Raw genomic sequence first — 54,514 nt, 5'->3', positions numbered from 1 at the left:
GGGGCGGTGGGAGGCGCCCCGGAGATGACGATGACCCCGCTGTTCGAGTGGCGGATGCGGAGCGCGTTGTTGCCGGTGTCGAAGGTCCACCCGTCCGCGGCCAGGTCCGTGCGCTGCGACAGGGCGGTGCCGCCCGCCGTCACCGCCGAGGGGACGAAGGCGAGCCGCAGCACCTCCGTCGCGCTGGCGTCGTAGGTGGTGTAGCGGACCTCGTTGCCGGGCCCGTAGGTGACGCTCTTCACCACGGAGGTGGAACGCAGCAGGTGGTTCTGTCCGGCGGGCGCCCAGTCCGGCTGCGCGCCCATGCCGATGACGAAGTGGCGGATGAAGTCACCCCAGCCGTCCGTGAACCAGACGTTGTTGGGATACGGCCCGTCGATGGTGAGCCCGCTGTTGCGCACCATGTACGTGGACCAGTTGAACGCGCGGAAGGCCTTGTCCTTCGCCGTCGCGTCCCCGGTGAGCTCCGCGTAGCGCGCGTTCACGGCGGCGTAGCGCGCGGTGTGGCTGCCCATCTTGTAGTGGAAGGCGAACTGCTCCTTGATGGGGCGCGCGCCGAACTCCAGCGTGTCTCCGAAGTTCGTCTCGATGAAGGCGATGATGTTCTGCACGTGCGCCTGCCAGCTCGGGTCCAGGCCGGGGTTGTCCATCAGGAACTTGGCCGTCTCACCGGGGACGAGCTGGTTCAGGTTGTTGGTGGCGTCCGAGCCCACGTCCTCGAAGTACTGGGTCCAGTTCTGCGTCGCGATGGGGCCGTTGCTGCCCAGCAGCCACGCGAGGACGGTGGCCTGGGTGCTCTGCCATTGGGCCAGCTGCGTGCTGCTGTAGCCGGGCGCGCCGTTCAGCGTCCCCGCCTGTCCCAGCTTGATGAGCTCCTGGAACAGCTTGAGGGGCTCCACGACATTGGACGCGTAGTTGTCGACGATGTTCGCGCCGGTGCGCACGGCGTTGTCGGAGGCGCGCACGCGGTACGGCCACGGCGACACGGTGGCGGTCGGGGTGCGCAGGTGGCTGGTGAGCTGGTTGGCCGCGTTGATGGCCATGTCGCGGTAGGCGGTGTTGCCATTGAACTTGAAGGCCTGGACGGCGGCCCACGCGAGCGCGCCCACCTTCTCCGGCTGGAGGTAGCCCACGCCGTCGCCCACGCCCACCGACGCGCCCGCCTGCGTGCCGGCGTACGTCAGCGTGCCGCTGGCGCCGCTCGCGTAGGGCACGTTCGACCAGTGGTCCCCCACGGCCGTCATGCCGTGCGCCAGGTGCCAGTCAAGCAGCGCCAGCGCGGCGTTCCGCAGGCGCGGGTCGTTCTTGTAGGGCGAGTACGCGAGGCTGGACTCGATGAGCATCGCGTTCAGGCCGGCGGGGTTGTGCGGCCAGCCCACCGGCTCACCGGCGGGAGAGCACCCGGGCGCCGTGCCGCTGCACAGGTACGAGTGCGCGTAATAGGCGGGCCTGGCCACCGACGGGTTCGTGAGGTTGGACAGGTTGGGGAGCGCCAGCAGGTAGTTCTGGTTCAGGTCCAGCACGTAGTCATACGCGGCGGAGCTGCCCGGGTTCGTGGGAGGCGCCCAGGACAGCAGCTTCCCCGTGCCGTCACACTGCGCGGCGTGCTGGTCGATGCTGCCGCCGCCGCTGCACGCGAGCGCCTGGCGCACGGAGGTGGGCTCGGGGGCGTCGGTGGGCACGGCACAGTGGGTCAGCAGGAGGAGCGTGAGTGCTCCGGTGAGGGAGCGGACGATCCGCTCCGGGAGATGGGCTTGCATGGGGTGGGGGTCCTTGGAGGGGCGCACAAACGGCACCGGCCCTGGAGATGGCTCTCTCCAGGGCCGGTGCATTATCGCCCGTGCCCGGTCGCCGGTTGCGTCAAGCCCGGGCTGGCAGCCCAGGTTGTTGCCGGTGCTCACGCAGAGCGGCTGGCGGAAACACCCTCATCATGTGCCCTCGGTGTGCACCACGGGCGTCTCTGGCCCAAAGCGGCGCGCTGTTGGGGCCTGCTCCCGCTTGTCTGGCCCGACCCGAATGGGCAGCCGCCGCGCCCCGTGCTCGTGTCCCCCTGGATCAGGGTATCTTGAGCAAGCCTTTCTTCACGGCATCCGGGCTGATATTGGGAATCGTGTACTTGAATTCGGACCGATCTCTTTCCCATTCATCCCGGGACTGGAGCGTGGAATATTCAAACACACACTGCTTCCCGAACACCTGGAACCCAACCTCCCCGAGATAGACGACTTCTCCCTCTTTGAGGTTGAAGCGGGCCTGGGGAGGAAACAGGGCATAGGCCATCTCTGCGGGGCCCGTCGTTTGCACCCACAGGTTGGTGAGGACGTACTGGCCTGCCGGCACCTCCTGGACCGCGAAGCGGATGGGCTGTTCGGCGGGCAAGGTCACCTCGTACCCGTCCGCCGTGGCCATCTCCGTCCGCTCGGGCCGGGGGGCCTGCACCTCAAGGGTGACCGAATGCTCCGCCGGGTCTTTGAAACGGAGCAGTCCCCTCATGATGCCGTAAGGACAGACGTCGTAGCCCTCCATGCGTGAGGAGAGCACCACCAGCCCCTTGCCTGGGTGATCCGCGAAATTGTAGTTGCCCTGAATGAGGGTCGATCCACATCCCGCGAGCGCAAGAGAGGAAACCAGTCCCAAGGCCAGAAGACGAAGCTCCGTGTTGACCCAGCCTGATGTGTTCATTCGCGCGATCCCGCCCCATGTCGCAAGACCCCAACGACGGCCCCGGTAGGTGGCCGTTGGGGAAACACCCAAACAACCTACCTCTTCACGAGCGTCCTTGGAAAACCGGACACAGGCGACCGTCACCGAGTAAGCACGGGGCTCCCTCGACGGGCCGCGCTCCTTCACCCTGGTGAATGCCTGGGTGCGCGCCTTCTTCGACAAGCGCGACGCGCTACGAGAAGCGCGCCGCCAACTCCCTGGCGATCTAGACTGAAGCGATGTGGCGCCGGTATTCCCAGTGGCTCGATGAGGGCGAAACCGAGGGAGATCCCCTCGGGGCGCCGATGCTGTGGCCCGACGGGCGCCACATCGCCGCGAACGGGCGCGGGCGCATCTTCCTCTGGAGTCTGGCGACCGGTGAGTGCACGCGGGTCCTGAAGACGGGCGCCATCTGTCGGAATGGAGAGCCCTGGTTCCGGCTGGCGGGTGAAGCCGCGCTGGGCCGCGTGCTCGAGGCGTACAAGATCCGCGGCCTGGCCATCTGGGACTCCACGGACTGGCGACGCCTGCAGACCTTCGAGGGCCACGGAGAGGAGGTCCAGGCCGCCGCGGTCGTCAGCGAGGACCGCGTCGTCTCCATCAGCGCCGACAGCAGCGCTCGGCTGTGGGACGCATGGACGGGCGAGAACCTGCGCACGCTGGAGACTGGACCGCTCTTCGCGCTCGCGCATGCACCCGCCCGGGGCCTCGTCGCCGTGGGCGGGAGCAACGGCGCCGTGCACCTGCTCGACAGCCTCACGCTCGACGTCCGCGCCCTCTTCCACCTGCGCATGGCCACCGCGCGCCCTGAGCCGCTCGGCATCGCGAGGAACCGCCCGTCGAACACCCTCCGGGCGCTGGCCTGGCACCCCGACGGAGAGCACCTCCTCTGCGGGTCCTGGGACTTCGTGGCCCACATGGTCCACAGCCGCACCGGCCGCGTCGTGCGGCAATGGCAGGGCCATGCGGACGGGGTGGACTTCGTCGCGGTGGAGCCGTCGCGCGGACTGCTGTGCACCGGAAGCTCCGGTGGCACCGTGCGCGTCTGGTCGCTCGACTCCACCAAGTGCCTCGCCGTGCACGACCTCGGCCACGCCGACCTGGGCGGCCTGCTGGTGCACGACCGGACGCTCTACGTGACGTGTCAGCGGGAGCTGTTGTCGGTGCCTCTGGACTAGCACAGCGCCTTCCCCCCGGGGCCCCCGCTCGGATGCGGGAGCCCCGAGGCACGGCGGCCTACTTGCGCAGCTTGAACAGCAGCACGTCGGAGCGCCGGGACTGCGGCGTGTACCAGGTGCCGTCCATCTCGAGCGCCTCCCTCAGGGTGCCCGCCGCCACGACGCCGTCCGGGGAGGACGCGAGGTGAAGCTCGTGCACGGACGTGAGCCCCAGCACGCGGACCCATCGGGACTCCAGCCCGGGACCGAAGGCCGCCAGCGTGGGCCGGGGCAGCTCATCCTGCCGCCAACCGACGTCGCCCAGCCCGACGAGGTCCCCCGCGCCGTCCTGGGTCGTCACGATGTTCCCGGCCCCGTCCACCACCATGTCCTTGAACCCGGAGTGCGCGAACTGCCGAAGGGCCACGTCCCCACCCGCCGCGGTGAGCACGCCCACGAGCGCATCCGGGGCACCTTCGTATTCCTCCGGCTCGCGGCTGACGTAGCTCTGGCCGGCGAACGACAGGTATCCGTTGAAGTTCCCGGTGAAGGCGATGCGCTGGTCGGGCAGTACGCCCACGGAGGTCACCTCGCTGAGCCGCGCGTTCATCACCCGCGCCCAGCCGAAGTCGCCCCCCACCCCATACCGGGCAACGAAGGCTCCGCGCTGCGCGACGGTGCCGCCACCGAAGTCGGTGTCGCTGCCCGCCTGGCCGCCCACGATGACGCCCTCGCTGGCGTCCACGGCGACGCTGCTCGCCCGCGTGCCCACCAGGGACGTCCCGGCCAGCACGCGCGACCAGAGGGGCGTGCCGTCCCACTGGAGCTTCAGCACGTAGGAGTTCGGGTACGTGTCGTCGTACGGGAATGGCTTGCCCGAGTACACCGGCCCGTTGCCGAAGTCCGTGTAGCCCCAGAACGTGCCGACGAGCACCGCGCTGCCGTGCGCGTCCGTGGCCAGGTCGAGCAAGTCCATCGGGTTGTCGTAGTAGTGCTCCGGGTCGCTCGGGTCGCCGAACCAGGCCCGGAAGCCGCGCGTCCAGTCCACCATGCCGTCAGGCGTGAGCTTCATCACCACCAAGCCGGAGCCCTGGGGCAGCGGCCCCTTGCCCAGGTCCGGTGCGCCGTCGTAGCTGCCGGCGACCAGCACGTTGCCCACCGTGGTCACCACCACCTTCTCCAACCGCACCCCCGCCTGCGGGAAGGAGCGCGTCCACGCGACGGCGCCATCCGCCCGGTGCAGCGCGACGGTATGGCCTGACGGGACGGGCGGGGTTCCCGTGCCGTAGAGCCGGGTGACGACCGCGAACCCGCCATCCGGCGCGGGCGCCACGTGACGGGGGGTCTCCGCCTGCGCGCCTCCGGCCTGACGCACCCAGGCCGTGGTCCCCGACGGCTTCGTGCCCCGGTACGAGCAGAACGGGTCGCTCTCATACGTGATGACCAGCCGGGGCGCGCCCCCGATGATGTCCCGCGCTTCCGCGTCCGTGGAGACGAAGCCCACGCTGTTGGTGCTGTCCGGCAGCAGCGCGAACGCGTACGTCCCGGAGGCCGTCACGGTGTTCGTCACGTCCAGTTCCACCCACGCATCCCGCGCGACGGCCCCCAGGTCCACCAGCGGCTCGCCCAATGGCGCCGGGCGGTGGTTCCAGTCCGTCGTCGCCCCGTCGAACGTCGACGCCCGGTAGAGCCGGGGCCCGTTGCCCGTGCCGTCAATGGCATACAGGCGCAGCGCCACCCGCTGGATGCGCTCAGGCCGCAGCTGGACGTCAAAGCGGAGGAAGGCCTCCGCGCGGGGCTCCGCGTCCACCCGCAGCGAGGCGTGGTGCTGGAACTTCTGCTCCGGCGCATCCGCCGCGGCGTAGGTGTCGTGCACCGCGCTGATGGGGACCTCGACATATTCCGTGCGGGTCAGGCACGCGTCCGTCGGGGCTGTCTTCGCCGCGCCCGTCCAGACGAGCAGCCGGGGACGCAGCGACGCATCCGCGCTCTCCCGCGAGTAGAACGTCACGCCGTCGCTGGAGGTCGGGTACAGCCCGAACGTCACGTCCCCGTTGCCACGCACCAGGTCCGTCACGTCGTAGTCCACCCAGCTCCCCGTCGCGAGCCCCTGCGCGTCCTCCACCGGGCTGCCCGTACGGGCCGGCCGCGAGTTCCACGTGACGCTGGCCTCGCTCCACGGCAGCCCCGTCAGCGCGTACACGGCCGGGCCGTCATCCGACCCCGAGCTCACATACAGGCGCAGCACCGCGCGCTGCACGGCCTCCGTCAGCCCCTGCACCGGGAAGCGCAGGTAGGCCTCCTGCATGGGGGCGCTGTCCACCTTGAACGTCGTGGCGCCGCCCTGGGCCGTGCCCGGGCTCTCCGCGTCGACGAACGTGTCGCCGCTCGCGGTGAAGGAGACCGGCGCGCCGGAGAGCGTGAGCGGCGCGGGCGGTGGCGGCGGGTTGTCCGCGGCGGACTCCACGGTGAGGACGAGCTGCGGCTTGTACTCGAAGGACTCGCTGGACCCGAACGTGAGGCTGTCCGTGCCCTTCGCCGAGAGGAGGAAGTCGACGCTGTAGTAGCGGCTGGGGATGTACATGCCCGACACGTCGAGCTCCACCCAGGTCCCGCTCCTCACGGGCCCCTCGCTCGAGGTGAGCCAGGAGTCGCTCCAGTCCGGCCGGGTGTTCCACGTCACGCTTTCGTCCCAGATGTGCACGCCCGGCGAGTCGTGCACGGCGACGCCCTGGGCCGCGTTGTTCATCGCGAACAGGCGCAGCTTCGCGGACGTCACCGTCCCGGGAACGGGGAGTTCGGCCCCGGAGAAGCGCAGGTACGTCAGCGCCTCGGGGGTTCGCGAGACCTTCAAGGTGGAGGAAGCGCCGAAGCTCGTGTCCGGGGACGCGGCCTCCACATGCGCGTCCTCCGTGGGCGTCAGGACGACCGTCCGCGTCGTGAGCGCCGCGCGCTCCGTGCTGACAGTCTCCGCCCCGGGTTCACGTGAATCTTCATCCACTGTCAGTGGCGCGCCACACCCACTCAGGGTCGCCAACGCCACACCCATTCCCCACAACATCCCTGCGACTGTCATTCGTCTCACGCTGACGCTCCCTCTGGGACCACGAAAGGGAGACATGAGCAACAGGTGAGCCAGACATCGGGCCGTGGCCGCTCCCGCCGGGAGGGCAAGCAACAGAGCAGCCTTCTCTTCCCCGGGTGGAGATGTTCAATGCCATCCATTCGTCCAGGTCCGCAGGGAGGCATCCTCCGCGGAAGCTGCTGTCGTGGTCCGCCCTCGCATCCCCGGGAGCCTCCATGACGCAGTCCAGGACAGCCGTACTCGCGCTGATCATCACCCTCGCGCTCGCCCCTTCAGTGGCCACGGCGGGCCAGAGCGCCTCCACCCGCTGGGCGGCGAGCCGGGGTGACTTCCTCAGCTGGCAGCTCAGCGGCGTGGGCCGCGCGGCGGATGGCTCGCTCCAGCTGCTTCCGGGCCAGTCCTGGTCCGGCACCGACCCCTACGGGCCGGGCGGCTACTACGGCGGCACCTATTACAACGGTGGCTCCTTCTTCCAGGGCGAGGCCACGAGCCCCATCGTCTCCAGCGCGTTCGGCTTCCGTGAAGCCATCGCCTCCTGGGAGGCCACCACGCCCACGGGCACCTGGGTGGAGACGCTCGTGCGCGTGCAGGTGGGCGGCGCCTGGACGAAGTGGTTCAGCCTGGGTGTCTGGGCTTCGGACGCCTCCACGGTGCAACGCCACTCGGCGGACTCGCAGGCGGACACCGTGGCGAGGGTCTCCATCGACACGCTCATCGTCACCGCGAAGAAGAGCGCCGCGACCGCGTGGCAGGTGAAGACGCGGCTGTTCAGCGCGAATGGCGTGGCCACGCCCGTGCTGCACGCCAGCGCGCTCACCACCTCCACCTCGCCGGAGACGCGGCCCACCGTGCCCGCGGGCAACCCGGCCCGCTGGAACCAGGTGCTCGCGGTGCCGCGGTGCTCGCAGATGGTCTACCCGGACGGCGGCGAGGTCTGGTGCAGCCCCACGTCCACGGCGATGGTGCTCCAGTACTGGACGGCGGACACGCGGGGCTGCGAGGCGAACGTGCGCGCGGCCGTCGCGGGGGTGCATGACTGGTATTACGGCGGTCACGGCAACTGGCCCTTCAACACCGCGTACGCGGCGGGCCAGGGCCTCCAGGCGCACGTGGCGCGCTTCACGAGCTTCGCGCAGCTGGAGCCGTGGCTCTCCGCGGGAGTGCCCGTCATCCTCAGCGTCGCGTGGGGCAAGGGTGAGCTGACCGGCGCGCCCATCCCCTCCACCGCCGGCCACCTCATCGTGCTCGCGGGCTTCGACGCGGTGGGCAACCCCGTGGTGAACGACCCGGCGGCCGCCAGCGACACCGCCGTGCGGCGCACCTACTACCGTTCGGAGCTGGAGCCGCTGTGGCTCTCGCGCTCCGGAGGCACCGCCTACCTCGTCTACCCCCGGGATTGGCCGGTGCCCGCGCTGTAGAAGTCATCCATGGCCGCGCCTTCGTGCGCCTCGTCCGCCAGCGGCTCCCGGCGCTAGACAGGCTCCTTCCGAGAATCCAGGCTTCATCCAGCCTGGACCCACGAAGGAGCCTTGATGCGTGCGACCTTGTTGAAATCCTGTCTCACGGTGTTGCTGTTCTGTGTCACCGCCTGTGGTGGAAGCCCAGGGCCCGAGACACCCGCGGCCGTGGAGACGGGCGAGCACGTCCAGTCCGTGCTGTCCCCGCCGGCAGCGCCGACCAGCGGAAACATCGTGGACAGCACCGCGTACCTGGGCCCGGTGTCCCTGCCCGGCGCGGTGCAAGCCCAGTTCACAACCAGTCCCCAGGCGTTCTCGTTCAGCTTCCAGGCTCCCGCCGGCAAGACGTTGCGGCTGGAGGTCACGCACCTGGGCAGCTCCATGTACCTGGACACGGGCCTCTTCGTGTACGGCCCCAGGGACGCGAGCGGCAGCTACGGCACCACCCCCGTCGCCCAGGACGATGACTCCGGCTATGGGCAGCTCAGCAAGATCGCCACGCTCACGCTCGCCCAGGGTGGCGAGTACCTCGCGGTGGTGAGCACGGGCACCGGCGCGGGCAAGCGGTTCCGCCTGGAGCTGGGGGACCCCGCGGCGGCGCCGGCCAGCTACACGCTCCAGCTGGGCGAGGAAGCGCTTCCGCCCAACATCTACACGCTGGAGCGCGAGGCCTACTGGGGCTGCGACGGCGGCTGTGACGGCGAGCTGCACGTCTACGCCTTCCCCTGGAACTACGCGGGCGAGCCCACGCTCGCCATGGCCACGCGCACCGCCCAGGTGCAGCAGATCCTCGCGGACTACTGGCTCTCCCCCACCGGCGTCATTCCTTACGCGGACCTGGAGCCGCGCATGGAGATCGCCTACCAGCGGCTGCACCCGGCGCTGCTCTCCACCTACGGGAACGGGACGGAGGACGTGCAGGTCGCCACGTACGAGAGCGGCTACGGCGGCGGCATCTTCCGCCTCTTCGTCATCCTCTTTCCCCAGTCCCACAAGGTCGTGACGCTCTGGCAGGACCACTGGCTCTAGGCCATCCGGGGAAAATCTTTGCCTACCCTACGAGGTCGGGCAGGTGGCATGAGACGTCGGAATCCTCCTGGACGGCCCAGCAGTTCCAGGAGGCGGACGACCGCAGCATAGAAGTCCTCCCACCTCTTCGTCAGCATGCGGCTGAAATACGCCTCTTTGAGGTGGCCCCAGAGGCCCTCAATCCGGTTGAGCTTCTCCGAGGTGTACTTCGGCAGCCAGAAGGGACGCACCTACGCTTGCACTTCCAGCAATACCTGAGTGGAGAGTTTGGAAGTGAAGGCTCCGTCGTTGTCGAACACGAGCACGATTCACTTGCCGGTGGCCTGAGCGCGGGCCTTTGGGCATGATCCGCTTCAGTGGACACCAACGAAGAGGCGGATACGGTGTCCGACATGGTGGAAGTGAAGAAGGAGCGCCGTCCCCGGCGCAGCTACACGGAAGAGTTCAAGGCCGGGGCTGTCCGGCTGGTACTGGAGGAGGGAAAGACAGTCTCCCAGGTGGCCAGGGACCTCGACTTAACGCTGTCGGCGTTGAGGACCTGGGTCGAGCAGGCTCGGTCGGATAGCGGTAAGGGGAAGCCCGGGGCGCTGACGAGCGCGGAGCGGCAAGAGCTCACGAAGCTGCGCAAGCAGGTGCGCGAACTGGAGATGGAGCGAACGCTGCTAAAAAAATGGGTGGCCTACACCGCGAAGGAGAACGGGTGAAGTTCGAGTTCATCCGTGCGGAGCAGGCGCACTTCTCCATCAGCGTGCTGTGCCGATTGCTGCAGGTGTCGCGTTCAGGCTTCTATGCATGGAGGCGTCGGCCTCCGAGTCCCCGGCACAGCGCCGACGAGCGGCTGAAGGTCCTGGTCCGCGAGGCGCACGAGCAGGGGCGCCGGACCTACGGCAGCCCTCGCGTCCATCGGGCCTTGCGCACCCAGGGTGTCCGCATCAGTCGCAAGCGCGTCATCCGCCTCATGCAAGCGGAGAACCTGGTGGGCCGGGCGCGCCGACGCTATCGCTGCACGACAGTGAGCGAGCCCGGGCTGCCGGTCGCCGCCAACCTGCTGCAGCGGCGCTTCACCGCGGATGGTCCCAATCAGCGCTGGGTGGGCGACACCACGGAACTCACCACGCCCGAGGGAAAGCTCTACCTGGCGGCCATCATCGACCTGTACTCCCGCTTCGTCGTGGGCTGGGCGTTGAGTGCGATGAACGACCGCCACCTGACGCTCAAGGCCCTGGACATGGCGCTTCGCAGACGGCGTCCCGAAGAAGGGCTCCTCCATCATTCCGACCAGGGCTGCACCTACGCCAGCGAGGACTACCAGCGTGTCCTGGAGCAGCACGGCCTGCGCTGCAGCATGAGCCGCCGGGGCAACTGCTACGACAACGCGGCCATGGAGAGCTGGTTCAGCACACTCAAGAACGAGCTGGGTGAGTCCTTCCAGAGCGCCAGCGACGCGAAGGTGAAGCTGTTCGACTACATCGAGGTCTTCTACAACCAGCAACGCATGCACTCGGCAATCGGTTACGCTGCGCCGGCTGAGTTCGAACGGGCAGCGGCATAGTCAACCTGTCCACTCAAGCGGATCATGCCCACTTCAGCTTGCGTAGCAGTGCGACGAAGTGGGCGGAGTTGACGCTGCGGGGCTGGTGGCTGAAGAGAAAAGAGCCATTCGGGAAGCGGTAGGCCCTTCAGACGGCGACCCGCTCGTTCTTGCCGGGAGTCTCCACCAGCAGCCGCTGTCCCTTCTTGCGCCACATCTGGCGCACGACGGGCAACAAGTCGAAGCGCACCCCGCCGCCGTACCACAGCTCGAAGTCCGCCTCCGGATGGCAGGCGGCCCTCTCCAGAGCGCGCAGCCGACGTCGAGCTCGTTCTTTTTTCCCCCTCGTCCACCAGGTTCTGGGTGGTGCGCTTGGAGCGTCTCCAGACGAAGCCGTGCATGCGCAGCAACTCGCCCACCCAATAGGCACTCAGCTTGATGCCCGTCTACTGGCGCAGGTACTCGAAAAGCCGCGGGGCCATCCACCGCGTGAAGGCGTACCCCACCTGCCGTGGGTCCTGCTGCACCGTCTGCACCAGCAAGTGCACATAGGCAGGGTCCGCTCGCAGCGGCCGGCCGGGCCGACGGGCATCTTCCAGCCCGGCCAGGCCGCCCAGCCGCCAGCGGCGTCGGCAGTCACACACCATCCTGGGGCTGACGCCCAGCGCCCGCGAGATATGCGCCGCGCTATCCCCTGCGGCGCTCAACAGGACGATGGTGGCCCGCAGCCCTGCGGCTGCCGAGCCAGCCCCCCGTGCCAGCCGCTGAAGTGCTCGGCGCTGTGGCTCCGTCACTTTGAGGTGGTTGCCGCTCCGGGTAATCCACCGCTCCTCCTACCCTCCAGCAGGGCAGTGGTGGATGCTACCTACCTAGGCAAGGATTTACCCCGGATGGCTTAGAGCTTCGGACTCCCCGACCTGACGCGCGCACTCAAGGCGAAGCCAGCGCGTAGACGAGCTACGTCCCGCTGACGGCCCCCGCCATGTTGCGTCTATGTCGCGAGAGCCTGCGGAATGGGCTGGAACGGGGTGGGACGGGATGGAACGCGGCGGGATATCGAATCCAAGTCGTTCCGGGCGGTTACGAGGTAAGGGCGCGATCCTGTTGGGGTTTTCGCGCCGCCCGGCGCGGGTTCGATTCCCGCCGCCTCCACTGAGAAGAGAAAACCCCGTGGCGCCAGCAAGGTGCCACGGGGGTTTCTTTTACACCGCCTCAGCGGGCCCCCGGCCGGTAGGCCAGGAGTCCTGACTCATTCCCCCATCCCCTGCGTCAGCTCACTCCTCACTGTAGTCTGCCAGCAGCCACAGACCCTGGGCCGCGCCTCCATCCGGCACGGGAGGGGTGGCCGCCGCTGTCATGAAGACACCGGTCAGGGTCCAGGGCCGGGCAAGGAAGTCCGCAACCGGCGTGGACAAGACCGCGCTCGACACGCGGTTCCCGGTCTCGGCCACGGGAATCAGGGGAAGCCCCTGGCCTGCCTGTGGCCCCTGGAGCACCACCGTCGGCGTGGCGTCGAAAACATCCGCCTCGTGGAAGCTCCCAAGGTGGAGCCCGTGCAGACGGAACGTGCGCCCCGGCAGGTTCCTCGGCAGCAGGCGCCGGGTCACCTTCAAGGTCAGCTTCCGGTCCGCGTCACCCGTCCCGCTCTGGAACGCGCGCCACGCCTCAGGGAAGTCCCGCGCGATATCGAGCAGCAGGGTGCCCGAGTGCGCCGGAAGGGCGGCCTCCACCTCTCGCCGGAAGGCCTCGCCGCCATGACGGGCCGTGTAGTGCACCGTGAGCACGACATCGTCCACCGCGAGCAGGTCCAGGCGGCTCTGCTCCGGTGGGAGCTCCAGGCGCCACGTGGAGACCGCGCCGCCGCCCGCGAAGATGTCGAGGTTGCCGCTGTGGAACTCCCCCTGCTCACGGCTATCGACGAGCGCCGCGTGTGAGAGCGCGCTGTGACGGCTCTGGAGGCTGCGCCGCAGGGCCCTGCCTGGTATCTCGCTCGACGTCCCCAGGAGGAAGCCTACCGCCGCGGCATCCGGCTGCCGCACCAGCTCATGCGAGAGCCGCGTCAGCGACGCGTGGACCTCGCCGCGCTCATCCGCCACGCCCGGGAGCTGGAGCGAGAGGCTTTGCAGCGTGCGCAGATAGTGGCCGGGATGGTCACGGTCGAAGAGCTCCTCGGAGAGCTTGAACGTGCAGGCCCCGGTGGTGACGAGCTGGAGGTAGGCGTACGGATCCAGCTTCTTGAGCGAGACGGTCTTCGCCAGGGGCACGGGGGGCTGCGCGCGCTCCCACTGCCAATAGGCCTGCTCCATGCGCGCCAGATCGAGCAGGAGGCTCTCACCCGCGAGAAGTCCCTTTCGCTGGCTGTCCCACCCCCCGGTCGAGATGAACTGCTGGTCCAGGCCGCTCAGGGACGTCAACGCGGCCTGCGCCAGCTGCGCCATGCCCAGCGCGACCTGGTAGAGCTCGGAGTAGAGCTGGCCGAGCGTGTCAGCCATCCACCCGTAGAGCTCGGCGTTGGTGAACTTGTTCCGGTAGTACGCCTCCACGTCGCGTGCCTGCTTCAGGGTCGTCTCTTCGAGCGCGGACTGCAGCCTGGCGGCATTCACCTGATGCTGCGCCGACTGGATTTGCGCGTTGAGCTGCGTGATGTCGAACTCGGCCAGCCGCTGTTGAAGCTGCCACTCCTGCGCCCTGCGCTCGTAGGATGCGATGGTGTTGGCCAGCGAGGCGGACTCGCTCAGCAGCGCCGACATATCGCCAGAGACCGCGGCTTGGGCCTGGACGGCAGCGCCGGGACTGGCCCCACCGACCGCGAATCCGAAGATCTCTGGCAATAGGTGCAGGGGCACGGACAGCTGGTTTTCCAAGAGGGAGAGCATGCGAGGAGCGAGGCTGCCGCTAGCGAGGGTGACGCCGGCCGTCTCGGCCGCGGACCATCCGTTCCTGATGAGCTGCGCGTAGAAATCTTTGCGATGTTGCGCGCTTTCGAGCGCCGCCTGCTGCGAAGCCAGCATCGCTGTCACGTTGTTCACTTCCTCGGTGCGAACCAGGCGCAAGCGTTCGGCGATGGCGCTCTGCTGGCCCACCTGCAGTGCAGCGAGCCCGTCGGCGTCCTTCGCTTCGAGCGCCCGGAGCAAGGAAGACCCGAACTCGATGACGGAGTTGGCCATCATCCTCGCGGAGAAGAGCAGGTTCGAGAACCGCGCGCCTTCGAGCGAGCGGTCGGCGTTGCTCGAATTGCCCGCCGCCGCGCCCGCGCCGCCCTGGCTTCCCCGCCGCTGGATCTCCTCCAGGCTCAGGGGGGGCTCGAAGAGCGACAAGTCGTTCTGGGCGCCCGCCAGATCCAGCCCATTGCGGATTTTGTAGAGCCGGTCCTCCACGCGATCCCAGTTGGCCAGGAACTCGGGGCTGTCCGGCACGCCGAAGTAGAAGCCGTAGTCCGCGATGCTGCCGTTGGGGTCCATTCCTTCCAGGGGCGGGGTGGGCGCGCTCGCGCCGTCCTTCAGGCCGAGCCGCTCCAGCGCCAGCAGGAACTCGTTCTCCTCCTGGGCCCGGAGCTCGGCATAGGTCTCTGGAGGCGGCGGCGTGTACTCTACGCGCCTCGGGCGGGGCCCGAGCAGGTCGCCCGCGTAGCGATAGAGCTGCTCGGCCTGGTGGATGGATTCGCGTGTGTTCTGCGCGAACAGGTCGTCGCCCCACGCGAGGAGGTTCTGGATGTAGGCGGTGACGATCGCCCGCTGGTAGGCGCTCGGGCGCAGGTCGGCGATGGCGCCGGAGTCAAAGGGATCCTTCCGGTAGAGCGCGAGCGCGGCCGGGTCGAGCTGCTCCAGCGCTTCGAGCGTGCTCTTCGGGCTCACGCCGGCGAGCCACGCGCAGCGCCAGTAGTCGCCGCCGCCTGCTGCGGCCGACGGCTTGAAGATGTACTCGAGGTACTGGCGCGCCTCCTTGAAGTGCCGGTTCTTCTGCAACTGCTCGGCGATCAGCCAGGGGATGAAGAAGAAGAGCTCGCGGAAGTACAGCCCATACGCATTCGACAGCTCGAAGCGGATCCGATCGTCCTCCGGCGGCAGGACACAGCCGCGCTTCACGTTCGGGTCGAAGAGGTTCGCGTTGAGGTCGAAGAACGGCGACTCCGGCGTCCGCTGGGAGCCCGCGCCCAGCAAAGCATCCACCCCACCCTCCGCCAGCGCCCGGGAGAGGGCAGGCACTGTCGTCGAGGTCAGGCGCTCGAAGGAGAAGTGCGCCTTTGACAGATCGACCGGGCTGGTGCCGGACAGCGTGACCAGGCCGTCCGCGACGCTCGCCACGACCTGCGCATCGAGCCGCTGCAGAGTCGACGTCGACGCGTCCCACGCTCGAATCAAGAACTCGGCGCCTGCTGCCGCGAAGGTATACGCGCTGAGTTGATTGGCGACCGGCATGGATGACGCATCCGCCGGGATGGAAGCAAGCAATTGACTCGCAGGTGCGCCTGGCAGCCGCGCCAAAATCAATACTGTCGGAGTCGGATTGGCATATGGAACGAACTTGGGAAGCGTCGTCCAACCCTGACTTCTCGGGTCTGGAGTTCCTTTGATGCACGTCATCATGCCGGAGGGGAAATCTACTTGTATACATACGAAACCAGTTGGGCAGCCCGCCACCAATATAGACGCTCCACTAGGCACGGTGGCTTGTTGCAAATGGGTCCAGGGGCCCCCCAGCGTGGTGGCTTGCCACAGGTGGACCGAGCCGTCCGGAGAACTCACCCCACAGTACCAGCGCCAATTCCAGAAGACCGGCGCCGATACCTTTGCTGCGCTTCCTATCGAGGTGGCAGCAGGATCTTTCCAATTGCCTTGCCTGTCGCACGAAGTCCCGTAGACCGTGCCGTTATTCACGAAGAAACAGTAAAGGTTGCCATCGTCGCCAGGCACCAGTTGTGGTCCCGGTCCCAATACATCATCACCACCGACGAATGAGTACTGAAAACTGAGCGTCCACGGTGCCGTAGACGTCAGCGCCGATGAATTCGCCTGGATGATCGAGATCCGGCCCGTCCCGTCCATACTTCCATAAACCGTCCCGTCCATACTTCCATAAATAGAGCCATTCCATGCCACCATCGACGTAATGACGCCGTTGCCCTGCGGAGCGATGTTTTGATTGATAAGATTCCAATCCGTCTCACGTGGATCGACACAGCCATACAACGAGATACTCCCGGAAGAACCGTCGGGGATGCTCGTGAAGCACATTCCTCCGTAACAAAGGAGGGATGTGCTGCCTAATGTGCCAGAGTGATTTTTCACGAAGGTCCCGCCCGTCTTCAGGAAATCGGCTGGGAAGACGGAGACGGTAGTCCTATGCATTCCACTACCAGTACCTATACCAACGATGCTGCTGTCCACGTCGAAGTAGTTGGCCGCGAGGATCGACTGTCCGGTGAAGGTGTAGAGGGCTGGCGTCTGCGACGACGTGACGGGTTCCACGAGGGAATAGCTCGTATCAGCTGTGGACCCCAGGTCCACTGACAGACCGGTCGTGACCGTCTGGTCCCGGCTCAACACGTAGCAGAACGGCGTCGTGCTCGTGCTGCTGCCGCCGTAGATGACCAGGATCGCGGTCTTGCCGTTGGAGGCCATCGGCAGCGCATAAGGCTTGCGCCACACCGGACTCGCGTCGAGATCAATGTTGCCGGGCAGGCTGATTGTCGGAAAGGGTGACTGGGGCGCAAGCCAGCTTCCGTCGGCGTTGCGGCGGGAGTACTTCAGCGTCACCTCATGGTGCGCCACCACGGGCGGGGTTGCCTTGTCATTGCTATTGACGAAGCGCGTCTCGGCCCAGAAGAGATACAGCTGCCCGTCAACGACCACCGGGCTCGCGTAGGGCGAGTTGATGGACAGCCCGATCTGCTCCCACGGCCCCCATACCGAGTCCGCGCCCGGCGCGGCGGGCCCATGGACCTCCTTCACGCGAAGATAGAAGGCGAAGGGCTGCGTCCGCGTGCGTCCGATGAAGTGATACGTGTCCATCGCCGGCGCCTGGGACAGCACGTCCAGGGCGGGGAACTCGAAGGACACGTCTCCGGAGACGGTGCCCTGCTTCCATTGCCCGGCCCGGCTGACGACGCTGCCGTCATCGAAGGTCCAGTAGCCGAGGAGGCCGTTGAAGTCTGGAGCCGATACCGGAATGCGCCGACGCATATTCGCGAGGATCTGCTCGCGGGTTCGCGCGGTGTTCCAGAAGCGCACCTCCGCGATGCTGTTCACCGTGTCGCCATGATTGCCCGACGGGTCCTGGCCCAGGAACATGGCTCCGTCGTTCGGGAGAATCAGGGTGCTGTAGTCCACCGTTGTCGGCGGTGAGCACACGCGCCCGTCCACGTACAGCGTCACGGCGCCGTGGTCGAAGACAAAGCACAGGTGGTACCAGCGACCGGCCTCCATGGTGACGTTGGCGGGGATGCAGGTGTTACCGGAGGGGTCCTTGAGATAGACGGCCGGTAAAAGACCGCTCGGGCCGAAGCCGAGGGCGAAGGACCCGACATAATTGTTCGTGTCGCCGAAACCCAGGAACTTGTTTCCATCCGGCGGCCGCTGCTTGGCGCTCGAGCGCACCCAGGCCTCGACACTCAGGGTCGAGAGTTGCTGGTTTAGGGACCAGATCGGGGAGACCTGGACGCAGGCGTTGGCTCCCACCTTGGAGCGGGAGACCAGCGCGCTGTCGATGCGCTCAGCGGGCTCATACCAGCTCCCGACGGTGTGCAGGCTGGAGACGACCGCGAGCTGATCGAGGTAGCGCCGGTACAGCTTCTCCAGGCCCGCCCGGGTCAGCTCGCTGTTGGCCAGCGAGCGCTCCAGCTCCACGAAGAGGGGCGTCTTGTTCTTGCGCAGCTCGGGGCGGACATATGTCTCCGGGTGGAGGAAGACCTTCCGGTTCGCCTCCCACTCGCGGTACGTCCCCATCCACCCCCACTCGGTGTCGGTGATGCCGATCGCACCGACCCCGGGCTCAAGCCCCAGTTGGCAGCGCTGGACGTACTGCTGCAGGCTCAACGTGGCCTGGACGATGCGCGAGGTCGACGTCTGTGCCGCCATGTCGACGTCGACGAGGAGGTAGTCCGACAGGCGGTTGTCGTTGACGACGGGAAAGCCCAGGGGACGCGTTCGCGCGTCGATGTGCCGGAGGGCGAAGCGCTTGAGCGCCTCCCGCTTGCGGTCGGTGATGGCCGCCTGCACCGCGCCCGCGGTGTCCGAATCCTTCGCGGCGAGCGCGGCGAGGAGCGGCTCGGCATCCACGCTCAGGCCATTGCGATACAGCGCGAGGAGCAGCGAGACGTCGAGGCCCGTGCGCTGAGAGAGGTCGATCGCCTCGGCGCTCGACAACACCTGCGCGAGCGCGACCGGAGCAAGCGCCTCGAAGAATTGTTTGACCTCGCCATTCGGCTGTCCGGCGTTCCAGTTCCCGGTCTCGTCGAGCCAACGGGTATCTTCGAACGTCCAGTAGCCGGAGAGGTTGGAGAAGTCCGGCTCGGAAGACAGGATTCGCTCCTGCATTCGCGCGCGGATCTGCTCCGGGGTCCGCGCCGTGCGCCAGAGGCGCACTTCCGCGATGGAGTTGGTGACACCTGCATCAATCCCCTGGAGATCCTGACCGAGGATCATCCCCTGGGATGATGGACTCAGGGCGATGGAGTCCTGTTGCACCGACTTGGAATCGCACAGGTTCCCGTCAACGAAGAGCGAGAGACTGCCTGCGTTGAAGACAGCGCAGACGTGATACCAGCGGTTCGCCTCGACAGTGATGGATGAGGCGGTGACGGCTGTCCTGTTCTGGGTGGACGTGGACGGGTCCTCCACATTGAACGTGAAGTTCCTGCTGCCCGGCTCAATCCTGACGACGAAGGACCAATCGTGGGTCGTCGCGCTGAGAAACCCCAGGAAGGTGTTGCCCGCCTTGGCTGTACTCGGGGGCAGTGGCGTCGAGGTTCGGACCCAGGCCTCGACCGTCAGCGCGTGCAACTGGGGATCGACCTGCCTCCTGGGAGCCGTCTTGAGAGCCCCGTTGTTCTCCTGGGTGGAGACCGACGTCAGACAACCGCTCCTACAGGCCTCGAGCACGGAACGGACGTCGCTGGTGCTCCAATCGAACAGGTGGGCAAGCGCCTCTTCAGCAGGCTTCAACAACGTCCCGGCCACAGACGACCGCAGGGTCGCGATCAGGGCCTCCTGCGCGCCGGGGTACCGCGTCCGCAAGTCAGCGAACCTGGCGAGCGTCCGCAGGTCTCGGAGCGTTGGCTGGTAGGGCGTCCCTCCCCCGGAGAGCGACAACAGCGAGGGGTTCGAGAAGACCAGCGCCAGCAGACGGCCGTCGAGCCCGAACAGGTCGGCGAGCAACACGTAGCGGAAGACGTCGCGGAGGTACGCAACCGCGGGGGTGGAGTCGCCCTCGCCGGTGAGGAGCTGAAGGCCGTTCTGGGAGGGACCCAGCGCGCTCAGGACGGCGTCGAGCGGAAGCTGCTCGTTCCGGAAGAAGCGGGCGAGCGACTTGTGCAGCACGGCGATCTGCGCGTAGGCGAAGGGGTAGAGCGCGAGCACGGTGATGAGCTCCCCCGTGGAGCCGCCGTACCCCATGTTGGCGCCGTCCCGTGCCGCGCCGATACACGGGGAACCGGGACCCGGCTCGTAGACGCCATTCAGGGGATCCAGCAACTTGGGATCGACGAAGATGCAGCCATTTTTATCGGGCTTGGTGAGGTTGGGCGCGTTGAGGTCGGAGTCATTGGGGATGACAATCCCTCCCCCACTCCAGTCGTCGTGCGAGAGGCCCGAGGTGTCCCACAGGATGCTGTGATCAATGGTCAGCAGGGAGTCGGCATCGAGGTGGACGCCGTTGCTGAGGTTCAAGGCCGAGCTGTTCTGGTACAGCGTGCAGAACCGGAGGAGCGCTTTCGAGCCCGTGAGGGAGAGCGCGCCGCCGGTGCTGGTCGCGATGTTGGAGTAGAAGACGCAGTTCTCCGCGACGAACTCCAGCGCGCCACCTGTGGGGCCGAGCACGCAGACGGCGCCGCCGTTGTGCGCGGTGTTCCCCTTGAAGATGCAGTTCACCAACTGGAGCGGGCACGTGGTGGTGATGGCCCCGCCGTCGGGACTCCCGCTAGCGTTCTGCACCGTCAGGCCGTTGATGACGACCTGGGCATTTCCTCCCTGGCTCAGCTGGAGGAAGGAAGCTTTCTTGCAATCAATCACCGTGGTGCCCGGACCGGCCTCGGATTGGAGCGTCAGCACGCCCCCGCTCAGGGTGACCTGGATGCCGCTGTCCCCGGGCTGGTCGTGCGTTCCCGCTGCCACGAGCACCGTCACCGCGGGTGCTCCCTGTCCGAGCGCCGCGGCCGCCGCCGCGACGGCCTCCCCGATCGTCTTGTACTCGGCCGAGGGCACGCGGTAGGGAGCGACGGGCAGACGCGCCCACAGCTTCGAGGTGATGAGCCCGGAAGGATCGAGGTAGCCGTCTTGCACCGCTTTTGTGAAGAGCAGGACGGACCGCGCCTCATCGAGCACCGGGGAGATGAAGGACGCCGGGCCAACGCGCCAGACGCTCAGCTCCCGCTCGAGCTGCTCGGTGAGCCGGGGCAGCCGCTCGCGGAACTCGAGCTCCAGCTTCTGCTGATAGGGAAACGCGTCCTTCGAATCCGGGGGGGTCGTCAGGTACCGGAGGTCGGTGGGCTTGAGCTTCGCGTCCGCGATCCAGCGGACCTCTCGCACGAAGGCGGAGAGATCGGACGGAGTGCACGAGCTGCCCAGCGTGCTCAACGAAGCGCAATGGAGGAGATCGATCAGGGACTCGATATCCAATCCGAGCCAGCCCGCGACGACGCGGTAGCGGTAGAAGGCCGTGAGCGTCGCTCCGGAGATCGTCAGCGTGTCGCCGGACGCGAGCTGCCGGGCGATGGCCGTCAGCTGCCGGGTATCGAGCGTGAGCATCGCAGCGAGGCGTCGCGCGATCGGCCCGGGTGTCTCGAAGTCGTCCTTGAGCAAGAGCACGAGTGACATGTCCGGCGAGAACGTGGTCGCGGCGAAGGGCGGGCGATTGTAGAGCGCATCGAACAGCGAGCGTCCGTCACCGAGGCGTCCCATCCCGAAGGGCTTGAGGGGCCCGACAAGCGCGCAGACCTCGCGCAGGCCGAGCTCCAGCCGCGTCTGCAGCAGGCGCAGCCTCGCCAGGTCCGCGAAGAAGGCGGGCGTGGTGAAGTCGTGGGTGCCAGCAGGGTTCAGCTGGAAGAGGGTGAAGAGCGCCCAGTCGAGCTCCGTGAAAGACCAGCCGGTGCGCCGGGCCAGCCGCACGAAGCGGTTGATGCGATCCAGGTTCCCGAGGGTCACTCCGGGCGCCACGCCGTCGGCCGTCCCCGTGAGGAGCTCCAGCCTGACGAAGATGAGCCCCTGCTGGTTCAGGCTCTGTCCCGCGCTGAGAGCGTGTTGGTGGGGCAGCCCGACTGGGGCGAAGGTCGCCGCGCCCTGGGCGATTCCGTTGTTCGGGCTCTGTGGGTACGACGTGTCCGCCCAGTCCAGGACCTTCTTGCCGGCGTTGTCATTCACCGGCCAGTAGGCGAGGAGGTCGGGCGGCGGCGCGTTCTGCGCCGAGGCGGGAGCGAGCATGGCCGGCCGCTGGAAGCCCGCCTGAAGGTCCTCCGCGGTCCGCGCGACCTTCCACACCGTCAGCTCACACAACCCCCCGGAGAAACAGGTGGTGGCGGTGGAAGAGGTGCCGGTGGTGCAAGGGCCCCCAAGCGACAGGCCCGACGCGGCGGGCCAGGAGAAGGCCTGGACCTGCGATGCCTGGGCCGCCCGCTCGCCGTTCACGAAGGTGGTGAGTGTCTGGGCCGTCTGGTCATAGACCGTCGCGATGTGCACCCACTGGGGATGTGCCAGGAAGGCCGACAGGTCGAGGGTGCTGGAGGCGCCGGGAACCTGGACACGGAGAGACGCGCCATCCATCCGCCATTCGATCCCGCCTTGCCCCTCGGTGGACAGGAGCACTGCTTCTTGCGCGGCGGGCAGGTACATCCAGAAGGAGACCGTGAAGGAACCCGAAGGGGGCGTCTGGAACGCCGGGAACGACACGGAGACACCGTCGCTGGCCGTGAAGGCGAGCGCGTACTGGCCGACCGGCGCGTATTGCGTGAGGAGCGCCAGGGTGTTGCAGGCGCCCGCTTCTTGTCCGTTGACGTAGAAGCCACACCAGCCGCTCAGGCGCTCCGCCCCGCCCCCCTCCTGGATGCGCTCGGCGATCTCCGCGGGGCTCAGGTCCTGGTAGACAAGCTCGCGCAGGCCATCCGGCGACAGCCCGGTCCATGAGCCGAAGGCCGAGGCGGGAAAGCTCCACCCCGGGCCCTTCGCCAGTGAGGGCGCGAGGACGACGGCTTCTTGCAGGAAGGTGGAGGTGGAGAGCCCGAAATAGGGCTCCAGGCCGCCCGACAGCGGATGGGTGAGCACCTGATAGTCCGCGAGCGACAGGCCGAGTTGTGTGAGCGGGAAGTAGAGATTCTGGCGCCAGGCTTTGACGAACCCCGAGCAGCTCCGGTCGATCTCCTCGGGAGCCGTGCCGAGCCCCTCCAGCGCGAGCCGTCCCGACTCCAGCCGCAGGTCGAACGGCAGGTCGAAGGAGGCAATGGCCCATGCCAGCCAATCATAGACATCCAGGCTCGCTCCGACGTCGTTTCCATGGGAGCCGCGCCCGATACAGGGCGAGGAGGGCTGAAGCTGCGCGAACGTCACGTCCTTGAACTCGGGGGACGCGTCGAAGTTGGTGTTGGCGTAGTTCGTCTGGGTGGTGGCGGGAGTGTCGTTGCAGGTGATGGACAACATGCCCCCCCGGATGTCACAGAACCCGACGTTGACCGCCGTCCGGGCGCCTATCTTGACCGCCGCGTACCCCTGCGCGGGCTTGTTCTTCGGCCAGAGAATCGAGTCCGCCAGCGAGAGGGTCAGCGGCCCGCTGGAGGTTGCATCGATCGCCGCATGCGAGGCCGCGTCGCTCGTATCCACGAAGGTGCAGTTCTCGAGCACGATCGTTCCCGTCGCACCAGCGCATGTGATGGCCCAGCCGTCCTGGAGCGTCGGTCCGCTCGCCGAGAAGACGCAGTTGCGCAGCGTCAGGGAGCCGCCCACGAACGACAGGAGCGAGGTCGCCGTGGCGCCCGTGCCGAAGCTGAAGCTGAAGCCTTCAATCACGACGGATGGCGCGCTGGGAGCGGGTGGCGGGGCTTCGATGACGATCGCCGCCTCCTGGATGGAGACGGCCTGCATGCCGAGCCCGCTCCGGATCGTCGTGGACTTCGTGAGGGGGTCCGCGCCCACCACGACCGGCCCGGTGCCGCTGCCGCGGTCCACGACATAGGTGGTCCCCGCCTGCTGGGGTGAGGGCCAGGATGGGGTCACCTCGATGACGTCCGGAGCGCCGGGCGGATAGGACGGCGTCAGCAGTGAGGCTCTGTCCGGAGGTTGCGCCGCCACGGTGGACTCCAGGATCTCCAGCACGAGATCCGCGTTGGAGACCAGGTCGGTGGCGTTCTCGGGGGTCAGCAGAAGATTCCAGAGATCCGGACGCCGCTGGGACAGAGCGAGTGGACCGAGGTCACCCTGCAAGTCGGTGATGGACCGCTGGACCAGCGACATGAGGTCGGTGAAGTAGGCCCCGGGACCGAGAATCGACGCGTCGTGAGGGACGTCCGCGTAGGGCGCCTCGCCAAAGAGGGATGGGTAGTTGACCGACAGGCCTGGTGCGACCGGGGGCGGCGGGTTGTCCTGCGACACGTTGGGACGCGTCCGGGCCGAGAGCATCCGGTGGTACGGTGAGACAGCCTCGCGCACACGCATCCAGCGCTGCACCGCCAGGCTCCGGGCCCCCTGGGCGCGCTGGTAGACGGCCCACGCCGCTTCCGCGCCGATTGTCCCTTCCATGGCCTGGACGAAGGCCCCGACAGTCTCGCGCGCGATGTGATGCGCCGATGGGTAGCCCGCGCACACGAGCGCATGGGCACGCAGCGGATCCCGCTCCACGTGCGCCAGGCGTGCGATTCGGCGGAGGATCTCGAGCAGCGCGTCACGAGAGGCTGGCGCCCCACCCGCGTCCGCCCCCCAGTCGAGCGAGCCAATGAGCTTGGGGGCCGACAGGGCTGCAAGTGAGAGTTTCAGTTTCGGATTGCGCGCGAGGAAGGCTTTGAGCCAAGCGGACGAGGCTGGGCTGGCGTCAGTCATCCTGCCAGTAAAGCAGAGGCGGTCCGCTTGGATCAAATGGCCGTTTGGCCACGAAGGGGAAGCAGGCTAGATTGCCAGGGATTCGCGCACGGCTGCTGGAGAGAATCATGGCCAACAAAAAAAATACAAGACGCGTGCAGACGCGACCCAGGAAAGCTGCAGGAGGCAAGACCAGCCTCCTTTTGAATAAAGACTATATAGCGGTGAAGGTGAAAAAGACGACGATAACGCGCACCGCCCAGGGGTATTTCCATGACCTCGACCCCTACTCGCTGCACGACACCAAGCAAGCCGCGAAGAGTGACAGGAAACGCCTCGCGGAAAGTGACATGCGCGTCAAGAGCAGGAATCCACGGGTCCCTACTTTCTATACCATCCTGCAAGATAAGCGAAAGAACAGTCCCTCCAAGTTCACCAGGGTGCCCCAGGGGCCACATGTCTTCCCACACATCGGCATTCATCTCCTCCTCGTCCAGGCGAAGGCGATGAATAAACTCAACCTCTTCAACGATCTGATTCTCACTCCGGTCCAATACGAAACCAACGTGAAGTTAGAGATAAAGGACGATCATGCCAAGGGCGACCGGGCAAAGGTAGCCGTGGAGCGCTACAAGCGCATTCATGCGCGATACGTCGGCCTCATGACCCGCCCCAATCCCGACAATGCGCAGACGATCAAGCTCGTCCACTCCATGAACAAGTTGCTGCAGTCGGATCCGCACGGCACCTATGCCTACAAGGGGCGGGGCGCCGGCAAGAAGGCGACGTCAGGCAAGGGCGAGAGCAGCAACCGGCCGATGCAGAATCAAATCGACCTGCCTAAGAACCACGGCTTCAGTCAGGAAGGCGTGAGATTGGTCGCGCTGCGCAACGAGAGCTTGGTGAACATCGGGGAAGAATTGGGTAAGTAGTAGGAGCGCTCAACGAAAGTAATGTTTTGTGGGGCATGCTCCCTCTCGGAGTCCCCTCTACACAAAAACAGACGCGCCTTGAGGGGCAGCAGTGCCCCGTGTGAGCCCTCCACCGCGGACTCCCGACACTGACGTTCCCATGCTCGTCGGTAGCGCCGCCTCGGGCGCACTCGGCTTCGGCTGGCTCATGTTGATTGCCAGCCTGGTGCAGGCGGCGCCCGACATCATCGCCAAGGTGGCGGCACTCGCGGCACTGGGCTGAGCCTGGAGCGAGGGGCTCACCAACGAGCAGATTTCCTTTGCCTCGCGGGGGACGCTGGTGGAGCAGAGACCCACGGTCTGCCCCACCATCGCCGAGCGCCTGCGTTACGCCGCGGCAGGCAGCCCGAACCAGCGGGTCAATGCCTCACGCAGCCCCTGATCCGTGCCCTCCCCGACCCACGCGACGTGTCCATCCGGCCGGATCAACACCGCAGCGGGCGCGGTGACCACGCCGAGGACCGGGAGTTCCCACGCCCCCGTGTAGCGGGCAGCGACCCTTCGAACCCGGTCCGCCCAGGGCGTGACGTCGAGGGTGCCGGGCTCGCCCAGGTCGAGCAGCACCGGCCGCGCGTCGTGCAGCAGGTGGAACACGCGCCGCGGGCTGTCGGCGGTGACCAGGTCGAGGTCCGGCATGCGGCGCCCGAGCAGCGGATGTCCGTTGCCCAGGTCGTAGTGGATGTCCAATCCCGACATCATCGCCGCGTACTGCTTGCGGGGCCCGTCCATCCGCAGCAACTCCGTCAGCGTCTCGCGCACGGCGTCCATCCGCGCGTCACCGCGGCTCAGCGCGGTCTGCGCCATGGTCTTGCGCAGCGCACGGGCCGCCACGGGGTGCCGCTCGGCCTGGTACGTGTCGAGCAGGCTCTCCGGCGAGACGCCACGCACGACCTGGGCCAGCTTCCACCCCAGGTTCACGGCATCCTGCACGCCGAGGTTGAGCCCCTGTCCGCCCATCGGCGAGTGCACGTGGGCCGCGTCGCCGGCCAGGAGCACCCGCCGGTCCCGGTAGGACGCCGCCTGCCGCGTCATGTCGGTGAACCGCGAGAGGTACGTGGCGCCGCGCAGGCCATGGTCCGTCCCGTAGAGCGCGACGAGCCCCTCGCGCAGAACCTCGAGGGTCGGCGCGTCGCCCGTGACGACCCGCTCCTCCCTGAGTACGACTCCCACGCGTCCGTCCTCCATCGGGCCCATGGCGTAGGTGCCCTTCTCGTCCCGGCGGATGCCAAACGTCGGCGCTCCGGTCATCTCGACCTCGGCGATGAGGTAGCTGACCGACGCGTCCCACCCCGGGAACTCGATGCCCGCCGCCTTGCGGACGAGGCTGCGGCCCCCGTCGCACCCGACGAGGTACTTCGCCCTCAGTGCACGGCCGTCGGACAGCTCCACGTCGACGCCGGTGTCGTCCTGCGCGAAGCCCGTCACCTCGCATCCACGGTAGATGGGCACCGCCAGCTCGCCCACCCACTCCGCCAGGATGCGCTCGAAGCGCTCCTGCAAGAGCGCGAGCCCATGGTTGTGACGCGTCGGGAAGTCGCTGAGGTCCAGCGGCGCCTGCCCGAACGAGACGTTCTGGACCGGTTGCCCTTGCGAGACGAAGCGCTCGGCGATGCCGCGCTGATCGAGCACCTCCAGGCTGCGCGCGTGCAGGCCGCGCGAGCGTGAGCCGGCGACCTCCTGACTGGCGCGCCGCTCGACGATGGCCACGTCCACCTGCGCCAATGCCAGCTCCGCCGCCAGCATCAGCCCGGTCGGGCCCCCTCCAGCAATCACCACCGCGTGCTGCGTCATCCTGTCCGCGTGCATTTCTCGGCCTCCCGCGCCTGGATCGAAACGGGCGACGGTGGACCACGACCGGGGGGGCTTGCGGCAACACCCGGGGTCTGGCATTTGCTCACAGTGGAGAGAACGGAGAGGGCTGCCGTGGCACCTCCAGGGGTCCGTCGCGGACGGAGTTTTCGCCCCCAGGTTGCCCACAAGCCCAACGCTCTGGCGCGATGCACGCGTGAAGCGACCTCACCCCGCCCAGTCTTCCGGCTCCAGGAAGGTGAGCGTGGAGATGCCGGCGGCTTCGATCGCGTCCTTCACCCGGGCATGCACGACAATCGCATTCACTGACTCGGCCAACCTGAACATCAACGCGCCTCGCGCCATGTCCAGGTCGACCGCCAGCGAGTCGATGTCGGCCGAGCCCATTCGCTCCTTCACGCCAGGTGCGAAGCGGGTCCTGGCCGCGTCGGCCGCCGCGACCTTGCCGACGAGGTTGAAGGCGACGAAGTCCCTGTACACCGTGCCGTCCTCAGGGTCGGTCAGTTCCACGGCATAGGCATCGAGATTGTCCACGCCGGCCCGCAGCAGGACGTCGTGCAGGCGTTTGGACATCACCGTGATGGGCGTGAGCCACAGCTCGCCGAGCACCCAGCCTTCCTCGTCGGTGCCTCGCAGCTTGAGTGGAATCGGCTCTGGCGACGGCTTGTCGAAACGCACGCCTGTCATCCAGCTGCGCAGCGGATGGTCCCGCGTATAGGACAGCCGGGCGCGGTAGCCGACGTCGGGGTCTTCCGCTCCCAACACGTAATAGGACTCTGGCATTGGACAAGGAGGGGGTCCAGGCCACCGCTCACTCACGAATCAGCTCATGGACGGGCTGCCCATCCGGCCCCACGCCATCCAGCCGCACGAAGTCGACCGAGAAGGGCCAGGACGTCTTCACGAAGACCTGCTCCAGCCGGGAGACGCTGTTGCCCAGCTTCGTCCACGCCTGGACCTGGCATTTGCCGTCGACCCGCGCGGTGGTGATGTCGACGGGGCGCGAGGGAAAGGCCCGCAGACGCACCCGCACGCGCCAGCCCTCCGCGGTGGCTTCGACCGACTGCGGGTCCTCCAACCCATACACGGGCTGCTCGACCTCCAGCAGCGCCTCCACCTCCGACGGCCCGCGCTCCAACATCCGCCAGTACACCTGCACGGGACGCGTCCCCACGGGGCGGCAGTCCTCGTCCAGGCGCAGGGCGTAGTGGACCTGGTTCCGGTTCTCGCTCCGGGTCAGGAAGAAGGCGGACTGCGCCGAGGGAGGTGCCCCGGCCGCGGAGGCCAGGGTCGCGGCGGTCGTCAGGGCGACGGCGGTGAGGCTGCTGAGCCTGGATTCAGGAAGCATAAGGGGTCCTCCGCTCGTGGCGGAGCAACGGCGGGGCTGTATCGGGATGACGAACACCCCTGGCCCCTGGGACTGTCACTCGCCCGGCACACTATTTCACCGAACCCGACGCTGCTACTTCCTGTGCGGGCCTTACGCCTGGATGTAGGCCACGGGTCGGCCGCCCAGCCGCGCCACATACCGCCAGACCGCGTCCGCCTCCTGCTCCTCCTCCAGACCCAACGGCTGACGCGTCGCATGTCTGCGAGACATTGATGCGACACGGAGTTTTCCACGCGAGAACACCCCAGCGCCCCCACTGCTCCGCAGCGCTGGATTTACGCGTCCTGCACGGCTTTACTCATCACTCGTGCCAGTGGGCAGCAAGCCCTCCTGTACGAACCAACCGGTACCCAGTCCATCCATGGAGCAACCAATGGCAACGCGGATCCTGACCTCACTCGCTGTCGCGTCCCTCTTCCTGAGCGCCAGCCCGGCCAGCGCCAGCTACCGGGAAGCCGCTTACGTGACGACGCTCTACAGCGATGCCACCTACACGGCGGTGGTCGGGCACATCTATCCCGAGTGCGGTCTGAACTACGTCCAGTACCATCTCGTGGGTACGTACACCTACTACACAACCGACGAGTTCGTCGGGTACTGCACCGAGAACGGCTGGGAGCCGCTCTGAGAATGGAATCAATGCAGGGGGCTCCACGGCTCCCTGCGCCCCCTCGCGGCGGCATGTCTCTGACCGGGTAGAAACCCGGCACGAAAATCCCTCGAAATTCTTTCCTGGGACGGCTCCCGGCTTCGCGGCTCTCCATGTTGGAGGCGCGGCTCTCCCCACGACGGGCGGACCCGCGACTCCACTGAGACACACACGCCGCACAAACGCTGGAGAGCACCTCGTGAAAAAGTACGTCCTGCTGTCGCTGGTCGCCGCTGCGCTCGTGGGTTGTGGAGGAGTCGGGGAATCGCCCGGGTTGGAGGGACAGGAGGACGTGGCCGGCGAAGACGTCGCGCCTGTCATCCAAGAGGATGAGACGGGGCGCGTCACCGCCTCCGGGGCCAACTGCCACGTCGACCTCCAATGGTGCACGTCGCCCACCACCGGCACCTATCAATGTGTCAACAACGGCCAGTGCAGCTTTTCGCAGGCCGTGAACTACTGCATCTCGCTGGTCAACAAGTACTGCTGAGCGCGACGGCCGTCCCGAGGCATGGGCTGTCGGCGTACGCACGCAAGGCTGCGCCACAGCCACTCGCAGAAGGTCCGTGCGGTGGGTCTCAGCCGCCGGTGGTGGGGGACACCCGAAGGTTTCTCCGTCAAGCATGACGCCGCGCATCCATCTGTTCGTTCGACCGCATCGGCGTCTGGCTCGATATCCTGCCCGCCATGGCCCAGGCTCCGAAGTACGTCGCGCTGACCCTTGTCACGTCGGGAGGGCAGGAGATTCCCGTCACGGGGACCTCCTTCACCATTGGCCGGCAGTTCGACTGTCATTACCGGCCTGACTCCGTGCAGGTCTCGCGTCGGCACACCCTGTTGATCCACGAACCGGAGGGTTGGTTCGCGGAGGACATGGGCTCCGCCATGGGGACCTTCCACAACCAGCGTCCCCTCACCGACCGCCAGCGACTCGCTGATGGCGACGAGCTCCGGGTCGCGGACGTCAACCTTCGGATCCGGCTCCGCTAGCATCTCCCATCGCACGGGACTGGACGGACCATGGCAATCCGGGCACCGCGCTCTCGACCTGGGCATCCGGCTTCATTGAGCGACGAGCTTCGAAGCACCCTGAAGTCGCGAAGCGACCCTCGCCTCGCCGAGGCGACACGCCGCTACTTCCCCACGGACATCCGGGCCCTGGGGGTCAGCAACGCGGAGGTGCGGCGCATCGCCGATGCGCTCGTCAAACAGAAGGGCCTGTCGCCCGAGGACTGCCTGGCGGTGACCGAGAACCTGCTCGCCCGGGCGACCCACCATGAGGAGGTGCTCCTGGGGTTCGCCATGGTCCGCAAGGCGGTCGGGCGCGCGTTCGACGAATCGCTGCTGGACCGCTTCCAGGACTGGTTGGAGCACACCGTCTGGAACTGGGCCCAGTGCGACGACCTGTGTCTGACGGTGATGTATCCGTTCTTCCTCACCCGGACGCCCGCCATCACCCGGATCCAGCACTGGACCGGGTCCCCTTCCCCCTGGTGTCGGAGGGCGGCGAACGTCGCGCTCGTGAAGTTCGTGAGCCGCGACATCCGCTCATCCCGATACATGCTGCCCCGCGAGGTCATCCTCGGCAACGCACGCCAATTGCTATCGGATCCAGAACCGTACGTGCAGAAGAGCGTGGGATGGCTGCTGAAGGTCGCGACGGACCACCACCGGGAAGCGGTGGTGGGGTTCATCCAGGAGAACATCTCAGGGATGCAGCGGGACACCCTGCGCTATGCCATTGAGCGGCTGGAGCCGGAGCAACGCAAGGCGCTGCTGGCGTTGGAATACAAGAAGCCCCCGACAGCGGCCTGACGGTGAAGCCCGAGCCCCTCCGGTCCCCTGCGACCGGGAGCCTGTCCTGGAGCCCCTGCTCCCCGTGTCCCTCCACGGCCCGCCGGCCTGCCCGTCCGGTCCTCATGCTGCACCGTGTCCACCTCTCGAGGGGAGGACACCGACATCCCATCTGGGAGGACGCCATGGACGTCAATGAGGTCATCGACCGGGCCCGCGACAGCATCACCGTGAAGCGCGTCTATGGAGAGGCCATCCAGCAGGACGGCATCACCGTGATTCCCGCGGCCCTGGTGGCCGGCGGAGGCGGCGGAGGTGGAGGCGAGGGGCCGGCGGCGCTCCAGCAGGCTGGAGTGGAGGGCGAAGCCGTGAAGGGCAGCGGCTCCGGCAGTGGCTTCGGTCTGAAAGCCAGCCCCGCGGGCGCCTTTGTCATCCGACAGGGCAACGTCACCTGGGTTCCTGCCGTGGACGTCAATCGCATCATCCGGGGCGCCCAGTTGCTCGCGGGAACGGCGATCCTCCTGGTCGGCCTGCACCGCCTGCTGAGCGCACGCCGTTCCGCCCGCCTCCTGCGGCACGCCTGGCGCTGAGCTCGCCGGGCCCCGTCGGCGTGGCGCCCCTGCACTCCCATCCCTCCGCAGGTGTAGCTGCACCACCGCCGTATCTCCTCACGGAGCGCGCTGAAGCATCCCTGCGGTACGCTGGCGGCGCACGAGGGCGTCCTCGTGCCCCCATGGAGAGCGCATGAGCCCGCCGGACCACCCGCCCGTCGACACCGTGGCCATTGTCGCCAGCGTCAAGGCCACGGCCGAAAAGACCTGGAAGGAGTCCGTGGATACGAAGCGGGGGAATCCCGCCGACGCCGGGTTCATCAGCTGGAATACCCGCCTCAGCGATCCGCTCCCCATGACGTGGCCCCTCGTGGAGCCGACGTTTGCCTTCTACGCGTACGCGAGAGGCATGAATCCCATGCGCCTGCGGGATGGGGAGTTCGTCGGCCCCACCTGGGCCAGGATCACCTGGGCGGCGCAGGGCCAGAAGCTGGAGCTCACCCGACTGGACACCCGGCTCACGTCCCACGGAGTCCAGGGTGTACGGCCGCTGCGGAAGGAGGAGCTCGAGGCCCTGAAGGTGAAGCCGCTCGAAGTGCTCCTGGGCCCGCGGACGAAGGCCGCGGATCAGCAGCTCAAGTCCTATTACTGCCTCCAGCGCTCCGTCGGAAACATCCCCCCCGAAGCAGTCACTGCCCATGCCGCGTTCTTCGAGTGGCTGGGCTGTGGGCCCTAGGTTTCCGCTCCGGCCGCCTGCTCAACCCGCTGACCGGGCGAGGACCTCCTCGCCGCGCCGTGCCAGCTCCGCCAGAATCAGATGGGAGATGTAGTACTCCGGCACCAGGCGCTGTCTCAGCGACGCCGGGTCCGCTCGACGCAGGTCGTTGTCCAGGAACCTCGCGACGAAGAAGGACGGCAGTCCACCGACGCAGTACCCCACCACCCATCCCACCGGAACGCCCCCGACTCCTCCCATCCATCCCAGGAGGCCGTGCCCCACGAATGCGCCCACACCCGCGCCCGCCAGGGCCGATAGCACTCGAAACAAGTCGAAGACGGTGAACACCCGCTGTCTCCTTCCCACGAAAGCCCGTGCCGGAATGGCACAACCCTCGGGCCCGCCAGAATGACAACCTGACGGGCTGGTGGCTCGATTCAAGGGGCCTTGCTCTGCACCGGCGCAGGAGCCGTCGCCTTCTCCAGCAAGTATCCGGGGTGTTGAGCGCCAGGCCGCGCTCCCATCAGACGCGTGGCAAGGGCCTACCCTCGGAACCATTGAACTTTTCCCAGATTGGCATCGTCCTCGGCATCCCGAGGGTCGGCTGACGAACGCGTTCACCGGAGGTTTCGTCAGCCAGTCCCCGGTCGTCCCTGGGCGGGCGCAGTCCTGCGCCTGGACGTCCCGAAAGCGTGCGCTCCTGGATTCGAACCATCCCCAAAGTCCAGGAGTGAGTCTCCATGATGCGGGTCAAGTCATCCGGTGCAGGCCTGTTGCGCACGTCGTGCACCTTCATCCTCACGTTGCTTTCGATGGGAGTCGCCGCAGCCTGTGCGGGGCCGGAGGCGGAGCCGCAGGACGCAGAGGGGCGGCTGCTGTCCCAGCAGTCGGCGGCGCTGGTGACCTCCGCGGGGGCGGACCCGGCGGTGAGGCCTGGCTTCTCCTGGGTCCCCGCGGTCACGCCGCCCGCCACGCATTGGGTGAACAACGTCACCGGCGACGACTCGCGCGTGACGCCCACCGAGAGCCTGCCCTGGCGGACCATCAATAAGGCGGTCGGTGCGGCGCCGGCCGGCTCCGTCATCTATGTGCAGAACAGCGGCGTGCCGTACCGGGAGCACGTGCAGCTGTCGCGTGCGGGCTCCGCCACCGCGCGCTTCATGCTCGTCGGCGTGCCGTACGGCACCCACACCGACCTCCCCGAGTGGCGGGACGAGATCGGCGTGAATCAACCCCAGGTGAAGTTCACCTCCAGCTACTGGATCGTGAAGGGCTTCCTCTTCAACAAGGTGGATTCCACGCATAACAGCTGCGTGAGAATGTCTGGCTCGGACAATGCGCTCATCGAAGTGCACTGCCACGGTGCCCATGGCGTGCCCGCGGAGCATGCCATCAGCATCGCTGGCTCCAATCAGCTGGTTCGCAAGTCCAAGTCCTACGACAACCTCGCGACGGGCTGCACGAGCAACTGCGACCTCCACGGGTTCAGGGTGGGTCCAGGCTCCAAGCGCATTGTCCTCCAGCAGAATGAGGCGTGGAACAACAGCGGCGACGGGGTGCAGTGCATGGGCTCGGAGAGCGACGCCACGTTGGGGGACGCGGAGGATGTCTGGATTGAGGACCACCGACTCCACGACAACAAGGAGCAGGCTGTCGACATCAAGAGCTGCAACCGGGTGACGGTCGCCGGGACCGACGGCGTGGATGGCAGCAAGTTCTACGCGCAGGCCCCGGGTGGCGCGATGGTCATCCACTTCAAGGCGCGCAACATCCTGATCGAGAAGACCCGCTTCTGGAACAACAGCCACGGCGTGAACATCGGGTCGTATGGGACCGACCACGATACCCAGAACATCGTGCTTCGCCGGAATCTCTTCTTCGACTTCACCATCGACCCGGCGCAGCCCGGCACTCAGTCCGCCCCCAAGGGCTACGGCATCCTGATGTCGAAGGTCACCAACGTGGACATCTATCACAACACCTTCGACAACATGCCCGGCGGCGGCATCTACGTGGGCTTCGCCGCATGGACGGGCAGTCTCGTGAATGCCAGCTCCAACGTGCATATCTGGAACAACATCTTCAACGACGTCTCGCTCTGGGCCATCAAGTGGAGGAGCGCGTACGGCCCCGGCTTCTCCAGCAAGTACAATCTCTATCACCGCGATGCGGGGGCTGCGGTGTTCGACATCAACCACGCTTCGAAGAGCTTCGCGGCGTGGAAGGCGGAGAGCGGGCAGGACACGGTAGGCAGCAGCGAGCAGAGCCCGCAGTTCGTCACCAACCCCCAGGCGAACGACTACTACACGCTGAGCACGTCGCCGGCGCGCAATGCCGCCCTCGACGACACCGGTCAACCGCGGCCGTGTGCCGGCACCCAGGCCCCTCCGGACATCGGCTTCAAGGAGACCTGCACCTAGCCCTTCAGTAGTAACTCGCGCAGCCAGACCAGTTGGCCATGTAGCACTCACCCTTGTAGACGCGACCCACGTCGCCAGGGCACTTCCCCGGCTCCGATGACTCCACCTTCACCCAGCACTTCGGGCGCCGCTCCAGGTCGGAGGCAAAGTCGTCGTCTGGCTCTGATGCGATGGCTTGCCCCTCCACCGTGCGGCCTCGAAGCACCACAGCGGCCACTACCGCCCCAGCGAAGAGGACAGCAATGACAATTGCGAACACCCTCATCCAATTCATGACGTCTCCCGGCGAGTCAGGAAGGATACAGCGGTTCGGCGGATGACGTGGCGGGTGGCGCATCGCGGTCGTGCGGCCCTGGGCTCGGGTCCAACTGGCCGCCGTAAGCGGGACCGACGTCCGTGAAGTCCAGTGCCCGAAGCCATGCGCTTCGGGCACTGAAAGCACCGGGTCAGCGCTTCAGCCACATCGGCTCGCCGGGGCACAGCCGGCAGCGGGCCTCACCGTTGGCACAGGAGGCCGCGCAGGACGGGAGCGCCGCGCGGGCCGAGCTTCCGGCGCGGTACAGCAGGTCCTGGTACGCGATGGAGCCCACGACGGGGTGCATGCTCTGGAACTGCACCACGGTGGCCCCCGAGCGCTTCAGCCGGAACGTCGGCGTCCCCACCGCCAACGTCGTCCGGATGGCTTGCACGCCGCCCGCCGTCTTGTCCTCGCCGTAGGTCGTCGTGCCCTGCGTGATTTCAAGCCGGCCCGCCGACGTGAGGAAACCCACCAACTCCACGTCGTTCGTCGCCGGGCACCCGGCCTTGCACACCGCGAGGTTCGCTGACGTCTGGGTCGTGGGCACGAGGGATGGGTTCTGGATGCGGTGGTTGTAATACAGCACGTCGCGCTCGATGGTCGGCCGCGTGCCCGTCTTGAACCACTGGATGTAGTACGCGGTCATGTCGTACGCGGGCCACTGCTTCCCCGTCGACGGCCGGATGTTGTGGTGCTCGTGCTGGTCGTTCCAGGTGACGATCTGGACCTCGTCCAGGCCGTCCGCAATCACGTTCTCCCAGATGGAGCGGAGCGTCAGTGAGTTGCGCGCCTCCCAGAAGCTGGAGCTCCCGGGCCTGCAAGTCATCCTCGTCGACGACACGGAATTCCCGAAGAAAGGCCTGCATTCGGCGGGTGTCGCACGCCAGTACTCGGGAACCCTGGGCCGCACGGACAACTGCCAAGTGCGGTGAGTCTGCACGTTGCGGGCGAGAAGGGTAGCGGCTGCATTGGATGCGCTTGTACCTCCCTGAAGAGTGGACGACGGACAGACAGCGCATACGGGCAGCAGGTATCCACGGGAGGTCCGCTTCGAGCGGAAATGGGAACTGGCACTCGAGCTTCTTGATGAAGCCCTCGGATGAGGCTTGCATGAAAAGCTCGTCTTAGCTGACTCGGGCTACGGCAGTTGCCGCGAATTTCGCCGAGCATTTCGGGCCAGGAGGCTGCACTTCCTGGTGGGCGTGCAAGGCAACCTCAACGTGTGCCTCCGGAGGCCATGCCGCTGCTTCCTTAACGAGTGCCGCACCCAATAGGCCATCTCGCACGCGCTATGTCGATGAGTCAGGTCACTATCCCGACCTCATTGAGCGGTTGGCGCGCACCCTCCCTCGGTCCCCCTTTCACGTCGTGCGCTGGGGACAGGGGAGCCGTGGCGTGCAGTCCTCGCGCTTTGCCACCGTGCGCGTCCACATGGCGGAGCACTACTTCTGGCGCGAGCCGCCAAGTGAAGAGGTGTGGCTGCTGGTGGAATAGCCGCGCGGCGAGGCAGCCCCGACGAAGTATCACTTTCCAACCCTGCCTCTAGAGACAACACTCAAGAAGTTGGGCCGTCTGTCCAAGCTGCGCTGGCGGGTAGAGCGTGACTATCAGGTACTGAAAGGGGAGGTCGGTCTGGACCACTTCGAGGGCCGTAGTTGGGGAGGCCTCCACCACCACGCCACGCTCTGCATGGTGCCCCATGGTTTCCTCGCCCTCCACCGGGCGCATTTCCCCCCGGGGCAGACCGCGGTGGACGCTGCCGCAAGTGCGCCGGCAACTCCAACTCCTGCTCCTTCGCCGCATCGGGCACTGCCCCCTGTGCCTGCGCCCGGTCAACGCTCAAGCGCCTCCTCGTGGGCGATTATGCATGTGAGCGAGTAGAATTAAAACTGCCCAACCAAAGTCAGCGCTATGGGGGTGCGCCCCTCTGCGGACTGTCCCATCTCTTACGTTGTCAGGGACTCCAAGCCTATCCACTTCGAGTTAATGAATCATTACCTTGTTCATGCGGCACTAGTCCACGCTGTTCGGGGCTCCTCTGATGGTACTGCGCATGGTCGAGCACTGCCTGCGCTGAGAAGGGAAGTTCATGCCAGTCGGCCAGAAGCATGGAAGCGTTGCGGCACCTGCTCCGATCATCACCCTGCCTCTGCTCGAAGATTCGCTCGCGCTGTTCAAGCAGGCTCAGCCTGAGACGGTCACCATATTGCCTACCTATCGGTGCAATGCTGCGTGCGCCGAGTGCTGTTTCGAGTCGAATCCATCCATTAAGCACCGGATGACTCGTGCGGATCTGCTGAGGCTCGTAGAGCGGGTGCGCACCGAACTTCCAGGCGTAAAGTATGTCGTGCTCTCCGGTGGAGAGGTGACGCTCCTCCGCGAGGACCTGATCGCAGTCATTGCACGGCTCTCGGAACTCGGGCTTGGCTCGCGGATCGTCTCGAACGGGCATTGGGGGCGCACGGATGAGAGCGCGGCTTGGTGGGTGGAGAATCTGATGACGGCCGGGCTGAGTGAACTCAACCTGAGCACCGGTGATGACCACGTCCAGTTCGTCCCGCTCGACAGCGTCGCAAGGGCGGCGTCCCATGCCGCCCGGCGGGGGCTGACCACGTTGGTGGTTGTGGAGGGAAAAGATGATGCACGGCTTAAGGTGACCGACATCACCGGGCATCCGCTCGTCGCCGAGTGCTGGGCAACTCCGGAACATCGGGACCGGCTCCTAGTGATGACGAACATTTGGATGCCTTTCCACGACGAATCGGACATCAAGAACGAGAAGGTCGCGCCCGACAGAAAGGGGTGCGACAACGTGTTCGAGAACTTCGTGGTGAATCCGTATGGCCACCTGCTGTCCTGCTGTGGGCTGACCATGGAGTACATCCCCGAGATGAAGATCGGGCAGGTGGAATCACTTAATCTGCGGGAGGCATACACTGGGCAGTTCCGAGACCTGTTGAAGCTGTGGATCTGGCTTGATGGCACCCCCTACGTGCTAGAGCAGGCATCCGAGCGAGCAGGTATTTCCTTGGAGCTGGTGTCGCCACACCAGTGCTCCATTTGCGCGCAGCTCTACCAGAACGACAAGCTACGAGCCGCAGCGCGCGACTTGGTGCTGGAGAATGCGGAGCAGCTCCTACTCCGCGCGATGATCAAGGCGCGATTGATGGGCCGGATTCCCGACAGTGTGGCGCCCCCCCATTCGAAGGACGTCTCTCGTTCAATGGAGTAGGACTGATATGGCGAAGAGGGGACCATCAAAGAAGGGGCTTAGGCTCTTCGGCGCTCCAGAACCCGAGGACTTCCGGAAGACGCCTATCGGCTCGGCCTTGGCGGAGAGCGCAAAGATCCATTTCGAGAAAAAAGTGGACCAGGACCGCCTCCTAGCCGTGGAGAAGGTCGCGCTCGACATCTTCTACGACCCCCTCGCGGCTCGGGCCTTCGCCGTGAACCCGGAGGAGTATCTGCGGAGTGCAGGCTTCGCGAACGTGAAGCTCGACCTTTCCAGCGCGCAGGTCCGCACGGCGATGGCGTTGGGTGATCCTAAGGTCCGCCACGCGGCGAGAAATGGAGACGTGGAGAAGTTCCTGGACGCTCTGATGGAGCAGGGAATCCAGCCGACCCCCTCCATGATGCCCGCATTTGCGTTCGAACTCGCGGCCGTGCTGTCAGCTGTAGCCGTAACCTGGGCCGCTGTTGGCTTCTCGGTGGGAGCAGGAATGTGGGTGGGCGCGTACGCGGCGGTTGCTGTGAAGACCGCCGTCAGGGTCAGCGCGATCTCAGTAAGCCCCGAGACGGGTGGTCGTAGCATACTGGGGGTCAAGGAGCACCAAGAGTTGATTTCTCGGATTGCTCACCACGTCGGAGGTCCCACCTTCGCGCGGCAGGTCTTAACCAGCAGCACCGAACGAATTATCGGCGAGTACGTGAAGCTCCACCGGCGGACGCTGGGGCTGCCGGAAGAGCCGTGAACACACTTCCTCTCTACGCAGAAACCCAGCGGTTCCGTGCCCGATGGCTCTGGGCACTGCTGCTCTCCGCAGTGCTGCTACCCATCTTGCTTACGGGAACATTCCTCTACATCCAGCTCTCGACCGGGCAGCCAGTGGGTGACCGGCCACTCTCTGACACCGCACTAGCAGCGACCTTCGCCGGAGCGCTCGTGCTGGGGCTGCTGCTCGTGACCTTCATCGCCTCCGCGAAGCTGGTGATTCGCGTAGAACGAACGGTGCTCTCGGTCCGATTCTTCCCGTTCACCCAACAGCGCTATCCGCTCCGGGACGTGGTGCGCTGGGAGGTGCGCGACTATCGCCCTATGGCCGAGTACGGCGGCTGGGGCATCCGTTGGGGAAGGGGCGGCAGGGCGTACACGGTATCCGGTCACCGGGGCGTCCAACTGGAACTCCGGGGTGGGCGGAAGGTTCTCTTGGGCTCACAGCGCCCCGATGAACTCGCCGCAGCGTTACGGAAGGCCCACGACCTAGGCTGAGACAGGGCTAACACTGCGCGAACAGATGATTCGGGCTCGGTAGCTCCGTGTTAAGGGAGCACTACGCCAGCCTCACTGTGCAAGCTTGGCCAAGAATCTCTCCGATTAAAGAGGTCGGCGGCGAGGACACCGGCAACACCCGCGGTTACAAGTGAGAGTTCACCCTGCCGGGCTCATGCCTGCTCATGGGCGTGCCGCTGCTGCACTTCCGCTTCAACTGGAAGCCGGTACGGCCGGGACGAGGCGTCCTCCCGCACTGCCCCGTACCGCCGCGCGTACAGCCCGGCGCCCCTCGAGCGCATTCAGCGCTTCAGCCACATTGGTTCGCCGGGGCACAGCCGGCAGCGGGCCTCACCGTTGGCACAGGACACCGCGCAGGACGGGAGCGCCGCGCGGGCCGAACTTCCGGCGCGGTACAGCAGGTCCTGGTACGCGATGGAGCCCACGACGGGGTGCATGCTCTGGAACTGCACCACGGTGGCCCCCGAGCGCTTCAGCCGGAACGTCGGCGTCCCCACCGCCAACGTCGTCCGGATGGCCTGCACCCCGCCCGCCGTCTTGTCCTCGCCGTAGGTCGTCGTGCCCTGCGTGATTTCAAGCCGGCCCGCCGACGTGAGGAAACCCACCAACTCCACGTCGTTCGTCGCCGGGCACCCGGCCTTGCACACCGCGAGGTTCGCTGACGTCTGGGTCGTGGGCACGAGGGATGGGTTCTGGATGCGGTGGTTGTAATACAGCACGTCGCGCTCGATGGTCGGCCGCGTGCCCGTCTTGAACCACTGGATGTAGTACGCGGTCATGTCGTACGCGGGCCACTGCTTCCCCGTCGACGGCCGGATGTTGTGGTGCTCGTGCTGGTCGTTCCAGGTGACGATCTGGACCTCGTCCAGGCCGTCCGCAATCACGTTCTCCCAGATGGAGCGGAGCGTCAGTGAGTTGCGCGCCTCCCAGAAGGCCTTGTCCTTGGGCCGGTAGTCCTGGCTGCTCATCGGGTGCATCCACGACTTCCCGTACCCGGCCGCCTTCGTCTTCAGGCTCCCGGAGTACCCCGCCGTCGTCACCGGGACGGCCGTCCCCCACCCCGCGTAGGCATCCCCCACGCTCTTGTACTCCTCGAAGAGCGCCGTGCTCCCCGTGCCCAGGAAGACGGGCACCAGGTACAGGCTCATGCCCAGCTCCGCCGACGCGCGCTGCTTCACGGTGGCGTAGAACGCCGCCGTCCGGCCCTGCGCCGGAGGATTGAACAGGCCAACGACATACTTCCCATCCGGCCGCCGCAGGAGCGCCGCGTAGCCCTTCAGCTGGCCCAGGATGCGGATCATCAGGTCCTGGTCTCCCGCCTGGCTCCCCGTCCCCAAAATCGTCATGTCGAAGTTGGGGACGATGTCGAAGCCGCCGACCTGCGAGGCCGCGTCGACAATCGTCTTCGCCCGCGTCCACACCGCGCCGTTGTTCACGTCGCTGTCGGTCCACAGGTTCAGATAGAAGCCGTCGATGCCAATCCTCGCCGCGAGCTCGATTTCGTCCTTCGCGTCGCGAAGCCGCCAGTCCGTCTCCGTGCGAGGCAGTCTCGGGAGCGGCCGCTCCCGCATCATGCCGCCGTAGGCCGCGTGGGTTCCGCCCTCGCCATTCACCGCGATGTAGTTGCGCTCGTAGTAGTCGTTGGACGTCGGGTTGGTGTTGTCCATTGACACCGGGTAGTAGTGCCAGTGCGCATACACGCGCTTCGCCGAGCTCCGGAGCGTGGCGCGCGACACCGCGGTGAACGGCCACTCACACGGGCCACAGTCCGGCCCGCAGTCGACTCCCGTCTCGGTGCCGTTGCGCACCCGGTCCGAGCAGGTCGCGGCGGGCGTCACGCTCAGCGGGACGGTGTACTCGTTGTCGCTCTCGTTGGTCTCCGCCGGCAGGCGGTTGATGTCATCCACACGCGCGAGGAGCGTGTGGGCCCCCGCCATGGCCGGCGCGGTCCACACCTTCGTCCCCGAGGGGCCGGAGTTGGCGGTGAGCGTGACGCTGGCCCCCGGCGCGAGGGAGGTCGTATGCGTGTCCGACCACGACACCTGCGCGCCGTCCACCCAGAAGGAGAGGCCGTGGATGATGCCCGTGGGCGTCGCGACGTTCCCCGCGTTCTTGATGGTCGCGTTGAAGGTGACGGCACCGCTCGGGACCACCGTGGTCGGGCTCACGCCCGTGACGACGAGGTTGTAGCCGTCCACGAGCGCATCCTGCTGTGAAGCCAGGGGCTCCTGGAGCGGATCCCCGCCACAGCCCATCCACGCGGCCAACAGCCCCAGGGACAGGACCTTCCATGCGCTCTTCAAGTGATGAATCGCCGGGTGCATCCAGAGGCTCCGTTCAGCGTGCCGCCTCCAAGGGCGGGCCGGCTCCATTGTCGCGGCGGAGCTGAACGGGTTGCTTCGGGAACAGCGATGCCGCGCCATGAACTTCGGCGGATGCTCCGGTGTGGTTGCGCGTTGTGCACCCGGAACGGTCAACCCATCAAGGAGCACCGCAGGGCCGAGTTGGAATAGGGTGCGCGCTCAATGTCGCTCCCCCTGGTCCACATCTACTGCGACGGCGCCTGTTCGCCGAACCCCGGCCTGGGAGGCTGGGGGGCCATCCTCATTGCTCCCGAGCGCAAGGACTACCGCAAGGAACTCCAGGGCTCGGAGGCGGACTCCACCAACAACCGGATGGAGTTGACCGCGGCGCTCGTCGCGCTGAAGGCCCTGAAGCTGCCGTGCCGCGTCCAGGTGTTCACCGACTCGAAGTACGTGTGCAACGCCTTCGCGGAGAAGTGGCTGGACACATGGCAGGCCAATGGCTGGCGCACGTCGGGCAAGAAGCCCGTATCCAACGCGGACCTGTGGCGCGAGCTGCTGGAAGCCGTCCGCGCCCATCAGGTGACCTGGCATTGGGTGCGGGGCCACTCGGATGACGTGGAGAACAACCGCGCGGATGCGCTGGCCGTGGCGGCCCGGCTCGAACTGGCGGCCCGGCTCGAACGGTAGGGACCGATTTCGAGCCCCAGGGGCCGCCGACACGGCGGCCTAGGGAGCCGCAGCGGCAAGCGTGGACGCGTCCCCACCCTCGGGCGGAAGGGGCGCCGCGCCCGCGGGCATCACCTCTTCCAGCGTCGTCGCCATGGTGAAACCATCATGGTAGACCGAGGCTGTCTGCGGGATGCTCGCATCCCGGTAGTAGCCGAGCTGGAGGTAGCCCTGCATGTCCGGGAAGCGCGTGGCGATGTTGCGCTTCGGCACCACCAGCTGGCCGTTGTGGTACAGCGCGATGAAGCCGACATTCGGGTCGGGCGACCACTTCACGTGCATCACGAAGTCGTTCCATTGATCCCGCTGAACCGGCGCCTGCCACAGCACTTCGCCCGAGCTTCCTCCGACGCGCATGTTCATCGTGTCGTTGGTGACGAAGAACTCGAGCGGCGGGGAGCCACAGCAGCCGTCATGGTGCCATTGCGTGAACACCTGCCACCGCGGTGAGCTGGGGAACTCCTGGGGAAACAGGGTGCTCCACTTGTAGTAGTACTCGGAGCCGTCCTGCTCATAGGTGCCTTGGACCAGCTCGTTGCGATTGCCGCTGGCATTGATGGGTTTGTCTCCCTGCTGGACGGTCACCTTCAGTGCCTTGTTGCCATCCCGGACAAGGTCGCCCTGCACCTGCATGCGGTCCGGGGCAACAGCCCAGGTCTCGCTGTACTGAGACAGGTCGCCGGTCTCGAAGTCTCCCTTCCAGACAACGGAGGCTTGCGCCACGAAGGGCAGCAGGAGCGCCAGGGGTGCGAGTTTCAGGAGTCGAAGCATCTTGGTCCTTTTGTCCGGGGGTTGAAGAGGACAGACAAAGGAGACCCGCCGATGCTTCCCGAAGGCTCGCGCGCGCGTCGGCGGAACGGCCCAGCAGGCTTTCCTCCTGGACGCCCGCCACGGTGGCCTACGGCCGGGCCGCCACCTGCCCCATGCACTGCATGACCGATGTGACGGTTGAGCAGACTCCGACAGGAGCCGTCCGCGCGTCCGCCTGCACAGCGGCAACATCAGGAGGAAGAGCGCACCCGCCCATCAGTGCTCGGCGAGGTCCGGTGCCAAAGGATGTCCCCACCGGGTCCGGCGACGGCGTGCCCTTCACTGCCGACAGGCTCCTCCTTCCCGTCGCACAGGAAGTCGATGCCCGCGGTGTCGTGGGCCGGGACCTTCGCGAGGAAGCGCTCACCGGATGCGCCGCGCCCGACGATGACGCCGAACCTGGGGCTGCCGTCGCGTTCGTACAGCACCGTGTACGTCTCGATGCGGCCGGGGCCCGTGGCGCCCTCCACGAACGGAGGGACGGGGCCACGCGCGGCGTCCGCTTCCGCCTGATACTCGAAGCATTGGGGGAGCGTTCCGGCGGGCGGCGGCTCGCGCGTGAGCACGAGGCTGTGGTTGTGCGTCGCGAAGCCGCCGTTGCCGAAGAGCAGCCCGTAGCGTCCTTGCTCGCGCAGCCGCTGCACCATGCTGACCACCGCGTGGCTCATGTAGTTGGCGATGGGCCCACCGCCGAACGTGAGGCCGCCGAACACGGTGGCTGGCTTCTCCAGCGGCCAGCCCAGCACCCGGCGCGCCATCTTCGGCACGCAGGGGAAGCAGCTGTAGAGCTCCACGAAGTCCAGCGCGGCGACGGTCAGCCCGTTCAACTCCAGCGTGCGTCTCAGTGAGACGGCCATGCTCGGCGAGCGTGCGTAGCCATCCCTCGCGAGGAAGTCCTCCGGTTCGTGCGCCGCCACGCCTCGCCCCACGTACACGAGCCGGTCCTCCGGCACGCCGTGCGCGCGGGCCTTCGCCAGGCTGGTGACGAGGAACCCCGCGCCCTGGTTGACGGCGCTGTTCGCGACCATCCGCTTGCAGTACGGGAACGCGATGGGCCGGTTGGACGGTGAGGGCGTGACGATGGCCTCCACGGACGCGGGCTCGCGGATCCACGCTCCCGGGTTGCCCGCCGCGACCTGGGAGAACCGCGACCAGATTTCGCCACTCTCCCGCTGCGCCTCCGCCAATGTCTGGCCATACGCGGCGCGGCCCGCATTCTCATAGAGGGGATAGACGTCGACCGGCGAGTTGAGGCCGTAGCGCCGCCGGTAGGCCGCGTGCGCCTGGACGCCAATGCTGGTCGCGGCGTTGTGCGCGGAGGGGGCGTCCCCGGCCGCCAGGGCCGCGCGCCGGGCCGCCGTGCGCAGCGCCTCGCCGCCCACGACCGCGGCGACCTCCACTTCCCCGGAGGCAATCCGGTTGGCGGCCTCATGGAGCAACCGCACCGGGCTGTGCCCATGGGCTTCCGCTGTCTGCTCCAGGATGCGAGGCCGGGCTCCCAGCCGCTCCGCCAGCGGGAGCGGCAACGGTCCCATCTGCCGGAACGAGAGCTGGTCCACCACCGCCAGCGAGTCCAGCCGGGAGAGCCAGCCCCCGCCCGCGTCCGTGTCCGCCGCCCGCAGCGCGGCCTCCATCAGCCCCAGCGAGTCCAGGCCCCGCAGCGGATCCTCCGGACGGTCGTTGACCTGCCCCACGCCCACGATGACGGGAATCCTGTTCGCGTCCTTCATGCCTTGGCTCCGGGTCCGCTCCGCACTGCCCTGCTCCCACGATGCAGCCTCCACGGTCAATGCGCCACAGGCCGCCAATATCATCCGGGCAGAATTGACGCCCATTTCTACCCGGGTAATATCTTCGCCATGCCCTCCCCTTCCGCCACCTGGACCGCCTTCGCCGGCCAGCGTCTGCTTGCCTCCGGGTCACCCGCCGAGGTCGTCACCGCCGCCAAGGGCGCGCTCGACGCAGGTGAATCCGAATCGCTGCTCCTGTTCGACGACGCCACGGGGCGCACGGTGGACTTCCACCTGCGCGGCACGCTGGAGGAGGTGCTCGCCCGGCTCCAGCCCGCGCCGGATCCCGCCGCTGAATCCTCCGAGCCCCGAGGCCCCGGCCGCCCGAAGCTGGGTGTGGTGGCCCGCGAGGTGACGCTGCTGCCGCGCCACTGGGAGTGGCTGTCCGAGCAGCCCGGCGGCGCGTCCGTGGCCCTGCGCAAACTGGTGGAGGCCGCTCGTGCGACCAGTGGAGATGCCGACCGCGTCCGCCGTGCCCAGGCCGCCACGGACCGCTTCATGACCGCGATGGCCGGCAACGCGCCGGGCTACGAGGAAGCCGCCCGCGCGCTCTACGCGGGCGACCGCGCACGCTTCAACAAGTGGACCCGGGCCTGGCCGGACGACATCCGCGACTGCGCGCGCAGGCTCGCGGCCCCTGCCTTCTCCAAGGAGACGCCGTGAACCACCAGTGGGTGCTGAAGTCGCGTCCCCACGACGAAGTCTCCGACGCCTGCTTCGAATGGCGTCAGGCACCGGTGCCAACCCCGGGCCCCGGCGAAGCGCTGGTGCGCGTCGTCTGGCTCTCCATCGAGCCCACGCAGCGCACCTGGCTCAATCCCCACGCGACCTACATCCGGCCCGTCGAGCTCGGCGAGGTCATGCGCGGCGTCGGTGTCGGCCAGGTCATCGCGTCCCGCTCCGAACGGCTGGCCGTGGGGGACTGGGTGACGGGCATGACGGGCTGGCAGGAGTACGCGCTGGCCGGTGACGCGGGCCTCTTCGGCTTCAACAAGGTGCCGGACGGCATCGATCCCAAGGCCATGCTGAACCTCTACGGCGCCAGCGGGCTGACCGCCTGGATTGGCATGACCGACGTGGGCCGCGCGGCCCCCGGTGAGACCGTCCTGGTCTCCGGCGCCGCCGGCAGCGTGGGCTCCATCGCCGGGCAGGTGGCGCGGCTCCGGGGCTGCCGTGTCATCGGCATCGCGGGCGGTCCACGGAAGGCCGACTGGGTGACCCGCGTCGCCCGCTTCGATGCCTGCATCGACTACAAGTCCGAGGACGTCCGGACGCGACTCCAGGCGCTGGCGCCCAAGGGCGTGGAGGTCTTCTTCGACAACGTGGGCGGGCCGGTGCTGGAGGCGGCGTTGGATCACCTCGCCGTGCGCGCCCGCGTGGTGCTCTGCGGCGCCGTCTCCTCCGGCTACAAGGACCACGACTACGGCACCACGCCACGCAACTACATGCAGCTGGCCTTCAAGCGCGCGCGCATGGAGGGCTTCATCTTCCTGGACCACGTCCCGCGCTTCCCCGAGGCCTTCCGCGAGCTGTCCACCTGGGCCTCCCGGGGCGAGCTCGTCCATGCGGAGAGCATCGCGGAAGGGCTGGAGCAGGCTCCGTCCGCGCTGCGCGGCCTCTTCGAGGGCCGGAACCTGGGCAAGCAGCTGGTCCGCGTCGCGGCGCCTCCGTGACCGCGATAGCGTGCGGGTTCCACCTCACGCACGGAGCCTCGAATGAAACTCCAGACCACGCTGACCACCGTCCTCGCCCTCGCCACGGGCGTCGCGGAAGCCCGGGACCCCGCGCAGGACGAGCGCGAGCTGCTCAAGGTCGAAGCCGCGGTCTGCCGCGCCTTCGAGACCGCTGACGCCGCCACGCTGCGCAAGAGCCTGGACGCGCGCTTCACCCTCACCGACTCCAAGGGCACGGTGACGGACCTGGAGCAGAACCTCGCGGAGGTGACGAAGAAGGACCCCGTCTACGAGGTCTTCCGCAACCACCACCAGAAGGTCCGCCTGTACGGCGACGCCGCCGTCGTCACCGGCATCACCACCCTCAAGGGTCACTCCGGCAAGACGCAATTCGAGGGCGACTACCAGTTCACCGACACGTGGGTGTACCGCGACGGCCAGTGGAAGCTCGCCGCGAGCCACGCGACGCGTCTGGCCAAGTAGCCCGCTTCATGCCGCCGCGGCCTCCTCCCGGACGACCGGGGCCTCCGGCTCGAACAGTCCCTCGCGACGCTGATCGAGCCGCGTCTGGATTTCCTTGATGAGCTGCACGCAGAGGAGCGCCACGGCCACGGAGCAGACCGAGGACAGGAGACTCACCATTTCGATGGTCGTGCTGTCGACCTCTCCAAACTTGCCAGCCATCATCCTCGCTTCCGCCTTCTCCAGCGTCCGCCCCACGAAGTTCACTCCCCACCACAGCTGCAGCGGGAGCGCCGCGACGAAGGACATTCCCCCCAGCCGATCCGCGATGTCCCGCATCACCTGGTACGGCTTCCACCAGTTCAGCACGGGGATCAACCACATCCAGACCGCTCGGGCGGGGGTCATCCCGAGGTCCGCGCCCAGGGCCTTGAGCTGCCGGACCACGCGGTGGACCCACATCAGGAGGCAGACCTGCGAGGTGAGGGCGACGACGAAGGCCAGGCCCAACGCGCCGTACTCGGCCACTTCCTGCTGCTCCCCCTTGAGCTCGGGGTACAGCAGGAGGTTGAAGAGCAGTCCCACCAGGGACGCGCCGCCGGAGACGTATTGCAGCACCGTGGCGCGGCGCGCCCTCGCTCGCGAGTCCGGCACCTCCAGCGCGGAGAGCCGCGTGCACTCACGGCATCGGCCTTCGCTCCCCTCGCATCCCAGGCAGGCGTACCGCCCACACCGCGCACAGGTGCGCACCGCCTCCCATTCGGGATGCTGCGGACACATGGGCTGCGACGCGACGTCCCCCTCGGCGGCGTTGAGCATGAAAGGAATTAGGACCTGCCTTCAATCCTTCGTCAATCCCACCACCTGATTGAGGTTGGCCCCCAGCCGCCGGAGTCCCTCCGGGACGCGCACGGCCGGAATGCCGCCATACCCCAACACCAGCCCCGCCCGCGCCCGCGGCCCCGCGAAGTAGCGCGACAGGGTGATGAGCCCGACCCCCGCTGCCCGGGCCCGCGTCACTGTCTCCCGCTCCAGGGCCAGGCCGCCCCGCCGGAAGGTGGCGCTCAGGTGCAGGCCCGCCACGGAGGGCACCACCTGGAGCCAGTCCCCGCAGTGGCGCGCCAACCCTTCCGCCACGCAGGTGTGCCGCGCCTCGTACTCCCGCCGCATCTTGCGGATGTGACGCGCGAGCAACCCGCTGTCGATGAACCGCGCCAGCGCGGCCTGCTCCGGCACCGGGCTGTGCCAATCCATCACACGCCGGGCCCACCGCAGCTCCCGCTGGAGCGACGGCGGCGCGACGAGGAACCCCAACCGCAACATGGGGACCATCACCTTCGAGAACGACCCCACGTAGAGCACCCGTCCGGAGCGGTCCATCCCATGCAACGTCTCCAGGGGCCGGCCTCCGAAGCGGAACTCGCTGTCGTAGTCGTCTTCAATCACCACCGCGTCCCGCCGCTTCGCCCACTCCAGCAGCGCCACCCTGCGCGCGGGTGACATGGGCATGCCCAGCGGGAACTGGTGCGACGGCGTGACGTAGACGAGCCGGGCGGCATCCGGCAGCGCCGCCACGTCCAGCCCCTCCGCGTCCACCGGGACGGGCACGACGCGCGCGCCCAGCGACTGGAACACCTGCCGCGCGGGCGGATAGCCCGGCTCCTCCATGGCGACGCAGTCTCCCGGCTCGATGAGCACCCGGCCCACCAGGTCGAGCGCCTGCTGCGCGCCATTGGTGATGAGCACGTCCTCCGCCTCCGCGCGCACACCCCGCGCGAGGCCCACGTGCCGCGCCACCGCCTCCCGCAGCCCCCGGTGTCCCGCCGCGTCCACGTAGCCTCCGGACACCGTGGCCGCCCGCAGCTGGCGCGCCACCAGCCGGCGCCAGGACTCGAAGGGGAAGCGGGAGACGTCCGGGCTGCCCACGCCAAAGTCATACGCGGCAGGGGCCAGCGGCGCGGGCAGGTCCGGCAGGGCTCGCCAGAAGGCTCGGGCCCGCAGCGGCACCTGGGCCTCACGCCCTGCCCTGCCGCGCGGCCGGGACGCCTCTCCCTGCACGAAGCTGCCCGCCCGCGTGCGCCCCGCGATGAGCCCCTCCGCGGCGAGCCATTCATACGCCACGCTCACGGTGTTGCGCGCCACGTCCAGGCGCAGCGCCAGCTCGCGGGTGGGCGGCAACCGCTCCCCACGCCGCAGACGCCCGTCGAGGATGGCGGCTCGCAGCCCGCGGTAGATCTGCCCGGCCAGGTCCCGGCGGCCCTGGAGCTCCACATGGAAGTCCATGCCGCATCCTCCCACGGATTGGCCCAATGGAATCCGGCAATCCTGGCCCTGTCACCGGGCCAGGGGCGGAGCACTCTTCCGGCATGACCTCTTCCGCCTACGCCTCCCACCCCATCGACCCTGAACGCATGCCGTGGATCCCCATGGGCCGGCCCGGACTCGCGTTCAAGCCGCTGCGCTTCTTCCGCGACGGCAGCGGCTGGATGTACCTCTTCCGCCTGGAGCCCGGCACGCGCATCCCCCAGCACCGCCACACCGGCGAGACGCACGCCTTCAACGTCTCCGGACGCCGCCAGTTGCTCGACACCGGCGAGGTGATTGGCCCGGGCATGTATGTCTATGAGCCGCCCGGCAACGTCGACAGCTGGCAGGTCGTGGGCGACGAGCCCGTGGTCCTGCTCATCAACGTGAAGGGCGCCATCGAATACCTGGGCGAGGACGGCCAGGTGCTCAAGAGCGTGTCGTCCGCGGACCGGCTGGAGACGTACCGCCGCTGGTGCCAGGAACACGGCGCGGAGTTCCTCGCCACCTGCGAGTAGCCCCAAGCCGCGAGAAGCTCCCGCCTTCCGGCCCGTGCGCTCCGTGCGGGCCGTCCTCACGCGGAATGTCAGACATGCTTGTTAGCTTTCGTGCTGTCCGAGGCCCGGCGAGGGCAGGCTTTCGCCGCCCCGGGCGACAAGCGTTCTCACAAATCGAGGAACATCTTGAAACATATTGGATGGAAGTCCTTGGCCGCGGTGTGGCTGACGTGTGCCCTTGCGGGCTGTGGCGCGGAGCTGGAGTCGCCCACCGGAACCCTCGAAGAGGGGGCCATCGAAGTGCCGGCGGGAGAGAGCGTTGAACAGGTCGCGGTGACGGAGAAGGGGCCTCCGCCGGAGCGGCGGCTCCAGGCCGAGGCCGTGGACTGCACCAGCACCTCCACGCTGAGCAACGGCGTGCCCGCGTCCGGCGTGGGCCAGGAGGCAGGCGCCTGGTCCTGCATCTACAAGCTCTCCGTGCCCACCGGGGCCACCCGCGTGGAATTCACCACCAGCGGAGGCACCGGCGACGGCGACCTGTACGTGCTCCGGGGAAGCACTCCTTCGGAAGCGACGAATGACTGCAAGTCGGCCAGCGGTTCCAACTCGGAGAGCTGCGCCCTCACGGTGACGTCGTCCGGCATCTACTACGCCCGGATGTATGGCTACAGCACGTTCTCCGGCGCGACCATCACGGGCACCTACACCCTGACCACCGGTCAACCGGGCTGCACCAGCACCAGCCCCATCACCAACAACTCGACCACCTACGGCCTGAGCGCGGCTCCCGGGACCTTCTCCTGCGACTACACGCTCGAAGTCCCGTCGGGGGCCACGAGCCTCACGTTCGAAACCTACTTCGGCTCCGGTGGCACGGCCCACCTCTACGCGAAGCGAGGCAGCTCCCCCACCCTGGCGTCCTATGACTGCAAGGGCACCCTGGGCGGAAGCAACAACCAGTCGTGCACCGTCACCAACCCCACGGCTGGCACCTGGCACGTGCGCTTGTACAACCCGGACGCGTCCATGACGCTCACCGGTGCGGCCCTGCGCGGGTCCTATGTCACCGGCGGCACCGGGAACCCCACCAGCGGCACGCTGACGAACAACGTCCCGGTGACGGGCCTGTCGGGCGCGAAGGACTCGTACCGCTACTGGACCATCACCGTGCCGGCCGGGAAGACCTCGCTGCTCGTGCAGACGATGTTCGGCACGGGGGACGCGGACCTGTACGTCCGCCAGGGCTCGCGGCCCGAGGATTACGTCTACGACTGCCGCCCGCTGACGGGCGGCAACACGGAGTCGTGCCTCATCAACGCCCCCACGGCGGGCGTCTACCACGTGATGATCAAGGGCTACACGGACTACTCCGGGCTGACGTTGCAGGCGTCCTACTGAACGCACCCCACACGCCCTGATGTGTGAAGCAGTGCCCGGCCCCGAGGTGATTTCTTCCCTCGGGGCTGGGGTTGGGGGAACACTCCGGCCCCATGAGCGCTCGGCGGTTCGACGTGGTGGTCCTCGGCTCCGGTCCCGGCGGTGAAGGGGCTTCGATGAAGGCGGTGAAGTCCGGCCGCAAGGTGTGCACCGTGGAGCAGGGTGCGCTGGTGGGCGGCGCCTGCACGCACACCGCCACCATCCCCTCCAAGGCCCTGCGCCACGCCATCCAGCGGCTGCTGGACGTGCAACTGGACCACCCGGAGCTGCGGGCGGAGCTGGCCCGGCACACCACCTTCAAGGACATGATGCGCAAGGCGACCAACGTCGTGTCCAAGCAGGTGCAGCTGCGCACCACCTTCTACGAGCGCAACCGGGTGGAGCTTCTGGTGGGCCGCGCGAAGTTCCGGGACGCCCACACCGTGGAGGTGACGGAGCCCCGGGGCTCCGTGGAGCTGCTCACCGCGGACGCCTTCGTCATCGCCACGGGCTCCCGGCCCTACCGGCCCGCGAACGTGGACTTCCGCCACCCACGCATCTTCGACTCGGACACCATCCTCAAGCTGAGCGAGTCCCCGCTGTCGATGATCATCTACGGCGCGGGCGTCATCGGCTGCGAGTACGCCTCCATGTTCCGGATGCTCGGCGTGAAGGTGGACCTGGTGAACACGCGCGACCGGCTCCTGTCCTTCCTGGACGACGAAATCTCGGACGCCCTCTCCTACCACCTGCGTGAACAGGGCGTGCTCATCCGCCACCAGGAGGAGATGGTGTCGGTGGAGCCGCACGACGACAGCGTGGTGCTCCATCTCAAGAGCGGCAAGCGGCTGAAGGCGGACGTGTTCCTCTGGGCCAACGGCCGCTCCGGCAACAGCCAGGACCTGGGGCTGGAGGCGCTGGGCATCGCGGTGGACTCGCGCGGGTGCATCCAGGTCAACGACGGCTACCAGACGTCCGTGCCCCACATCTACGCGGTGGGCGACGTGGTGGGCGCCCCGTCCCTGGCGAGCGCCTCCTATGACCAGGGCCGCTTCGCCGCCACGCACATCGTGGAGGGGCGGATGGAGCACAAGCTGGTGAAGGACATCCCCACCGGCATCTACACCAGCCCGGAAATCAGCAGCCTGGGCCGCACCGAGCGCGAGCTCACCCAGGCGGGCGTCCCCTACGAAGTGGGCCACGCCTTCTTCAAGAGCCTGGCACGCGCCCAGATCACCGGCCGCACCGTGGGCATGCTGAAGCTGCTGTTCCACCGGGAGACGCGAGAAATCCTCGGCATCCACTGCTTCGGGGACAACGCCTCCGAAATCATCCACATCGGCCAGGCCATCATGGCGCAGGACTGGCCGGGCAACGGCATCGACTACTTCATCAACACGACGTTCAACTACCCCACCATGGCGGAGGCGTACCGCGTGGCGGCGCTCAACGGCCTCAACCGGCTGTTCTGAAAACACGAAGGGCACCGCGGGCTGAAGCCCACGGTGCCCCGGGTGTGTCACTTCAGGCAGGAACTAGTAGCGGTAGGTGTCCTGCTTGTAGGGGCCGCTCTTCTCCACGCCGATGTACTGCGCCTGCTCCGGGGTGAGCTCCGTGAGCTGGGCGTTGAGCTTCTTGAGCTGGAGGCGGGCGACCTTCTCGTCCAGGTGCTTGGGCAGCACGTACACCTTGCCCACCTGGTACTTGTCGCTGTGCGAGTACAGCTCGATCTGCGCGATGGTCTGGTTCGCGAAGGAGCTGGACATCACGTAGCTGGGGTGACCGGTGCCGCAGCCCAGGTTCACCAGACGGCCCTTGGCCAGCAGGATGATGCGCTTGTTGTCCGGGAAGATGACGTGGTCGACCTGGGGCTTGATCTCCTCCCACTTGTACTTCTCCAGGGAGGCGACCTCGATCTCGTTGTCGAAGTGGCCGATGTTGCAGACGATGGCCTGGTCCTTCATCTTGGCCATGTGGTCATGGGTGATGACGGACTTGTTGCCCGTGGCGGTGACGAAGATGTCCGCCTTGTCCGCGGCGTAGTCCATGGTCACGACGCGGTAGCCCTCCATCGCGGCCTGGAGCGCGCAGATGGGGTCGATCTCCGTCACCCACACCTGGGCGGACAGCGCGCGCAGGGCCTGCGCGGAGCCCTTGCCCACGTCGCCGTAGCCCGCGACGACGGCGATCTTCCCGGCCACCATCACGTCCGTGGCGCGCTTGATGCCGTCCACCAGGGACTCACGGCAGCCGTAGAGGTTGTCGAACTTGCTCTTCGTCACGCTGTCGTTGACGTTGATGGCGCGGAACAGGAGCGTGCCCTTCTGGGACATCTCCTGCAGGCGGTGCACGCCCGTGGTCGTCTCCTCAGTGACGCCCAGGATCTTCGCGCTCTTGCGCGAGTACCAGGTGCCGTCCTCGGCGAGCTTGGCCTTGATGGAGGCGTACAGCTCGCGCTCCTCCTCGCTCTGGGGGTTCGCGATGACGGACAGGTCCTTCTCCGCGCGCTTGCCCAGGTGCATGAGCAGCGTGGCGTCACCGCCGTCGTCGAGGATCATGTTCGGACCCTCGTGGTCGCTGCCGGCGGGGCCGAACTCGAAGATGCGGTGGGTGAAGTCCCAGTACTCCTTCAGGGACTCGCCCTTGTGGGCGAACACCGGGGTGCCGGCCTCCACCAGCGCGGCGGCGGCGTGGTCCTGGGTGGAGAAGATGTTGCACGAGGCCCAGCGCACCTGCGCGCCCAGCGCCTGGAGGGTCTCCACCAGCACGGCCGTCTGGATGGTCATGTGCAGGGAGCCCGTGACGCGCGCGCCCTTGAGCGGCTGCTGCTTCGCGTACTCCTCGCGGATCGCCATGAGCGCGGGCATCTCGCTCTCGGCGATGCGGATCTCCTTGCGGCCCCAGCTGGCGAGCTTGAGGTCGGCGATGGCGTAGTCGTGGGGCTGCTGCTTGGTAACCGCGGTCATGGTGTGGCTCCGGATCCAGGGTGGCGCGCCGTGCTGGCAAGGGGGAAGCTGGGGCCCTGGAAAGGCCACCTCACCCTCGCAAGAAACGCGTACAGGTGAGCGCCGTTGGGTCATTCGGCTTCGAGCCTGGGGCCGGGAAGGCCTCGCAACGCTCCTCGAAGTCGCGGGGGAAACTACGGGAAGGCGCCCTGAATTTCAAAGGGCATTTGGCGCTCGCCGGGCCGGCCGCCGGTCGCATGTAGGAGTGGGCGGGAGGACATCCGCCCCCTCCCACGTCC

Annotated in this window: 42 protein-coding genes and 1 riboswitch; of the genes, 25 read left to right on the top strand and 17 right to left on the bottom strand. The window is 67.3% G+C overall.

All coding sequences use genetic code 11. The features are described from left to right. Both D7W79_RS01835 and D7W79_RS43105 read right to left on the bottom strand, forming a co-directional pair. The coding region (locus D7W79_RS01835; RefSeq protein WP_147441766.1) for a hypothetical protein at positions 1-1,760 on the bottom strand (1,760 nt) is incomplete at its 3' end. A 295-nt stretch (positions 1,761-2,055) separates the two neighbouring features. Further along, positions 2,056-2,886 carry a hypothetical protein gene (locus tag D7W79_RS43105; RefSeq protein WP_147441765.1) on the bottom strand — a complete coding sequence of 277 codons (831 nt, stop codon included), beginning with the start codon at positions 2,884-2,886 and terminating at the stop codon, positions 2,056-2,058. A gap of 122 nt (positions 2,887-3,008) precedes the next feature. Here D7W79_RS43105 and D7W79_RS01825 point away from each other — a divergent pair, with 122 nt between their 5' ends. Continuing rightward, the gene (locus tag D7W79_RS01825) at positions 3,009-3,881 is read left to right on the top strand and encodes a WD40 repeat domain-containing protein (RefSeq protein WP_244221547.1); all 873 of its coding nucleotides are present in this window, start codon (positions 3,009-3,011) and stop codon (positions 3,879-3,881) included. A gap of 58 nt (positions 3,882-3,939) precedes the next feature. Here the strand turns inward: D7W79_RS01825 and D7W79_RS01820 are convergent, their stop codons facing one another. Next, positions 3,940-6,861: a CBM96 family carbohydrate-binding protein gene (locus D7W79_RS01820; protein WP_244221546.1), complete on the bottom strand. Its 2,922-nt coding sequence runs from the start codon at positions 6,859-6,861 to the stop codon at positions 3,940-3,942. A gap of 299 nt (positions 6,862-7,160) precedes the next feature. Between D7W79_RS01820 and D7W79_RS01815 the strand changes: the two genes are divergently transcribed. The 3 genes from D7W79_RS01815 (at position 7,161) to D7W79_RS01805 (ending at position 10,983) form a co-directional block, all read left to right on the top strand. Next, complete coding sequence (locus tag D7W79_RS01815) at positions 7,161-8,363, top strand: C39 family peptidase (RefSeq protein ID WP_158616863.1); 1,203 nt, start codon at positions 7,161-7,163, stop codon at positions 8,361-8,363. Positions 8,364-8,477: 114 nt separating this feature from the next. Continuing rightward, entirely contained in the window at positions 8,478-9,431 is a 954-nt protein-coding gene (locus D7W79_RS44715; protein ID WP_244221545.1) for a hypothetical protein, read from the top strand. A gap of 392 nt (positions 9,432-9,823) precedes the next feature. Continuing rightward, a protein-coding gene (locus tag D7W79_RS01805; RefSeq protein ID WP_120523593.1) for an IS3 family transposase occupies positions 9,824-10,983 on the top strand; the annotation gives its coding sequence in 2 pieces (ribosomal slippage) (positions 9,824-10,103 and positions 10,103-10,983; 1,161 coding nt in all). 425 nt (positions 10,984-11,408) lie between these two features. Here D7W79_RS01805 and D7W79_RS45620 read toward each other — a convergent pair. Beyond that, the gene (locus tag D7W79_RS45620; RefSeq protein WP_276375038.1) at positions 11,409-11,756 is read right to left on the bottom strand and encodes a helix-turn-helix domain-containing protein; all 348 of its coding nucleotides are present in this window, start codon (positions 11,754-11,756) and stop codon (positions 11,409-11,411) included. A 480-nt stretch (positions 11,757-12,236) separates the two neighbouring features. Beyond that, positions 12,237-24,197: a Tc toxin subunit A-related protein gene (locus tag D7W79_RS01795; RefSeq protein ID WP_120523586.1), complete on the bottom strand. Its 11,961-nt coding sequence runs from the start codon at positions 24,195-24,197 to the stop codon at positions 12,237-12,239. Between the two features lie 107 nt (positions 24,198-24,304). Between D7W79_RS01795 and D7W79_RS01790 the strand changes: the two genes are divergently transcribed. After that, a complete protein-coding gene (locus D7W79_RS01790) occupies positions 24,305-25,108 on the top strand; it encodes a hypothetical protein (RefSeq protein WP_147441764.1) in 804 nt (267 codons plus the stop codon). A gap of 139 nt (positions 25,109-25,247) precedes the next feature. Beyond that, positions 25,248-25,370 carry a hypothetical protein gene (locus D7W79_RS45615; protein WP_272491406.1) on the top strand — a complete coding sequence of 41 codons (123 nt, stop codon included), beginning with the start codon at positions 25,248-25,250 and terminating at the stop codon, positions 25,368-25,370. Between the two features lie 104 nt (positions 25,371-25,474). Here the strand turns inward: D7W79_RS45615 and D7W79_RS01785 are convergent, their stop codons facing one another. From D7W79_RS01785 to D7W79_RS01775, 3 genes are all read right to left on the bottom strand, one after another. Further along, positions 25,475-26,953, bottom strand: coding sequence for an FAD-dependent monooxygenase (locus D7W79_RS01785; protein WP_120523584.1), 1,479 nt, complete (start codon positions 26,951-26,953; stop codon positions 25,475-25,477). Between the two features lie 210 nt (positions 26,954-27,163). Beyond that, positions 27,164-27,721, bottom strand: coding sequence for an imm11 family protein (locus tag D7W79_RS01780; protein ID WP_147441763.1), 558 nt, complete (start codon positions 27,719-27,721; stop codon positions 27,164-27,166). Positions 27,722-27,767: 46 nt separating this feature from the next. Then, on the bottom strand, positions 27,768-28,304 hold the full coding sequence (locus D7W79_RS01775) for a DUF4833 domain-containing protein (RefSeq protein ID WP_120523582.1): 537 nt from the start codon (positions 28,302-28,304) through the stop codon (positions 27,768-27,770). A gap of 415 nt (positions 28,305-28,719) precedes the next feature. On the opposite strand from D7W79_RS01775, the gene D7W79_RS01770 reads away from it, so the two are divergent. The 6 genes from D7W79_RS01770 to D7W79_RS01745 all read left to right on the top strand — a co-directional run bounded on the left by D7W79_RS01770 (position 28,720) and on the right by D7W79_RS01745 (position 32,076). Beyond that, positions 28,720-28,974, top strand: a complete 255-nt coding sequence (locus D7W79_RS01770; protein WP_120523581.1) for a hypothetical protein — start codon at positions 28,720-28,722, stop codon at positions 28,972-28,974. A gap of 220 nt (positions 28,975-29,194) precedes the next feature. Further along, positions 29,195-29,485 (top strand): hypothetical protein, encoded by a 291-nt coding sequence (locus tag D7W79_RS01765; RefSeq protein ID WP_147441762.1) that lies wholly within the window; start codon positions 29,195-29,197, stop codon positions 29,483-29,485. 197 nt (positions 29,486-29,682) lie between these two features. Next, complete coding sequence (locus D7W79_RS01760) at positions 29,683-29,985, top strand: FHA domain-containing protein (protein ID WP_120523579.1); 303 nt, start codon at positions 29,683-29,685, stop codon at positions 29,983-29,985. Between the two features lie 75 nt (positions 29,986-30,060). Next, complete coding sequence (locus D7W79_RS01755) at positions 30,061-30,810, top strand: DNA alkylation repair protein (protein ID WP_158616861.1); 750 nt, start codon at positions 30,061-30,063, stop codon at positions 30,808-30,810. 164 nt (positions 30,811-30,974) lie between these two features. Beyond that, on the top strand, positions 30,975-31,379 hold the full coding sequence (locus D7W79_RS01750; RefSeq protein ID WP_120523577.1) for a spore germination protein GerW family protein: 405 nt from the start codon (positions 30,975-30,977) through the stop codon (positions 31,377-31,379). 154 nt (positions 31,380-31,533) lie between these two features. Next, positions 31,534-32,076 carry a hypothetical protein gene (locus tag D7W79_RS01745; protein WP_120523576.1) on the top strand — a complete coding sequence of 181 codons (543 nt, stop codon included), beginning with the start codon at positions 31,534-31,536 and terminating at the stop codon, positions 32,074-32,076. A gap of 21 nt (positions 32,077-32,097) precedes the next feature. Here the strand turns inward: D7W79_RS01745 and D7W79_RS01740 are convergent, their stop codons facing one another. Further along, positions 32,098-32,406 carry a hypothetical protein gene (locus D7W79_RS01740; protein WP_120523575.1) on the bottom strand — a complete coding sequence of 103 codons (309 nt, stop codon included), beginning with the start codon at positions 32,404-32,406 and terminating at the stop codon, positions 32,098-32,100. 392 nt (positions 32,407-32,798) lie between these two features. On the opposite strand from D7W79_RS01740, the gene D7W79_RS01735 reads away from it, so the two are divergent. Continuing rightward, complete coding sequence (locus tag D7W79_RS01735; protein ID WP_120523574.1) at positions 32,799-34,478, top strand: right-handed parallel beta-helix repeat-containing protein; 1,680 nt, start codon at positions 32,799-32,801, stop codon at positions 34,476-34,478. Positions 34,479-34,482: 4 nt separating this feature from the next. On the opposite strand, the gene D7W79_RS01730 is transcribed toward D7W79_RS01735, so the two are convergent. Next, entirely contained in the window at positions 34,483-34,695 is a 213-nt protein-coding gene (locus D7W79_RS01730; protein ID WP_158616860.1) for a hypothetical protein, read from the bottom strand. Between the two features lie 229 nt (positions 34,696-34,924). Further along, entirely contained in the window at positions 34,925-35,602 is a 678-nt protein-coding gene (locus D7W79_RS01725; RefSeq protein WP_120523572.1) for an endo-1,3-alpha-glucanase family glycosylhydrolase, read from the bottom strand. On the opposite strand from D7W79_RS01725, the gene D7W79_RS45990 reads away from it, so the two are divergent. The 5 genes from D7W79_RS45990 (at position 35,538) to D7W79_RS01700 (ending at position 39,265) form a co-directional block, all read left to right on the top strand. After that, positions 35,538-35,708 (top strand): transposase, encoded by a 171-nt coding sequence (locus tag D7W79_RS45990; protein WP_208729611.1) that lies wholly within the window; start codon positions 35,538-35,540, stop codon positions 35,706-35,708. The genes D7W79_RS01725 and D7W79_RS45990 overlap by 65 nt on opposite strands. Positions 35,709-35,882: 174 nt before the next feature. Continuing rightward, positions 35,883-36,050, top strand: coding sequence for a transposase (locus D7W79_RS45985; RefSeq protein WP_120523571.1), 168 nt, complete (start codon positions 35,883-35,885; stop codon positions 36,048-36,050). 815 nt (positions 36,051-36,865) lie between these two features. After that, positions 36,866-38,008 (top strand): radical SAM protein, encoded by a 1,143-nt coding sequence (locus tag D7W79_RS01710; RefSeq protein WP_120523570.1) that lies wholly within the window; start codon positions 36,866-36,868, stop codon positions 38,006-38,008. A gap of 7 nt (positions 38,009-38,015) precedes the next feature. Beyond that, positions 38,016-38,747 carry a hypothetical protein gene (locus D7W79_RS01705; protein WP_120523569.1) on the top strand — a complete coding sequence of 244 codons (732 nt, stop codon included), beginning with the start codon at positions 38,016-38,018 and terminating at the stop codon, positions 38,745-38,747. Then, the gene (locus D7W79_RS01700; protein WP_120523568.1) at positions 38,744-39,265 is read left to right on the top strand and encodes a hypothetical protein; all 522 of its coding nucleotides are present in this window, start codon (positions 38,744-38,746) and stop codon (positions 39,263-39,265) included. Before D7W79_RS01705 ends, D7W79_RS01700 begins: the two co-directional genes overlap by 4 nt. Positions 39,266-39,567: 302 nt before the next feature. On the opposite strand, the gene D7W79_RS01695 is transcribed toward D7W79_RS01700, so the two are convergent. Further along, positions 39,568-41,610: an endo-1,3-alpha-glucanase family glycosylhydrolase gene (locus D7W79_RS01695; protein WP_208729610.1), complete on the bottom strand. Its 2,043-nt coding sequence runs from the start codon at positions 41,608-41,610 to the stop codon at positions 39,568-39,570. A gap of 201 nt (positions 41,611-41,811) precedes the next feature. On the opposite strand from D7W79_RS01695, the gene rnhA reads away from it, so the two are divergent. Continuing rightward, positions 41,812-42,279, top strand: coding sequence for a ribonuclease HI (gene rnhA, locus D7W79_RS01690; RefSeq protein WP_120523566.1), 468 nt, complete (start codon positions 41,812-41,814; stop codon positions 42,277-42,279). Between the two features lie 39 nt (positions 42,280-42,318). Here the strand turns inward: rnhA and D7W79_RS01685 are convergent, their stop codons facing one another. Both D7W79_RS01685 and D7W79_RS01680 read right to left on the bottom strand, forming a co-directional pair. Further along, a complete protein-coding gene (locus tag D7W79_RS01685) occupies positions 42,319-43,089 on the bottom strand; it encodes a polysaccharide lyase family 20 protein (protein ID WP_120523565.1) in 771 nt (256 codons plus the stop codon). A 230-nt stretch (positions 43,090-43,319) separates the two neighbouring features. Continuing rightward, positions 43,320-44,858 carry an acetyl-CoA acetyltransferase gene (locus tag D7W79_RS01680; protein WP_120523564.1) on the bottom strand — a complete coding sequence of 513 codons (1,539 nt, stop codon included), beginning with the start codon at positions 44,856-44,858 and terminating at the stop codon, positions 43,320-43,322. A gap of 129 nt (positions 44,859-44,987) precedes the next feature. Between D7W79_RS01680 and D7W79_RS01675 the strand changes: the two genes are divergently transcribed. Genes D7W79_RS01675 through D7W79_RS01665 form a run of 3 tightly spaced genes read left to right on the top strand, consistent with a single transcriptional unit; the run spans position 44,988 to position 47,074 of the window. Then, positions 44,988-45,581, top strand: a complete 594-nt coding sequence (locus D7W79_RS01675; RefSeq protein WP_120523563.1) for a DUF2239 family protein — start codon at positions 44,988-44,990, stop codon at positions 45,579-45,581. Then, positions 45,578-46,591, top strand: coding sequence for an NADP-dependent oxidoreductase (locus D7W79_RS01670; protein ID WP_120523562.1), 1,014 nt, complete (start codon positions 45,578-45,580; stop codon positions 46,589-46,591). Before D7W79_RS01675 ends, D7W79_RS01670 begins: the two co-directional genes overlap by 4 nt. A 42-nt stretch (positions 46,592-46,633) precedes the next feature. Continuing rightward, positions 46,634-47,074, top strand: coding sequence for a nuclear transport factor 2 family protein (locus tag D7W79_RS01665; RefSeq protein WP_120523561.1), 441 nt, complete (start codon positions 46,634-46,636; stop codon positions 47,072-47,074). Between the two features lie 6 nt (positions 47,075-47,080). Here D7W79_RS01665 and D7W79_RS01660 read toward each other — a convergent pair whose 3' ends face one another. Together D7W79_RS01660 and pdxR are read right to left on the bottom strand one after the other, a co-directional pair. Continuing rightward, on the bottom strand, positions 47,081-47,872 hold the full coding sequence (locus D7W79_RS01660) for a DUF4328 domain-containing protein (RefSeq protein WP_120523560.1): 792 nt from the start codon (positions 47,870-47,872) through the stop codon (positions 47,081-47,083). 21 nt (positions 47,873-47,893) lie between these two features. After that, positions 47,894-49,336, bottom strand: coding sequence for a MocR-like pyridoxine biosynthesis transcription factor PdxR (gene pdxR, locus D7W79_RS01655; RefSeq protein WP_120523559.1), 1,443 nt, complete (start codon positions 49,334-49,336; stop codon positions 47,894-47,896). Positions 49,337-49,419: 83 nt separating this feature from the next. On the opposite strand from pdxR, the gene D7W79_RS01650 reads away from it, so the two are divergent. From D7W79_RS01650 to sthA, 3 genes are all read left to right on the top strand, one after another. Next, positions 49,420-49,875, top strand: a complete 456-nt coding sequence (locus tag D7W79_RS01650; protein WP_120523558.1) for a cupin domain-containing protein — start codon at positions 49,420-49,422, stop codon at positions 49,873-49,875. A gap of 198 nt (positions 49,876-50,073) precedes the next feature. Next, positions 50,074-51,252 (top strand): PPC domain-containing protein, encoded by a 1,179-nt coding sequence (locus D7W79_RS01645; protein ID WP_244221548.1) that lies wholly within the window; start codon positions 50,074-50,076, stop codon positions 51,250-51,252. A gap of 92 nt (positions 51,253-51,344) precedes the next feature. Continuing rightward, the gene (sthA, locus tag D7W79_RS01640) at positions 51,345-52,742 is read left to right on the top strand and encodes a Si-specific NAD(P)(+) transhydrogenase (protein ID WP_120523556.1); all 1,398 of its coding nucleotides are present in this window, start codon (positions 51,345-51,347) and stop codon (positions 52,740-52,742) included. Between the two features lie 63 nt (positions 52,743-52,805). On the opposite strand, the gene ahcY is transcribed toward sthA, so the two are convergent. Next, a complete protein-coding gene (gene ahcY, locus D7W79_RS01635) occupies positions 52,806-54,236 on the bottom strand; it encodes an adenosylhomocysteinase (protein ID WP_120523555.1) in 1,431 nt (476 codons plus the stop codon). Between the two features lie 90 nt (positions 54,237-54,326). Next, positions 54,327-54,399: riboswitch (S-adenosyl-L-homocysteine riboswitch) on the bottom strand. Between the last annotated feature and the right edge of the window lie 115 nt (positions 54,400-54,514).

This window comes from Corallococcus exercitus (assembly GCF_003611585.1).
In the GTDB taxonomy this organism is placed as follows: Bacteria; Myxococcota; Myxococcia; order Myxococcales; family Myxococcaceae; genus Corallococcus; species Corallococcus exercitus.
The sequence above is the reverse complement of the archived record's forward strand: the minus strand, read 5'-3'. Positions and strand labels throughout refer to the sequence as shown.

Excerpts from the sequence above, each read along its gene's own strand:
- D7W79_RS01825 (WP_244221547.1), top strand. The coding sequence starts at position 3,009 with ATGCTGTGGCCCGACGGGCGCCACATCGCCGCGAACGGGCGCGGGCGC.
- D7W79_RS01815 (WP_158616863.1), top strand. The coding sequence starts at position 7,161 with ATGACGCAGTCCAGGACAGCCGTACTCGCGCTGATCATCACCCTCGCG.
- D7W79_RS44715 (WP_244221545.1), top strand. The coding sequence starts at position 8,478 with ATGCGTGCGACCTTGTTGAAATCCTGTCTCACGGTGTTGCTGTTCTGT.
- D7W79_RS01795 (WP_120523586.1), bottom strand. The coding sequence starts at position 24,197 with ATGACTGACGCCAGCCCAGCCTCGTCCGCTTGGCTCAAAGCCTTCCTC.
- D7W79_RS01790 (WP_147441764.1), top strand. The coding sequence starts at position 24,305 with ATGGCCAACAAAAAAAATACAAGACGCGTGCAGACGCGACCCAGGAAA.
- D7W79_RS45615 (WP_272491406.1), top strand. The coding sequence starts at position 25,248 with ATGCTCGTCGGTAGCGCCGCCTCGGGCGCACTCGGCTTCGGCTGGCTC.
- D7W79_RS01785 (WP_120523584.1), bottom strand. The coding sequence starts at position 26,953 with ATGCACGCGGACAGGATGACGCAGCACGCGGTGGTGATTGCTGGAGGG.
- D7W79_RS01775 (WP_120523582.1), bottom strand. The coding sequence starts at position 28,304 with ATGCTTCCTGAATCCAGGCTCAGCAGCCTCACCGCCGTCGCCCTGACG.
- D7W79_RS01770 (WP_120523581.1), top strand. The coding sequence starts at position 28,720 with ATGGCAACGCGGATCCTGACCTCACTCGCTGTCGCGTCCCTCTTCCTG.
- D7W79_RS01760 (WP_120523579.1), top strand. The coding sequence starts at position 29,683 with ATGGCCCAGGCTCCGAAGTACGTCGCGCTGACCCTTGTCACGTCGGGA.
- D7W79_RS01750 (WP_120523577.1), top strand. The coding sequence starts at position 30,975 with ATGGACGTCAATGAGGTCATCGACCGGGCCCGCGACAGCATCACCGTG.
- D7W79_RS01745 (WP_120523576.1), top strand. The coding sequence starts at position 31,534 with ATGAGCCCGCCGGACCACCCGCCCGTCGACACCGTGGCCATTGTCGCC.
- D7W79_RS01735 (WP_120523574.1), top strand. The coding sequence starts at position 32,799 with ATGATGCGGGTCAAGTCATCCGGTGCAGGCCTGTTGCGCACGTCGTGC.
- D7W79_RS45990 (WP_208729611.1), top strand. The coding sequence starts at position 35,538 with ATGGAGCGGAGCGTCAGTGAGTTGCGCGCCTCCCAGAAGCTGGAGCTC.
- D7W79_RS01725 (WP_120523572.1), bottom strand. The coding sequence starts at position 35,602 with ATGACTTGCAGGCCCGGGAGCTCCAGCTTCTGGGAGGCGCGCAACTCA.
- D7W79_RS01710 (WP_120523570.1), top strand. The coding sequence starts at position 36,866 with ATGCCAGTCGGCCAGAAGCATGGAAGCGTTGCGGCACCTGCTCCGATC.
- D7W79_RS01705 (WP_120523569.1), top strand. The coding sequence starts at position 38,016 with ATGGCGAAGAGGGGACCATCAAAGAAGGGGCTTAGGCTCTTCGGCGCT.
- D7W79_RS01695 (WP_208729610.1), bottom strand. The coding sequence starts at position 41,610 with ATGCACCCGGCGATTCATCACTTGAAGAGCGCATGGAAGGTCCTGTCC.
- rnhA (WP_120523566.1), top strand. The coding sequence starts at position 41,812 with ATGTCGCTCCCCCTGGTCCACATCTACTGCGACGGCGCCTGTTCGCCG.
- D7W79_RS01685 (WP_120523565.1), bottom strand. The coding sequence starts at position 43,089 with ATGCTTCGACTCCTGAAACTCGCACCCCTGGCGCTCCTGCTGCCCTTC.
- D7W79_RS01680 (WP_120523564.1), bottom strand. The coding sequence starts at position 44,858 with ATGAAGGACGCGAACAGGATTCCCGTCATCGTGGGCGTGGGGCAGGTC.
- D7W79_RS01675 (WP_120523563.1), top strand. The coding sequence starts at position 44,988 with ATGCCCTCCCCTTCCGCCACCTGGACCGCCTTCGCCGGCCAGCGTCTG.
- D7W79_RS01665 (WP_120523561.1), top strand. The coding sequence starts at position 46,634 with ATGAAACTCCAGACCACGCTGACCACCGTCCTCGCCCTCGCCACGGGC.
- D7W79_RS01660 (WP_120523560.1), bottom strand. The coding sequence starts at position 47,872 with ATGCTCAACGCCGCCGAGGGGGACGTCGCGTCGCAGCCCATGTGTCCG.
- pdxR (WP_120523559.1), bottom strand. The coding sequence starts at position 49,336 with ATGGACTTCCATGTGGAGCTCCAGGGCCGCCGGGACCTGGCCGGGCAG.
- D7W79_RS01650 (WP_120523558.1), top strand. The coding sequence starts at position 49,420 with ATGACCTCTTCCGCCTACGCCTCCCACCCCATCGACCCTGAACGCATG.
- sthA (WP_120523556.1), top strand. The coding sequence starts at position 51,345 with ATGAGCGCTCGGCGGTTCGACGTGGTGGTCCTCGGCTCCGGTCCCGGC.
- ahcY (WP_120523555.1), bottom strand. The coding sequence starts at position 54,236 with ATGACCGCGGTTACCAAGCAGCAGCCCCACGACTACGCCATCGCCGAC.